This is a genomic window from Shinella zoogloeoides (assembly GCF_030733845.1).
In the GTDB taxonomy this organism is placed as follows: Bacteria; Pseudomonadota; Alphaproteobacteria; order Rhizobiales; family Rhizobiaceae; genus Shinella; species Shinella zoogloeoides_C.
Genome location: NZ_CP132312.1, coordinates 435,514 through 493,184, shown reverse-complemented (window position 1 = coordinate 493,184; position 57,671 = coordinate 435,514). Strand labels below are relative to the sequence as shown.

44 protein-coding genes (2 of these 44 only partly in view) are annotated in these 57,671 nt (G+C 64.7%); 29 read left to right on the top strand and 15 right to left on the bottom strand.

Annotation, left to right across the window (positions count from 1 at the left end):
- Window positions 1-460 carry the 5' portion of an Lrp/AsnC family transcriptional regulator gene (locus tag Q9316_RS22605; RefSeq protein WP_306035564.1) on the bottom strand. 23 nt of this gene lie to the left of the window's left edge, so the window shows 460 of its 483 coding nt (coding positions 1-460); the start codon lies at window positions 458-460; its stop codon lies off the left edge, out of view.
- Between the two features lie 231 nt (window positions 461-691).
- On the opposite strand from Q9316_RS22605, the gene Q9316_RS22600 reads away from it, so the two are divergent.
- The 12 genes from Q9316_RS22600 to Q9316_RS22545 all read left to right on the top strand — a co-directional run bounded on the left by Q9316_RS22600 (window position 692) and on the right by Q9316_RS22545 (window position 12,067).
- Entirely contained in the window at window positions 692-1,825 is a 1,134-nt protein-coding gene (locus Q9316_RS22600) for a trans-sulfuration enzyme family protein (RefSeq protein ID WP_306035563.1), read from the top strand.
- A 69-nt stretch (window positions 1,826-1,894) separates the two neighbouring features.
- Window positions 1,895-3,451 (top strand): ABC transporter substrate-binding protein, encoded by a 1,557-nt coding sequence (locus Q9316_RS22595; protein ID WP_306035562.1) that lies wholly within the window; start codon window positions 1,895-1,897, stop codon window positions 3,449-3,451.
- A gap of 50 nt (window positions 3,452-3,501) precedes the next feature.
- Window positions 3,502-4,449, top strand: a complete 948-nt coding sequence (locus Q9316_RS22590) for an ABC transporter permease (RefSeq protein WP_306035561.1) — start codon at window positions 3,502-3,504, stop codon at window positions 4,447-4,449.
- A gap of 5 nt (window positions 4,450-4,454) precedes the next feature.
- Window positions 4,455-5,270, top strand: a complete 816-nt coding sequence (locus Q9316_RS22585; RefSeq protein WP_306035560.1) for an ABC transporter permease — start codon at window positions 4,455-4,457, stop codon at window positions 5,268-5,270.
- Window positions 5,271-5,278: 8 nt separating this feature from the next.
- Entirely contained in the window at window positions 5,279-6,928 is a 1,650-nt protein-coding gene (locus Q9316_RS22580; protein ID WP_306035559.1) for an ABC transporter ATP-binding protein, read from the top strand.
- Between the two features lie 223 nt (window positions 6,929-7,151).
- Window positions 7,152-7,994 (top strand): transporter substrate-binding domain-containing protein, encoded by an 843-nt coding sequence (locus Q9316_RS22575; protein ID WP_306035558.1) that lies wholly within the window; start codon window positions 7,152-7,154, stop codon window positions 7,992-7,994.
- 49 nt (window positions 7,995-8,043) lie between these two features.
- Window positions 8,044-8,706 carry an amino acid ABC transporter permease gene (locus Q9316_RS22570; protein WP_306035557.1) on the top strand — a complete coding sequence of 221 codons (663 nt, stop codon included), beginning with the start codon at window positions 8,044-8,046 and terminating at the stop codon, window positions 8,704-8,706.
- Window positions 8,707-8,711: 5 nt separating this feature from the next.
- Window positions 8,712-9,374 carry an amino acid ABC transporter permease gene (locus tag Q9316_RS22565; RefSeq protein ID WP_306035556.1) on the top strand — a complete coding sequence of 221 codons (663 nt, stop codon included), beginning with the start codon at window positions 8,712-8,714 and terminating at the stop codon, window positions 9,372-9,374.
- A 13-nt stretch (window positions 9,375-9,387) separates the two neighbouring features.
- Window positions 9,388-10,158, top strand: a complete 771-nt coding sequence (locus Q9316_RS22560) for an amino acid ABC transporter ATP-binding protein (protein WP_306035555.1) — start codon at window positions 9,388-9,390, stop codon at window positions 10,156-10,158.
- A 19-nt stretch (window positions 10,159-10,177) separates the two neighbouring features.
- Complete coding sequence (locus Q9316_RS22555) at window positions 10,178-10,567, top strand: RidA family protein (RefSeq protein ID WP_023512889.1); 390 nt, start codon at window positions 10,178-10,180, stop codon at window positions 10,565-10,567.
- A gap of 197 nt (window positions 10,568-10,764) precedes the next feature.
- Window positions 10,765-11,679 (top strand): glutathione-dependent disulfide-bond oxidoreductase, encoded by a 915-nt coding sequence (gene yghU / locus Q9316_RS22550; protein ID WP_306035553.1) that lies wholly within the window; start codon window positions 10,765-10,767, stop codon window positions 11,677-11,679.
- A gap of 10 nt (window positions 11,680-11,689) precedes the next feature.
- On the top strand, window positions 11,690-12,067 hold the full coding sequence (locus Q9316_RS22545; RefSeq protein ID WP_306035552.1) for a hypothetical protein: 378 nt from the start codon (window positions 11,690-11,692) through the stop codon (window positions 12,065-12,067).
- A 9-nt stretch (window positions 12,068-12,076) separates the two neighbouring features.
- On the opposite strand, the gene Q9316_RS22540 is transcribed toward Q9316_RS22545, so the two are convergent.
- Entirely contained in the window at window positions 12,077-13,255 is a 1,179-nt protein-coding gene (locus tag Q9316_RS22540; RefSeq protein ID WP_306035551.1) for a GGDEF domain-containing protein, read from the bottom strand.
- A gap of 206 nt (window positions 13,256-13,461) precedes the next feature.
- Between Q9316_RS22540 and Q9316_RS22535 the strand changes: the two genes are divergently transcribed.
- A complete protein-coding gene (locus Q9316_RS22535; RefSeq protein WP_306035827.1) occupies window positions 13,462-13,989 on the top strand; it encodes a GNAT family N-acetyltransferase in 528 nt (175 codons plus the stop codon).
- Between the two features lie 22 nt (window positions 13,990-14,011).
- Here Q9316_RS22535 and Q9316_RS22530 read toward each other — a convergent pair whose 3' ends face one another.
- Window positions 14,012-14,446: an Lrp/AsnC family transcriptional regulator gene (locus tag Q9316_RS22530; RefSeq protein ID WP_160786464.1), complete on the bottom strand. Its 435-nt coding sequence runs from the start codon at window positions 14,444-14,446 to the stop codon at window positions 14,012-14,014.
- 126 nt (window positions 14,447-14,572) lie between these two features.
- On the opposite strand from Q9316_RS22530, the gene Q9316_RS22525 reads away from it, so the two are divergent.
- The 6 genes from Q9316_RS22525 (at window position 14,573) to Q9316_RS22500 (ending at window position 23,747) form a co-directional block, all read left to right on the top strand.
- The gene (locus tag Q9316_RS22525) at window positions 14,573-17,623 is read left to right on the top strand and encodes an aminotransferase class III-fold pyridoxal phosphate-dependent enzyme (protein WP_306035549.1); all 3,051 of its coding nucleotides are present in this window, start codon (window positions 14,573-14,575) and stop codon (window positions 17,621-17,623) included.
- Window positions 17,624-17,718: 95 nt separating this feature from the next.
- Complete coding sequence (locus tag Q9316_RS22520; RefSeq protein WP_306035548.1) at window positions 17,719-18,729, top strand: amino acid ABC transporter substrate-binding protein; 1,011 nt, start codon at window positions 17,719-17,721, stop codon at window positions 18,727-18,729.
- A 241-nt stretch (window positions 18,730-18,970) separates the two neighbouring features.
- Window positions 18,971-19,990 (top strand): ABC transporter substrate-binding protein, encoded by a 1,020-nt coding sequence (locus tag Q9316_RS22515; protein ID WP_306035547.1) that lies wholly within the window; start codon window positions 18,971-18,973, stop codon window positions 19,988-19,990.
- Window positions 19,991-20,107: 117 nt separating this feature from the next.
- The gene (locus Q9316_RS22510) at window positions 20,108-21,790 is read left to right on the top strand and encodes an ABC transporter permease (protein WP_306035546.1); all 1,683 of its coding nucleotides are present in this window, start codon (window positions 20,108-20,110) and stop codon (window positions 21,788-21,790) included.
- 5 nt (window positions 21,791-21,795) lie between these two features.
- On the top strand, window positions 21,796-22,893 hold the full coding sequence (locus tag Q9316_RS22505; protein WP_306035545.1) for an ABC transporter ATP-binding protein: 1,098 nt from the start codon (window positions 21,796-21,798) through the stop codon (window positions 22,891-22,893).
- Window positions 22,890-23,747: an inositol monophosphatase family protein gene (locus Q9316_RS22500; protein WP_306035544.1), complete on the top strand. Its 858-nt coding sequence runs from the start codon at window positions 22,890-22,892 to the stop codon at window positions 23,745-23,747. Before Q9316_RS22505 ends, Q9316_RS22500 begins: the two co-directional genes overlap by 4 nt.
- A gap of 104 nt (window positions 23,748-23,851) precedes the next feature.
- Here Q9316_RS22500 and Q9316_RS22495 read toward each other — a convergent pair whose 3' ends face one another.
- Both Q9316_RS22495 and Q9316_RS22490 read right to left on the bottom strand, forming a co-directional pair.
- Window positions 23,852-25,543 (bottom strand): caspase family protein, encoded by a 1,692-nt coding sequence (locus Q9316_RS22495; RefSeq protein ID WP_306035543.1) that lies wholly within the window; start codon window positions 25,541-25,543, stop codon window positions 23,852-23,854.
- A gap of 38 nt (window positions 25,544-25,581) precedes the next feature.
- A complete protein-coding gene (locus Q9316_RS22490; protein ID WP_306035542.1) occupies window positions 25,582-25,806 on the bottom strand; it encodes a hypothetical protein in 225 nt (74 codons plus the stop codon).
- 194 nt (window positions 25,807-26,000) lie between these two features.
- On the opposite strand from Q9316_RS22490, the gene Q9316_RS22485 reads away from it, so the two are divergent.
- From Q9316_RS22485 to Q9316_RS22475, 3 genes are read left to right on the top strand one after another with little or no spacing between them, the layout of a single operon-like run.
- Window positions 26,001-27,725 carry a heparinase II/III domain-containing protein gene (locus tag Q9316_RS22485; RefSeq protein ID WP_306035541.1) on the top strand — a complete coding sequence of 575 codons (1,725 nt, stop codon included), beginning with the start codon at window positions 26,001-26,003 and terminating at the stop codon, window positions 27,723-27,725.
- Entirely contained in the window at window positions 27,718-28,155 is a 438-nt protein-coding gene (locus Q9316_RS22480) for a hypothetical protein (RefSeq protein ID WP_306035540.1), read from the top strand. Before Q9316_RS22485 ends, Q9316_RS22480 begins: the two co-directional genes overlap by 8 nt.
- The gene (locus tag Q9316_RS22475) at window positions 28,146-30,374 is read left to right on the top strand and encodes a glycosyltransferase (protein WP_306035539.1); all 2,229 of its coding nucleotides are present in this window, start codon (window positions 28,146-28,148) and stop codon (window positions 30,372-30,374) included. Before Q9316_RS22480 ends, Q9316_RS22475 begins: the two co-directional genes overlap by 10 nt.
- A 26-nt stretch (window positions 30,375-30,400) precedes the next feature.
- Here the strand turns inward: Q9316_RS22475 and Q9316_RS22470 are convergent, their stop codons facing one another.
- From Q9316_RS22470 to Q9316_RS22450, 5 genes are read right to left on the bottom strand one after another with little or no spacing between them, the layout of a single operon-like run.
- A complete protein-coding gene (locus tag Q9316_RS22470) occupies window positions 30,401-31,006 on the bottom strand; it encodes a histidine phosphatase family protein (RefSeq protein ID WP_306035538.1) in 606 nt (201 codons plus the stop codon).
- Complete coding sequence (locus Q9316_RS22465) at window positions 31,003-32,103, bottom strand: ABC transporter ATP-binding protein (protein WP_306035537.1); 1,101 nt, start codon at window positions 32,101-32,103, stop codon at window positions 31,003-31,005. Before Q9316_RS22465 ends, Q9316_RS22470 begins: the two co-directional genes overlap by 4 nt.
- Window positions 32,100-33,845, bottom strand: coding sequence for an ABC transporter permease (locus Q9316_RS22460; protein WP_306035536.1), 1,746 nt, complete (start codon window positions 33,843-33,845; stop codon window positions 32,100-32,102). The genes Q9316_RS22465 and Q9316_RS22460 overlap by 4 nt, the downstream gene beginning before the upstream one ends.
- A gap of 52 nt (window positions 33,846-33,897) precedes the next feature.
- Entirely contained in the window at window positions 33,898-35,019 is a 1,122-nt protein-coding gene (locus Q9316_RS22455) for an ABC transporter substrate-binding protein (RefSeq protein WP_306035534.1), read from the bottom strand.
- Window positions 35,020-35,044: 25 nt separating this feature from the next.
- On the bottom strand, window positions 35,045-35,881 hold the full coding sequence (locus Q9316_RS22450) for a MurR/RpiR family transcriptional regulator (protein ID WP_306035533.1): 837 nt from the start codon (window positions 35,879-35,881) through the stop codon (window positions 35,045-35,047).
- A 284-nt stretch (window positions 35,882-36,165) separates the two neighbouring features.
- Between Q9316_RS22450 and Q9316_RS22445 the strand changes: the two genes are divergently transcribed.
- Together Q9316_RS22445 and Q9316_RS22440 are read left to right on the top strand one after the other, a co-directional pair.
- Window positions 36,166-36,954 (top strand): MurR/RpiR family transcriptional regulator, encoded by a 789-nt coding sequence (locus Q9316_RS22445; RefSeq protein ID WP_306035532.1) that lies wholly within the window; start codon window positions 36,166-36,168, stop codon window positions 36,952-36,954.
- A gap of 29 nt (window positions 36,955-36,983) precedes the next feature.
- Window positions 36,984-37,562, top strand: coding sequence for a tyrosine phosphatase family protein (locus Q9316_RS22440; protein WP_371878050.1), 579 nt, complete (start codon window positions 36,984-36,986; stop codon window positions 37,560-37,562).
- 24 nt (window positions 37,563-37,586) lie between these two features.
- On the opposite strand, the gene Q9316_RS22435 is transcribed toward Q9316_RS22440, so the two are convergent.
- Together Q9316_RS22435 and Q9316_RS22430 are read right to left on the bottom strand one after the other, a co-directional pair.
- Window positions 37,587-38,120, bottom strand: coding sequence for a hypothetical protein (locus Q9316_RS22435; protein WP_306035530.1), 534 nt, complete (start codon window positions 38,118-38,120; stop codon window positions 37,587-37,589).
- Entirely contained in the window at window positions 38,065-38,889 is an 825-nt protein-coding gene (locus Q9316_RS22430; RefSeq protein ID WP_306035529.1) for a response regulator transcription factor, read from the bottom strand. Before Q9316_RS22430 ends, Q9316_RS22435 begins: the two co-directional genes overlap by 56 nt.
- Before the next feature lie 633 nt (window positions 38,890-39,522).
- Between Q9316_RS22430 and Q9316_RS22425 the strand changes: the two genes are divergently transcribed.
- The 4 genes from Q9316_RS22425 to Q9316_RS22410 all read left to right on the top strand — a co-directional run bounded on the left by Q9316_RS22425 (window position 39,523) and on the right by Q9316_RS22410 (window position 46,865).
- Window positions 39,523-41,211, top strand: coding sequence for a hypothetical protein (locus tag Q9316_RS22425; protein WP_306035528.1), 1,689 nt, complete (start codon window positions 39,523-39,525; stop codon window positions 41,209-41,211).
- Window positions 41,212-41,342: 131 nt separating this feature from the next.
- Window positions 41,343-43,331: a hypothetical protein gene (locus Q9316_RS22420; protein ID WP_306035527.1), complete on the top strand. Its 1,989-nt coding sequence runs from the start codon at window positions 41,343-41,345 to the stop codon at window positions 43,329-43,331.
- A gap of 95 nt (window positions 43,332-43,426) precedes the next feature.
- Window positions 43,427-45,514: a type I secretion system permease/ATPase gene (locus Q9316_RS22415; protein ID WP_443096514.1), complete on the top strand. Its 2,088-nt coding sequence runs from the start codon at window positions 43,427-43,429 to the stop codon at window positions 45,512-45,514.
- 10 nt (window positions 45,515-45,524) lie between these two features.
- A complete protein-coding gene (locus tag Q9316_RS22410) occupies window positions 45,525-46,865 on the top strand; it encodes an HlyD family type I secretion periplasmic adaptor subunit (protein WP_306035525.1) in 1,341 nt (446 codons plus the stop codon).
- 82 nt (window positions 46,866-46,947) lie between these two features.
- Here the strand turns inward: Q9316_RS22410 and Q9316_RS22405 are convergent, their stop codons facing one another.
- From Q9316_RS22405 to Q9316_RS22395, 3 genes are all read right to left on the bottom strand, one after another.
- Window positions 46,948-48,057, bottom strand: a complete 1,110-nt coding sequence (locus Q9316_RS22405) for a VirK/YbjX family protein (RefSeq protein ID WP_306035524.1) — start codon at window positions 48,055-48,057, stop codon at window positions 46,948-46,950.
- Between the two features lie 74 nt (window positions 48,058-48,131).
- Window positions 48,132-49,631 (bottom strand): oligosaccharide flippase family protein, encoded by a 1,500-nt coding sequence (locus Q9316_RS22400; protein WP_306035523.1) that lies wholly within the window; start codon window positions 49,629-49,631, stop codon window positions 48,132-48,134.
- A 59-nt stretch (window positions 49,632-49,690) separates the two neighbouring features.
- Window positions 49,691-56,212: a type I polyketide synthase gene (locus tag Q9316_RS22395; RefSeq protein ID WP_306035522.1), complete on the bottom strand. Its 6,522-nt coding sequence runs from the start codon at window positions 56,210-56,212 to the stop codon at window positions 49,691-49,693.
- Window positions 56,213-56,540: 328 nt separating this feature from the next.
- On the opposite strand from Q9316_RS22395, the gene Q9316_RS22390 reads away from it, so the two are divergent.
- Window positions 56,541-57,671: the beginning of a MupA/Atu3671 family FMN-dependent luciferase-like monooxygenase gene (locus Q9316_RS22390; RefSeq protein WP_306035521.1), read on the top strand. Its footprint extends 3,492 nt past the window's final position; the window shows 1,131 of its 4,623 coding nt (coding positions 1-1,131); it begins with the start codon at window positions 56,541-56,543; the stop codon falls past the right edge of the window.

Genomic DNA, 57,671 nt, shown 5'->3' with positions numbered 1-57,671 from the left:
CGGGGTTCAGCTTCACGCGCTGGGCGACCGTGATCGAGCGATAAGTCTTGATGATCGGGCACTTGCGCATGAATTCGCGCGTGACCTCGCGAAATTCGTCCATGTCGGCCACGGTGATGCAGGCGAGGATGTCCGTGTCGCCGGTGATGACGTCGCAGCAGGAGACGTAGGGCGACGTCCGCAGCATCTCGATGAGTTCGTTGAACATTTTCAGCTCATGCGACGACAGCGACATCTCGATCCAGATGGCCATCCTGCGTTCCGCATAGGCCGGATTGACGAGCGAAACGTCGCCGGCGATCACGCCGGCATCGCGTAGCCTGTGTATGCGGCGGTGGCAGGCGGGCTGGGAAATTCCGACCTTGTCCGCAAGCTGCTGGAAGGTGAGCATGCTCGACTGCTGCAACAGGTTGAGCAGCTTGCGATCGATGCGATCGAGGCTCACTTTCGACGAGGACATCGGGCACTCCAAATGGGGACTTCTGCTCTAGGGGAAAGCCTGGCCGACCGCAAGACGAGCCGTTTCGAGGGCGTGAGAGTTTTATGCGCCGCAACGGTCCCCCGGTTATAAATTTCTCGGCGGCGGGACCGAGAATGAGAAATCCATCAAAGTGAAGGGTGCCATACTCCTCGGAATGCAGGGCTTGCCGGAGCGGCGGGTCAGCTCTTTCAGGCTTGGTGTCGGCTTCTCATGCGTCAGTACATTTCCGATACGATCCTCGCCCAGGGCACTTGCGACGAGCATGATCCCACCGGCGCGGTCATTCCGCCCATCCATCTCGCCACCACGTTCCTGCGCCCGCCGGAAGGCTATTCCGACACCGGTTGGAGCTACAGCCGCTACGGCTATCCGGGGCTGGAACAGCCCGAGGCCACGCTGAAGGCGCTGGAAGGCGCCGCGGACTGCAGGCTGTTCAGCTCCGGCATGTCGGCCATGACCGCCGTCATGATGGCGCTGAAGCCCGGCGCGCACTGCGTCTTTCCGATCGACATGTATCACGGCATGCGGACTTGGCTGAAGCGGTACTCGGCCCACTGGAACATCCGCATCGATCATGTCGATATGACGGACCTCGACAAGGTCCGCGCCGCCGTCGTTCCAGGGGTCACGGCCATCCTGTGGGCCGAAACGCCGTCCAATCCGCACTGGTACATCTATGACATCGCGGCCCTTGCGGAGATCGCCCATGCCGCCGACGCAAGGCTTGTGGTGGACAATACGGTCCCAACGCCCCTTCTGACGCAACCGCTGTCCCTCGGCGCCGATATCGTCGTGCACTCCGCCACGAAATACCTGAACGGCCACAGCGACGTGCTCGCGGGCGTCGCCATGACGGCTACGGTGGATGAGTTCTGGGAGCGCATCTGCTTCACCCGCGACTATCAGGGCGGAATTCTCGGCCAGTTCCCCGCCGCCCTTCTGATGCGCGGCATGCGCACGCTGCACCTGCGTATCCAGCGCGCAAGCGAATCCGCCATGGCCATCGCGACGGCGTGTCTCGACCATCCCAAGGTGGAAGCGGTCTTCTATCCGGGCCTGCCGTCGCATCCGGGACATGCGCTGGCGGTACGCCAGATGACGGGTGGTTTCGGCGGCATGGTGTCGATCGTCGTCAAAGGCGGCCTGGAGGAAGCGGAGCGCGTCATGACGCGCACACGCATCTGGAAGCCGGCGACCTCGCTTGGCGGGGTGGAAAGCCTGATCGAGCGGCGCGCGGCGGTCGAGGGAGCCGCCTCGCATGTCGAACCGGGCCTCCTGCGCCTTTCGGTGGGCGTGGAGGCGGTATCGGACCTTATCGACGACCTCAAGACAGCGCTCGGTTGACGCGGCTCGCGCAAACCGGCACCTGCGGCGGCAATCCGCCAGCTTAAGAATGACACTGGGAGGAATGGAATGAAACTGATCGGTCAGCAATCCCGACGCGACTTCCTGAAGACGGCCGCCGCACTCGGCCTGTCCACGGCGGCAGCGCCCTACATGATCAAGCCGGCTTTTGCGCAGGAGACGCCCAAAAAGGGCGGCACGCTCAAGATCGGCATGCGCGGCGGCAGCACCACCGACACCTTGAACCCGACCTCCTATTCCAACGCGGTTCCGCTCCTCGTCGGCTACGCCGTCATGAACGGCCTGATCGAGATCGACGAGAAGGGCGTCCCGCAGCCCGAACTCTTCGAAAGCTGGGAGATCGGCGCCGCTGCCAAGGAATGGACCTTCAACGTCCGCAAGGGCATCACCTTCCACAACGGGAAGGAAATGACCGCCGACGACGTGCTCTATTCGCTCTCGCTGCATACCGGGGAAGCCAGCAAGTCACCGGCCGCCAGCGGCCTGAAGCACATTTCGAACATGCAGAAGCTCGGCACGCACCAGATCAAGATCGTGCTGTCGTCCTCCGACGTCGATCTCCACTACGCGCTTGCCGACTATCACCTGCTGGTCGTGCCGGATGGCTTCACCGACTGGGCAAAGCCCGTCGGCACGGGCGCCTTCACCGTCGAGAGCTTCGATCCGGGCGTGCGCTGCGTGCTCGCCAATGCCGGGAACTACTGGAAGACGGGCCGCGGCAATGTCGAGCGCATCGAGATCACCGTCGTCAACGACATCGTGCAGCGCATGAATGCACTCGTCGCCGGGCAGGTCGACGTGATCAACGACGTGGACAAGCGCGCCGTCGATCTCTTCCGCGCCGCCCCCGGCATCGAGCTGGTGCAGGCGCCCGGCGGCTGGCACACCATCATGGCCATGCAGAGCGACGTCGCGCCGTTCAACAACCCGGATTTCCGCCTCGCGCTGAAATATGCCTGCGACCGCGAACAGATCCTCAACGCGCTGTTCAACGGCTTCGGACGGATCGGCAACGACCATCCGATCCCGGTTTCGGACCCGTTCTTCAATGCCGATCTCCCGCAACGGACGTTCGATCTCGACAAGGCGAAATTCCACCTGAAGAAATCGGGCCTCGCCGATGCCGTCACGCTCTCGGCCTCCGACGCGGCCTATGTCGGCGCCGTCGACATGAGCGTGCTCTTCCAGGCCTCGGCCGCCAAAGCCGACATCACGGTGGACGTCAAGAAGGAGCCGCATGACGGTTTCTGGAGCAATGTCTGGCTGAAGGCGCCGTTCTGCACCTCCTACTGGGCCGGCCGCGCCTCGGCCACGGACATGCTGGCCTCCGCCTACTATTCCGGGGCGAACTGGAACGAGACGCACTGGAAGAACGAAACCTTCGACAAGCTCCTCCAATCGGCCAAAGCCGAAGTGGACGAGGCCAAGCGCAAGATCCTGATCGGCGATATGCAGACCATGCTGTCCGACGACGGCGGCGCGCTCATTCCCGTGTTCTCCGACTGGCTCGATGCGCACCGCTCGCATGTGAAGGGGCATACGCCGCACACGCAGTTCGATCTTGCCAACGGCCGGCTTTGCGAGAAGGTCTGGCTCGACGCCTGATCCGTCAGGACGACCGATCCGGCATCAAGCCGCGCAACAGGAGGGGAACCGTGCTCAATCTCGTGCTAAAACGGGCGGCACTCGGGCTGATAACCTTGTGGGCCGCGTCTGTGCTCATCTTCGCCGGAACCCAGATTCTCCCCGGAGACCTGGCGCAGGCGGTGCTGCAGAACAACGCGACGCCCGAGAACGTGGCCGCGCTGCGCGAGGAGCTCGGCCTCGACCGGCCCGCCGTGGAGCGGTATGCCGAATGGCTCGGCAACGCGGCCAAGGGCGACCTCGGGACATCCCTCGTCAACCGACGCGACGTGGCGCAGGACCTTGCGCCCCGTCTCTACAACACGCTTTTCCTGGCGCTCTATGCCGCGGCCATCGCCATTCCGCTTTCCGTCGGGCTTGGCGTCCTCGCGGCGGCCTGGCAGGGCAGCATCTTCGACAGCGCGGCTAATGCGCTGACGCTGCTGGCGATCTCGCTGCCCGAATATTTCCTCGGCTACCTGCTGATCAAGTGGGTGGCGGTGCAGTGGGGGCTGTTTCCGGTCCTGGCGAGCGTGACGCCCGAGACCTCCTTCGCGGAGCGGCTCTACATGACGTTCCTGCCGATGCTGACGCTCGTGCTGGTCATCATGGCGCATGTCATGCGCATGACGCGAGCCTCGGTGATCTCGGTCATGTCCAACCCCTATATCGAGATGGCCTTCCTGAAGGGCCTGCCGAAATGGCGCGTCGTGGTCGAGCACGCCCTGCCCAACGCGCTGGCGCCGATCATCAACGTCGTTGCGCTGAACCTTGCTTATCTCATCGTCGGCGTCGTGGTGATCGAGGTGGTCTTCGTCTATCCGGGCCTCGGTCAATTGATGGTGGATGCCGTCTCCAAGCGGGACGTGCCCGTCGTGCAGGCCTGCGGCCTGATCTTCGCGGCCGTCTTCATATCGCTCAACATGATCGCGGACATTCTGGCGATCGTCAGCAACCCGCGCCTGCGGCATCCGAGGTGATCCCCATGCGGCTTTTCGGTCATCATATGCCGCTCAAGGCACAGGTCGGGCTTGCCATCGTGACGATCAATGCCCTTGCGGCGCTCCTCGTCCCGGTCATCGCCCCCTATCCGGAAGCGGAGGTGGTCGGGCGCGCCTGGGAGGGCATCAGCGCCGCCCACTGGCTCGGCCTCGACAATCTCGGGCGCGACGTGCTGTCGCGCCTGCTCTACGGCGCGCGCCTTTCCATCGGCCTTTCGATGCTGATCACCTCCCTCTCCTTCTCGCTGGGCGTGTTCACCGGCTTTGCCGCCGCCGTTCTCGGCAAGACGACGGACATGGTGCTGTCGCGCATCGTCGACCTGCTGCTGTCCATGCCCGCGCTCATCTTCGCCATGGTCGTGCTGTCGGTCCTCGGCACCGATCTCGTCGTGCTCGTCGTCACGATCTGCGTTCTCGACGCGACCCGCATCTTCCGCGTCAGCCGGGCGCTTGCGATGAACATTGTCGCGCTGGACTTCGTCGAGGCGGCACGGCTGCGCGGCGAAGGGCTGTGGTGGATCGTGCGCCGCGAGGTTCTGCCGAACGCGGCCCTGCCCCTCGTCGCCGAATTCGGGCTGCGCTTCTGCTTCACCTTCCTCTTCATCTCGGCCCTGAGCTTCCTCGGCCTCGGCATCCAGCCGCCCAATGCCGACTGGGGCAGCATGGTGAAGGACTATTCGGCCATGATCATGCTGGGCGTGCCCACCGTGTTCTATCCGGCGGGCGCGATCGCCCTGCTGACCATCGGCATCAACCTCCTGGTCGACTGGCTGACCTCGACGACCGCAGCCGAGCATTGAGGATCACCATGAACGACAGGCAACGGGACACGACACTGCTGGAAGTCGAGGGCTTGCGCATCGAGGCGGTATCGCGCTCGGGCGGCGGGGCCGTTCTGGTCGACAATGCCAGCTTTTCGCTGAAGCGCGGGGAGGTGCTGGGCCTGATCGGGGAATCGGGCGCCGGCAAATCCACCATCGGCCTCTCCAGCATGAACTACACGCGGGCGGGCTGCGCGATCACCGGGGGCCGCATCCTCTTCGACGGCAAGGACATCCTAGCCCTTTCCGAGCGCGAAGGACGAGCGCTACGAGGCGCCAAGATCGCCTATATCGCACAAAGCGCGGCCGCTTCGTTCAACCCGTCGCTGACCATCGGCCGGCAGGTATGCGAGGTGGCGATCCGCCACAAGCTGCTCGGCAAGGCCGCGGCGAAGGCGCGGGCCGTAGCGCTGTTCCGCTCGCTGGAGCTGCCCGACCCCGAGACGTTCGGCAACCGCTATCCGCATCAGGCCTCCGGCGGCCAGCTTCAGCGCGCCATGGCAGCCATGGCGATGATGGCCGAGCCCGATCTTCTCGTCTTCGACGAGCCCACCACGGCGCTCGACGTCACCACCCAGGTCGAAGTGCTGGCGGCCTTCCGCAAGCTGATCCGCGAGCGCGGCACGGCGGCGCTCTACATCACCCACGATCTCGCCGTCGTCGCCCAGATCGCCGACCGCATCATGGTGCTCCGGCACGGCAAGACGGTCGAGGCGGGCGATGCGGAAGACATCCTGCAGAACCCGCAGGAGGATTACACTAGACGGCTCGTCGCCGAGCGCAACGCCGCCATGGCGGGGCGTTTCGTCGAGGACAAGAAAGACGGCGAACAGCCGGTCCTACAACTGGAGGCCCTGACGGCCAGCTATAGCGGACTGGCACGCGCCATCGAAGATGTCAGCATGGACCTGAAGCGCGGCGACACCCTTGCCATCGTCGGGGAATCCGGCTCGGGCAAGAGCACGCTGGCGCGTGTCGTCGTCGGTCTCCTGCCGCGCGAAAGCGGCCGCATCGTCTTCAAGGGCGAAGACCTTCCGCCGGCGCTCGGCCAGCGCTCGCGTGACACGCTCCGGCGGATCCAGATGATCTATCAGATCCCGGACCTCGCGCTGAACCCGAAGCAGACGCTTCTGGAGATCATCGGCCGGCCAATCGAATTCTACCTCGGTAAATCCCGGCAGGAGGTGCGTGCACGCGTCGTCGAACTGCTCCGGCAGATCGAGCTTCCGGAAAGCTACCTCATGCGCCGGCCGCCGGAGCTGTCGGGCGGCCAGAAGCAGCGCGTCTGCATCGCGCGCGCCCTTGCCGCCGAACCGGACATCGTCATCTGCGACGAGGTCGTCTCCGCCCTCGACCCGCTGGTGGCCGAGGAAATCCTCGGCCTCCTGCGACGGCTGCAGGAGACGCTCGGCCTCGCCTACCTGTTCATCACCCACGATCTCAGCACCGTTCGCCGCATCGCGAACAAGGTGGCGGTCATGCGCAAGGGTGAGGTCGTCGCCTATGGCGAGACGTCCGAAATCTTCTCGCCGCCGTACCACCCCTATACCGAGCTCCTGCTGTCCTCGGTTCCGGAAATGCGTTTCGACTGGCTCGACGGGGTTCTCCAGACACGCGAGCAAATATCGAAAGCCTGAGCAGCTTCGCCCTCTCGACATCCTCCTTCGCTATCCGCGGCGCCCGCGGCCGACGGATCGGCCCGCGCGTGCGTCAAAGCGCGCAGGTTCAGGCGGATTCCAGCGGTTTTTCCCCGGAAAACCTATTGACAAGCCGTCCCTCATGCAGCTTGATAATACTCATCCAATAAAACAGACAGATGTCCGTTATATTGGACGTTGAGGATTCTTTTGGGGGAGCATCATGACCATTTCCTTCCGCGCCGGCGCCCTGTCGCTGGCCGTTTCCGCCGCGCTGTTTTCGGCGCCGGCATTTGCCGACGGCAGCAAGCTCGATGAGGTGATTGCCCGCGGCCACCTGATCCTCGGCACCGGCAGCACGAACGCGCCCTGGCACTTCAAGAGTGCGGAAGACAAGCTGCAGGGCTTCGACGTCGACATGGGCCGCATCATCGCCAAGGCGCTGTTCGGCGATCCCGACAAGATCGAATATGTCAACCAGTCGTCCGACGCGCGCATTCCGAACATCACGACGGACAAGGTGGACCTCACCTGCCAGTTCATGACGGTCACCGGCGAGCGCGCCCAGCAGATCGCCTTCACCATTCCCTACTATCGCGAAGGTGTCGGCCTGATGCTCAAGGCGGACGGGCAGTATGCCGACTATGCGGCGCTGAAGGCGGCGGGATCCTCCGTCACCATCTCCGTCCTGCAGAACGTCTATGCCGAGGCGATGGTGCATGCCGCGCTGCCGGACGCGACGGTCGACCAGTACGAATCCGTCGACCTCATCTACCAGGCGCTGGAATCGGGCCGCGCCGATGCGGTCGCCACCGACCAGTCGTCGCTCGGCTGGTACATGACGCAGAACCCCGGCCGCTACAAGGACGCCAGCTACGGCTGGAACCCGCAGACCTATGCCTGCGGCGTCAAGCGCGGCGACCAGGACTGGCTGAACTTCGTCAACACCGCCCTGCACGAGGCCATGACCGGCGTCGAGTTCGACTTCTACGCCACGTCCTACAAGACCTGGTTCGGCAAGGAACTTGCCCCGCCGCAGATCGGCTTCCCGGTCGAATACAAGTAATCGTCAGGGGAGCGGGTTGATCCCGCTCCCCCAGCCGGGGCGACCTGACATGGGTTACACGCTGAATTTTGCCGCCGTCTGGCGGAGCTTCGACCTTCTTCTGAGCGGCCTTGCGCTCAGCCTCGGCCTCGCCGTCATCTCCATCTTCATCGGTGCCGCCATCGGCCTTGCCGTCGCCTTCGCGCTGACGTCGAAGAGCCGGCTCGTCGGCGCGCCCGCGCGGCTGTACGTCACCGTCATCCGCAATTTGCCGATCCTCGTGCTGGTACTCTTCGCCTATTTCGCGCTGCCGCAGATGGGCTTCCGGCTCGGCAAGATCGAGAGCTTCGTGATGGTGCTGTCGCTCTATTCCGGCGCCTATCTCGCCGAGGTTTTTCGCGCCGGGCTGCTGTCCATTCCGCGGGGCCTCACCGAGGCGGGGCTCGCCATCGGCCTCACACCCATGCAGATCCGCAGCTCGATCATCGCGCCGCTGATGTTCCGCAACGTGCTGCCCTCGCTCTCCTCGACCGTGATCTCGCTATTCAAGGACACCTCGCTCGCCGCGGCGATCGCGGTGCCGGAACTGACCTTCGCGGCGCGCAAGATCAACGTCGAGAGCTTCCGCGTCGTCGAGACCTGGATGGTGACCTCGGCGCTCTATGTCGTCACCTGCTTCCTCATTGCCGCCCTGCTCCGCCGCGTCGAGCGTCGGCTGGCCCTGCCGAGGTAATCCGGATGTCCTCCTTCGCCTTCCTCGAACAGCTCTGGATCGCCCGCTACGTCATCCTGAGCGGCCTCGGTACCACCGTATCCATTTCGCTGCTCGCCATCGTCGCAGGCTCGCTGTTCGGCGTGCTCGTCGGCCTCGCCCTCGTCTACGGCGGCACGGTGCTGCGCGTCATCGTGCGGGCCTATACCGACATCATCCGCGGCACGCCGGTGCTGGTGCTGGTCCTGGCGAGCTACTACGTCTCGGCCGCCGCTGGCGTCGATCTCGGCCCCTTCTCGGCGGGCATCCTGGCGCTCGCCGTCTTCTGCTCGTCCCATATCGGCGAGATCGTGCGCGGCGCGCTGCAGGCGATCCCCAAGGGGCAGACCGAGGCCGCCAAGGCGATCGGCCTCACCTTCGGCCAGACCTTTACCTCGGTGCTCTGGCCGCAGGCGCTGCGCCAATGCCTGCCGGCCTGGGTCAACACCGCTGCCGAGATGGTGAAGGCCTCGACGCTGCTCTCCGTAATCGGCGTTGCCGAGCTGCTGCTGCGCACGCAGGAGATCATCTCACGCAACTTCATGAGCCTGCAGTTCTACTTCCTGGCCGGCGCACTCTATTTCATCGTCAACTTCGGCATCGAGCGGTTCGGCAAATATGTCGAGCGCAAGACCGCCCTGCCGTCCTGAGGAGACCCGACCGATGGCCAAGACCATTCTCGACATCAAGGGCCTGCGCAAAGTCTACGGGCAGAACGAAGTGCTGAAGAGCGTCGACTGCGCCGTCGAGGAAGGCGAGGTCATTTCGATCATCGGCTCGTCCGGCTCCGGCAAGACGACCATGCTGCGCTGCATCAACATGCTGGAGGAATTCCAGGGCGGCACGATCCGCCTCGACGGCGAGGAGATCGGCTACCATGTCGAGGGAACCACGCGCCGGCGCAAGAGCGAGAAGGAGATCGCCCGCCAGCGCGCACTGACCGGCATGGCCTTCCAGCAATTCAACCTCTTCCCCCATATGACGGCCGCCGAAAACGTCATGCTCGGCCTCATTAAGGTGAAGAAGATGGCCAAGCCCGAGGCCCGCGCCATCGCGGAAAAATGGCTAGAGCGCGTCGGCCTTGCCGCCCGCACCGACCATTATCCCGGCCAGCTCTCCGGCGGCCAGCAGCAGCGCGTCGCCATCGCCCGCGCCATCGCCATGTCGCCGCGCCTGATGCTGTTCGACGAGGTGACCTCCGCGCTCGATCCGGAACTGGTGGGCGAGGTGCTGCAGGTCATCAAGGGCCTTGCCGCCGACGGCATGACCATGCTGCTCGTCACCCACGAGATGCGCTTCGCCTTCGAGGTCTCCTCCCGGGTCATCTTCATGAACCAGGGCGTCATCTGCGAGGAGGGCGACCCGAAGGAGATGTTCGTGCAGCCGAAGACGGAACGGCTTGCCGAATTCCTGAAAACCTCCAGTTTCAACTAAGCAGAAAGAGAAATATCTCATGACGATCAAGCGTTATGGCGCCGGGGAAACCGGTGCCGGCGGCCAGCCGCTGCCCTTCGCCCGCGCGACAGAGGCGGCCGGCTGGCTCTATGTCTCCGGCCAGGTGCCGATGGAAAAGGGCGAGATCGTCTCCGGCGGCATCGTCGCCGAGAGCCGCAAGGCCATCGAGAACATGATCGCCATCCTCGACGAGGCCGGCTACGGCCTCGAAGATATCGTACGCATCGGCGTCTGGCTCGACGATCCCCGCGACTTCTGGAGCTTCAACGGCGTCTATGCCGAATATTTCGGCAAGAACCCGCCGGCCCGCGCCTGCGTGCAGTCGCGCATGATGGTCGACTGCCGGGTGGAAATCGACTGCGTGGCCTACCGCGCCGACCGCGCCTAGAGACGTGCAAGACACGCCCGGCCGCAGGCATCCTGCGACCGGGCCGTTCGCGACGGCGGACGAAAATTCCTTGGGCGCGGCCGAACCGGAACCTGCATGTCTGGAAGGTCGCGCACGGACGGTATAGAACTGCGCGAAGCAGCCGGCCCCTCCCCGCGTCGGCGCACCGCGCGTTCTTCGACGACAAGGATCATTTCATGACCGAGAAATCCCCCGCCGACAACTTCCCCGCCGGCTACGAGCCGCCGAAAGTCTGGACCTGGGAAAAGGGCAACGGCGGCGCCTTCGCCAACATCAACCGCCCGATTGCCGGCCCGACCCATGACAAGGACCTGCCGGTCGGCAAGCACCCGCTGCAGCTCTATTCGCTCGCCACGCCCAACGGCGTGAAGGTGACGATCATGCTGGAGGAGCTCCTGGCCGCCGGTCATGCAGGCGCCGAATACGATGCCTGGCCGATCCGCATCGGGGACGGCGACCAGTTCGGTTCCGGCTTTGTCGACGTCAATCCGAATTCCAAGATCCCGGCGCTGATGGACCGTGCGCCGACGGGCGGCGGTACGCCGGTCCGCGTCTTCGAATCGGCCTCCATCCTGCTCTATCTCGCGGAAAAGTTCGGCGCCTTCCTGTCGGGCGAGCTTCGCGCCCGCACCGAAACCTTCAACTGGCTGTTCTGGCAGATGGGATCCGCGCCGTTCCTCGGCGGCGGCTTCGGCCATTTCTACGCCTATGCGCCGATGCGCATCCAGTATGCCATCGACCGCTACGCCATGGAGGTAAAGCGGCAGCTCGACGTGCTCGACCGCCGGCTTGCCGACAACCGCTTCGTCGCCGGTCAGGATTATACCATCGCCGACATGGCGATCTGGCCCTGGTACGGCAGCCTCGCCCAGAACAAGCAGTATGGCGATGCCGGCACGTTCCTGGAGGTCGAGACCTACAAGCACGTCCAGCGCTGGACGGCGGAGATCGCCGCCCGTCCGGCGGTCATCCGCGGCCGCATGGTCAACCGGCTGACGGGCGATCCGTCCGAGCAGTTGCACGAGCGGCACGACGCCTCCGACTTCGAGACGAAGACGCAGGACAAGATCAACCCGGCCGGTACGGAGTAAGGAGCATCGGATGGCGAACCTGCCCGACATGACCAAGCACCGTGGCTTCCCATCCGGCATGCCGGGCACGGGCGTCCAGTTCACCATCCGCCGCGCCAATCCGAAGGGCGTGACGCCGATCAAGGCCCTGCCCCGCAAGGCGCGGCCGGGCACGGCGGAACACCGCATCGACGCGGCTTTCCTGCATGCCCTCTGGCACCATTTCGGCGACGAGCCCTTCGAGCGCGGCAATCTCGACGCCGCACGCCTCAACCTGCTCTTCGGCCGTGAGGTGCTAGCGGCGGAGAAGGACTTCGACCCGTTGTCCTACGAGGCCCTTCTCGTCATCAACGAGAAGGTCGCCCGCCAGAGCTTCCCGGAATCCTTCGAGGACGTGTTCGAGGTATAGCCAACGAGGTCAGGCGACGCGGGCACCGGCCGCCAGTTCGCCCGCAAGCACCACGGCGTTCCTGCCCGTGCGCTTTGCTTCATAGAGCGCGCTGTCGGCATCCCGCAGCAGCCCTTCGAGCGTCGCCTCGGACGGCACCGCCAGGGCGACGCCGAGACTGACTGTCACGCAGCCGCCGTCGAGCCCGCGATGGCGCATGGCAAGGCCCTCGATCGCGGCGCGGATGCGCTCCGCCATCGCCAGCGCCGCAAGCGGCTCCCGATCGACGGAGAGCACCAGCATCTCCTCCCCGCCGAAGCGGAACACGAACGATGCCTCGTCCACCGTGTCGCGAATGCATTGCGAGACGGCGCGCAGGCATGCATCACCCTCGATATGGCCGTGAACGTCGTTGAACCGCTTGAAGTGATCGATGTCGAGCAGGACGGCCGCGATACGGTGCCCCGCGTCGCTCCACAGCCCTTCGGCGGTGCGCGCCAGCGAGCGCCGGTTCAGCAGCCCCGTCAGCTCGTCGCGCTCGGAATTGTGTTCGAGCTGCCGGTAGAGCAGGCTGCCGCGAAGCTGGTTGAGAAAATTCTGCCGGTCCTTCTGCTCCAGGAAATAGGCACTCACCGCCAGGAAGATCGACAGCGTCACATAGAAAGTGACGATGCCGGAATAGGTGACGGCGTCGAAGGCGCCCGTCATCTGCGTTGTGGTGAAGTGCGAGGCGCACATCAGCACAAGCCCCGCCAGCACGGCGGGGAAACGCGGGCGCAACGCGATGACGAAGAACAGGAAGGCGGCGGAATTGCCGTTCTGGTAGACGAAGAGATAGGGGCTTGCACTCTGCGTGGCGGCAGCCATCGGCAAGGTGACGCCCAGCACGGCAATCGCGATGGAGAGAATGTCGTAGAACAGCGCGTGCGGCCAGCGGCGGACGGCAAGAATACATCCGATCACGAAGGGCGTGAACACGAGGAAGCGCAGGACGACCAGCTCGCTGAAGACGTCGGCCATCATGGTGCGATCGCCGAAATAGACGAGATCATAGATCAGCGTGCCGACCACGCCCCAGATCGCGGCGAGCCGGACGCGCTCCGCCGCATAGTCCTTGCGGAACGCGGCCTCGATATCCGGCGCAAAGCGCAGAAGGCGAAAGCCGCGCGCTATCTGGCGCTCCACCTGATCCAGCGTCACGACGCCCATCCCGAATTCCCCGCATGCAGCAGCTCGCCCGACGTTAGGCCAGAAAACTGAACAACGACCTAAAGCGGGATCGCTTCGGAAGACCGCTTGGCCCCTTCAAAAAATACCGGCATACGCAAAAATTCCGTTGGACCACCAACACGTTTGCCTTTCTATTGCACGCGATCGCACCGCAGGGGTGCACCGTCCCGACGACGCCAAACCAGATGATAGACATTCCAGAAATCGAAACTGACCGCCTCCTCCTGCGCGGCTTCCAGCCCGGCGATCTCGACGCGATGACCGATATGTGGGCCATGCCCGAGGTCGTGCGGTTCATCGGCGGTGTTCCCCTCACCCGCGAGCAATCCTGGATCCGTCTCATGCGCCACATAGGCATGTGGCACATCATGGGCTTCGGCTTCTGGGCGATCATCGAAAAGGGCACGGGCGCGCTGGTGGGCGAAGCCGGGTTCCATGAGATGCGCCGGGCCCTCACGCCCAGCATCGAGAACACGATGGAAGCGGGCTGGGGTCTCGTTCCCGATGCCCAGGGGCGCGGCTATGCCAACGAAGCCCTGATTGCAATGCTTTCCTGGGCGGCGCAAAACCACCGCGGCAAGCCCATCACCTGCATCATCGACAAGGACAACGAGGCTTCCATACGCCTCGCGCAAAAGCACGGATTCCGGGAATTCGCCATGACCAAATATGCCGGCGCGGATATCAAGCTGTTCCAGCGGGCGACGGCCTGACGCAAGGCCGCGCCTCAAGGTATCAGCTCCGCTCGATATCCCGCCTGAGGACGATGGAGGTGGTCAGGTCCTCGACATTGTCCATGGTCGAGACCTCGTTGCGCAGTTCGTTGAGCGCATTGATCGAGCCGACCTCGACCTCCACCACCAGATCGAGCTGGCCGCTGACGGACGAAACCTTGCGCACGGCGGAAAAGCCGGCAAGGCGGTCGAGCACGCCGATCGAGGGCGTGCGCTTCAGCGTGACGAGCAGGAAGGCCTGGATCTGCCCGTCGTCGAGCTGGCCGATATCCGCGCGGTAGCCGCGGATGATGCCGGCTTTTTCCAGCCGGTTCACGCGCTCCGTGGTCGCGCTGCGCGAAAGACCGATCCGCCCGGCGAGCGACTTCATCGGAATGCGCGCTTCCCGCGACAGGATGCTGAGGATCGTCCGGTCGATGGCGTCCGTATCCTGCATGGGCCCCTCCCCGTTTCCGCCGACAAGATGACGGTTATTATAAACATTGTGCCGGCACAACCGGCATAATGCCGGATGCGCCACGCCGTCGTCCATGCAACTCTTTCCGTCACGAAGAGGATTGCCATGAACGACATGCTGAAGACGACGCCCGATTTTTCCATCGACGCGGCCGCCGCGCTCCTTGCCGAGCACTACGGGCTCTCCGGCACGCTCTCGCCGCTCGCCAGCGAGCGCGACCAGAATTTCAAGGTGGAAACGGCCGAGGGCGTCTTCATCCTGAAGATCGTCAACGCCGCCGAGCCGGAGGCGGAAAGCGATTTCCAGACCGCTCTACTCGCCCATATCGGCACCCATGCCGGCGACCTGCCGGTACCGCATATCCGCCCGACGCTTGCCGGCGCCAGCCTTGCCCACACGACGAGCGCGAGCGGCGTCGGCCACCGCATCCGGCTGGTGAGCTGGGTCGATGGCCAGCCGCTCGCCGAGACGGGCCGCAGCGACACCGCGCTCGAATCCCTCGGCCGCTTGCTCGGCCGTTTCGACGCCGCCTTGAAGGGCTTCATGCATCCCGGCGCCCTGCGCGACCTCGACTGGGATATCCGCAAGGCCGGCCGGTCGGCCGAGCGGTTGCAGCATATCGCGTCGGCGGAGGACCGAGCCCTGCTGGACCGCTTCCTCAAGCGCTTTGCCGCGATCGCGCCGCGTCTTGCGACCCTTCGCGCCGCCGTCATCCATAACGACGCGAACGACTGGAACGTACTGGTCGACGCTGCCGATCACGACCGCATTTCGGGCCTCATCGATTTCGGCGACGCGCTCTACGCGCCGCTGATCGCGGAAGTCGCGATCGCCGCCGCCTATGCCGGCCTCGACCATGCCGATCCGATCGGCGCGGCCGCCGCCATCGTCAGGGGCTTCAATGCCGAGTATCCATTGCTCGAAGAAGAGGTCGACCTTCTCTACGACCTCATCGCCATCCGGCTCGTCACGTCGGTCACCATGTCGGCCTCGCGTCATGCGCATACCGGAAGCAACCCCTATCTTGCGATCAGCGAGCGGCCGGCCTGGACGCTGCTGCGCAAGCTCGACCGGATGAACCCGCGGTTCGCGACCGCGATCATGCGCAAGGCCTGCGGCTTCGAGGCCGTGCCAGGCGCGCGCCGTGTGACGGACTGGATCGCGCGAAACCGCAAGGCACTCGCCCCGCTGCTGGAGCGGCCGGCCGCGACCTATCCGGCTGCGCTCGTGCCCTATGGCGATCCGGAGCATCCGATGACGGTGAAATCCGCCGTCCAACAGCCGGACGAAGCGCAGGCGATCTGGCAAGCCCATTGCCGGGACAACGGCATCGCGCTCGGTATCGGCCCCTGGGGCGAGGAGCGCAGCGTCTATGCCGGCGAGATGTTCGTCTCGCGCTTTATCGAGAAGACGCGCCGCACCCGCCATCTCGGCCTCGATCTCTTCATGGCCGCCGGCACCAAGGTCTTCACGCCGCTTCCCGCCACCGTCGTCAGCGTCGAGATCGAAGAGGACCCGCTCGGCTACGGCTGCCTCATCGCGCTCCGCCACGAGCCGGAAGGTTGCCCGCCCTTCACCTCGCTCTGGGGGCATCTCGCGCATGAGGCCATGCACCGGCTCACGCCCGGCGAGCGGCTAGAGGCCGGTGCCCTCGTCGGCGAAATGGGCGCGCCGGCGGAAAACGGCGGCTGGGCGCCGCATCTCCATTTGCAGCTTTCCACCGATACCAGCCTCTCCGCCACCGAAATCCTCGGCGTCGGCGAGCCGCGCTACCTCGACGTCTGGGCGGAACTCTTTCCCGATGCCCGCACCTTCGGTGGCATTGCCGAAGAGTTCTACGAACGGCAGGGCCGCTCGCACGAGGAGATCGTCGCGCTGCGCCGTGAACTGCTGCTGCCGAACCTTTCCATCTCCTACGACAAGCCGATCAAGTTCGTGCGCGGCGAAGGCGTCTGGCTGATCGACGACGGCGGCCGGGCCTATCTCGATTGCTTCAACAATGTCTGCCATATCGGCCACGCCCATCCGGCCGTGGTGGAGGCGATGGCGAAGCAGGCCGCGACGCTCAACACCAACACCCGCTACCTGCACGACAATATCGTCGCCTATGCCGAGCGCCTGACGGCGACGCTGCCGAAGGAACTGACCGTCGCCGGCTTCGTCAACAGCGGCTCGGAGGCCAACAGCCTGGCGCTGCGGCTGATGCGGGCGCATACCGGCCGCGAGAACGCCATCACGCTCGACTGGTCCTATCACGGCACGACGCAGGAGCTGATCGACATCAGCCCCTACAAGTTCCGCCGCAAGGGCGGCAAGGGCCGGAAGCCACATGTCCATGTCGCGGCCGTCCCGGACAGCTACCATGCGCCGGCGGACTGGCCGGCCGAGGAGCACGGCAGGCGTTTTGCCGAAAGCGTGGCCGAGCTGATCGCCGCCATGCAAGCCAGGGGCGAGGCGCCCGGTTTCTTCATCGCCGAATCCATCCCGAGCGTCGCCGGCCAAGTCTTCCTGCCGCAAGGCTACCTCAAGGAGGTCTACCGGCTCGTGCGCGAGGCGGGCGGCGTCTGCATCGCCGATGAGGTGCAGGTCGGTTTCGGCCGTGTCGGCAGCCATTGGTGGGCGTTCGAGACGCAGGGCGTCGTGCCCGACATCGTGACGATGGGCAAGCCGATCGGTGACGGCCATCCGCTGGCGGCCGTGGTGACGACCCGCGAGGTGACCGACAGCTTCGACAACGGCATGGAATATTTCAACACGTTCGGCGGCAACCCGGTGTCCTGCGCCGTGGGCCTGGCGGTGCTCGACACCATCGAGAAGGAGGACCTGCGCGGCAACGCGCTTGCCATCGGCAACCACCTGATGGACGCCTTCCGCGACATGCAGAAGCGCCATGCGGTGATCGGCGACGTGCGCGGCCTCGGCCTCTTCCTCGGCATCGAACTGGTGACGGACCGCACGACCAGAGCGCCTGCGACCGCGTTCGCCCGCGCCGTCTGCAACGGCGCGCGCCGCCGCGGCGTGCTGATGGGCACCGAGGGACCGCATGACAACGTGCTCAAAATGCGCCCGCCGATGATCTTTTCCAGGCGCGACGCCGACCACCTGATCGCCGTGCTCGAAGAGACCTTCGCCGACGTCGAGAAGGCGCTCGGCTAGGCGACCGACACCACCGGGAGAACAGCTTGCAGCCGGGGAAGGCCTTTTCCCGGCCCGGACCACGCATGCCCAAAACAACCAAGGAGGAGAACCCTATGAAACTAAAAATTCTGGCCATGGCAGCAGCAACGCTTGCAGCCGGAACGGCTGCCGAGGCCGGCACGCTCGATATCGTCAAGGAGCGCGGCGAAGTGCGCTGCGGCGTCAGCCAGGGCGTGCTCGGCTTTTCCGCGCCCGACAAGAACGGCGCCTGGAGCGGTTTCGACGTCGACTTCTGCCGCGCGATTGCCGCCGCGACGCTCGGCGATCCGGACAAGGTGGCCTATGTGCCGCTGTCCACCAAGGATCGCTTCACGGCTCTGCAATCTGGTGAAGTCGACCTGCTCTCGCGCCAGACGACCTGGACGCTCTCGCGCGATACCGATCTCGGCATGAGCTTCGTCGGCGTCAACTACTATGACGGCCAGGCCTTCATGATCAACAAGGAGCTTGGCGTGAACAGCGTCAAGGAAATCTCCGGCGCCTCCGTCTGCACGGAGACCGGCACGACGACCGAACAGAACATGGCCGACTATTTCGGCGCCAACAAGATCGAGTACCAGGTCATCGCCTTCGAGAAGCCGGACCAGACGGTCCAGGCCTTCAACACGGGGCGCTGCGACGTCTACTCCACCGATGCCTCGGCGCTCTACGCCCAGCGCCTGACGCTGAACGACCCCGACCGCTTTGTCGTCCTTCCCGAGGTGATCTCCAAGGAACCGCTCGGCCCGGCCGTGCGCCAGGGCGACGACCAGTGGTTCAAGATCGTGCGCTGGACGCTCTTCGCGCTGATCGAGGCCGAGGAGATGGGCATCGACAAGGAGAATGCCGCCGCGCTCGTCGAAACCGGCACCGTCGCGCAGAAGCGCTTCCTCGGCGTCGAGAGCGAGGCCGGCAAGGCAATGGGCCTCGATGCGAAATGGGCCTACCAGGCAATATCTGCCGTCGGCAATTACGGCGAGATCTTCGAGCGCCATCTCGGTAAGGACAGCCCGCTGAAGATCGACCGCGGCCTCAACCGGCTGTGGAGCGACGGCGGCCTGATGTACGCCCCGCCGGCCCGCTGAGCGGTTCATATCAGCAAGCAAGACGGATCGCCGCGGCACCACCGCGGCGATTTTGCGTATGGCATTCGGGTGCGGAAATTTACGACAAGGCTACATCGCCGGAATAAAATGTAGCTTCCTTACATTTCTTTTGACAAATGTAGTTTCCTTTATTATGACACCAGCCACGCACGGTGAGTGAGACCTGATGGCCCGCATTGGCCTTCAAGGGGGCCGTGACGTTCATCTGGAGGAAATCGATATGTCACGCCGTTTCGCGCTGGCTTCAGCGCTCGTAGTCCTGTGCTCGCACGTCTTCTCGGCCGGCAGCGCCGCTGCCGCGGGATTGACCGCCTATTGCCCGATGTCGGAAGACGATTGCGGCGCCGTCCTGAAGGCCTTCAAGGACGATACCGGCATCGAGGCGCAATTCGTGCGCATCGGCGCCGGTGAGATCCTCGCCCGCATCCGCGCCGAAAAAGCCAATCCGCAGGCCGGCCTGTGGCTGGCGGGCGCCGCGGACAACTTCATTCAGGCCGCCAGCGAGGGCCTGCTTGCCTCGCACAAGGCGGTCGGCATCGACAAGGTCGACCAGCGTTATACCGACAAGGAAGGCCGCTGGACGCCGATCTCGCTGTCGCCCATCGTCTTCGCCTACAGCCGGGAGGTCCTCGACGAAATCGGCGCCAAGCCGCCGACGAGCTGGAAATCCTTCGCCGACCCAGTCTTCAAGGACAGCATCGCGCTCGCCCATCCGGCCTCGTCGGGCACCGCCTATGTGGCGCTCGCCTCCATCGTCCAGCTCGACGGCGAGGAGCCGGCCTTCACCCTCATGAAGGAGATTGACAAGAACGTCGTGCAGTATACCCGTTCGGGCGTCGCACCGTCGCGCATGGTCGCCAACAACGCGATCGCGCTCGCCATGGCCTATACGCAGGACATTGAAGCCGCGCTCGCGCAGGGCTATCCGGTCGGCTATTCCTTCCCGGAGGAAGGCACGGGCTTCGAGGTGAACGCCGCCGCCGCCGTCGCCAATGCGCCGGAAGAGCAGGCCAAGGGCGCTGCCGCCTTCCTCGACTGGGTGCTGACCGAAAAGGGCCAGGCCGCCATCGGCGCGACCTTCCGCGGGCCCATCGTTCCCGGCTACAAGAACCCGGATGCCAAGATCGACCTCACCAGCGTGAAGATGATCGACTACAACTTCACCTGGGCCGGCGAGAACCGAGCACGCCTGCTTGAACGTTACGAAAACGACGTCCGCCACAAGGCGGACGCCAAGTAAGTAACGCGGCAGGCAGGAGCATTCCCGCTTTTCTCCGAAGCGGGAATGCTCCGCCCCTTTGTCTACATGCGATTCCGAGCGGAAAGCCGTCCCTGGAATTGCCCAAGGAGCTTCGACATGACCCTCGTTTCGCAAGCGGTCCCGTCCGGCAGGACGGGAGCTTCGCCAGCCTTCCTGCGCAAGATCGTCGTCGATCCGTGGCTGTTCGGCATCTTCGCCCTCGTCACGCTTTCGGTGCTGCTCTTCGCCGCCCTGCCGATCTTCATCGTCATGAAGCAGGCGGTCGTCACCGAGCAAGGTTTCGATTTCGGCGTGCTGGCCGATACGCTGTCCCAGTCCTTCGTCTGGGAATCCTTTGCCAACACGCTGCTGCTCGGCGCGACCTCGGCGGTCATCGCCACGGCCGCCGGCTTCCTGCTTGCCTTTTCCGCGACGCGCACCACCATGCCGGGCAAGACCTTCGTGCATGGCGTGGCGCTGCTGCCGATCATCTCGCCGCCCTTCGTCATGGCGCTGGCGGTGGTCATCCTGTTCGGCCGCTCCGGCCTCATCACCCGCGAATTGCTCGGCATCCGCAACGCCAATGTCTATGGCTTCCATAGCCTGGTGCTGATCCAGTCGCTCGCCTTCACGCCGATCGCCTATCTCAACATCCGCGGCATGCTGCAGTCCATCGATACCGCGCTGGAGGACGCCTCGGCATCGCTCGGCGCCTCGCGCTGGACGACCTTCTCGCGGGTAACGCTGCCACTCGTCACGCCGGCCATCCTCTCCTCGACGCTGCTCGTCTTCGTCAAGTCGGTCGAGGATTTCGGCAATCCGATGCTGATCGGCGGCAACTTCAATACGCTCGCCGTCGAGGCCTATTCGCAGATGGTGGGGTATTTCAACCTGCAGGCCGGCGCGCTGCTCGCAAGCCTCATGCTCGTGCCCTCGATGACCGCCTTCCTCGTCCACCGCTATTGGGTGAGCAAGCGCAGCTACGTCACCGTCACCGGCAAGCCGTCCGCCCAGACGATCCGCATTTCCGGCGGCGTGGTCGTGCCGCTCGCCATCGGCTGCTACGCCATCGTCTTTGCCATCCTGCTGTTCTATCTGACGGTGGTCTACGTCTCCTTCACCAAGCTGCCCGGCGTCAACAACACGCTGACGCTCGACCACTACGCCACCGTCTTCACCGCCGGCTTCCAGACGCTCAGCAATTCGCTGCTCTTGGCCGGCATCGCCACCCCGATCACCGCCGTCGCCGGCATGCTGATCGCCTATCTCTTGATCCGCAAGGCGTTTCCGGGCAGCTTCCTGCTGCGCTGGGCGACGCTGCTCTCCTTCGCCGCGCCCGGCACCATCCTCGGCATCGGCTACGTCAGCACGTTCAACGCCGCGCCGCTGCTGCTCACCGGCACCGCCTTCATCGTCGTCGCCGCCATGGTGGTGAAGAACCTGCAGGTGGGCATCGAGGCAGGCTCCAACCAGCTGCGCCAGATCGACAAGTCGATCGAGGAGGCCTCCACCATCCTCGGCGCGTCGAACACGCGGACCTTCTTTCAGGTCACGCTGCCGCTCTTGAAGCCCGCGCTGTTCACCTCGCTCTCCTATGCCCTGACGCGCTCGCTGACGACGCTCTCGGCGGTCATCTTCCTCGTCTCGGCCAACTGGACGCTGATCACCGTCACCATCCTCTCGCAGGTGGAAACGCTGAAACTCGGCGTCGCCGCGGCCTATTGCAGCATCCTCGTCTTCGTCGTGCTCGCCATCCTGGCGGTCATGCAGCTCGTTCTCAATTCGACATCGAAGAGGTAAGCCCCATGTCGAAAGTCGTCTTCTCCAATATCACCAAGCGCTTCCCCGGCGTTGCCGGCGCCACCGCCGTCGACCGCCTGAACCTCACCATCGAGGAAGGCACGCTCGTCACCCTGCTCGGTCCCTCGGGCTGCGGCAAGACGACGACGCTGCGCATGCTCGCCGGCTTCGAGACCCCCTCCGACGGCACGATCACCATCGGCGGACGCGACGTCACCAACGTGCCGGTCAATGCCCGCAATGTCGGCATGGTGTTCCAGAGCTACGCGCTCTTCCCGCACATGAGCGTCCGGGAAAACGTCGAATACGGCGTGCGCCTCCTCAACCTGCCAAAGGCCGAGATGAAGGACCGCGTCGGCTCGATCCTCGATACGATGGCGCTCACCCAATATGCCGACCGCTCGCCGGCCCGCCTGTCGGGCGGCCAGCAGCAGCGCGTGGCGCTCGCTCGCGCCGTCGTCACCCAGCCGAAGGTGCTGCTGTTCGACGAGCCGCTCTCCAACCTCGACGCGCAGTTGCGCGAGCGCATGCGCGACGAGCTGCGCGCCATCCAGCTGCGCCTCGGCATCACCAGCCTCTACGTTACCCACGACCAGAGCGAAGCCATGGCGATCACCGACCGCGTGGTCGTGATGCGCGGCGGCGTCATCGAGCAGGACGATTCGCCGCTCAACGTCTATTCGCGCCCCGGCACCGGCTTCGTCGCCGAGTTCATGGGCAAGGCGAACATCCTGAACGGCAAGGTCGAGGCGGTCGATGACACCACGGTGCGCGTGCGCATCGCCTCGACGGTCGCCTTCATGCTGGCGCGCGGCGACCGCGCCTTCAAGGTCGGCGAGGCCGTGCGCTGCGTCGTGCGGCCGGAGCATATCCGCGTCGACCCCGCGGGCACGATGGAGGCGAAGGTGCGCCGCGTCGTCTTCCAGGGCGCCTATGTCGAATACCTCACCGATCTCGAAGGCCAGGAATGCGTCTTCCTCGACACGGATTACTACAAGTCCGGCGTCGCCGAGGTCGGCCAGACGCTGAAACTATCCATCGACAGCCGGCCGGTCTGGATCCTGCCGGAAAATGAAGCAGCCACTATCGGAAAAGCCGCATGACCCTCTCCAAGCCCGCCCCCAACGACCTCTATGAAACCATTTCCACCGTCGCCTGCGAGGCGGCGCTCGCCGCCGGCATGGTAGCGCACCGAGGCTTCGTCAATGCCAGCCCGGAAAGCCTTGCAACCCAGCAGAAGGCGGGTTTCTTCGATATCGTGACCGCCTCCGACAAGGCGGCCGAGCGCGCCGCCTGCGACACGATCTGGTCGCGCATTCCGGCCTCCCGCATCCTCGGCGAGGAAGGCGGCTGGCAGGGCGAAGGCGAGACGACCTGGATCATCGATCCGATCGACGGCACCAGCAATTTCGCCTCGGGCCTGCCGTTCTTCTGCGTCTCGATCGCCGCCTACCACAAGGGGGAGCCGGTCTGCGGCGTCGTCTACGATCCGGTGCGCGAGGAACTGTTCCTGGCCGCCGGCGGCCGTCTCACGCTGAACGGCACGACCGTCAAACATTTCCTGCGCGGGCGAACCGACCGGGAAGTCGAGGTGCTGAGCAACGCCCCCTATGAAGGCGAGCGCCCCTCCCGCGCCGCGCAGGAGGCCCATGCCGACCTCGTCAACTCATTCCGCGCCACGCGCCGGCTCGGCTCCTGCGCCCTGCACCTCGCCTATGTCGCGGTCGGCCGCGTGGCGGTGGCCTACGAATCGAAGTTCAGCGCCTGGGATATCGCGGCCGGCATCCAGCTCGTCCAGGCGGCAGGCGGACAGGTCTACGCGCAGGACGCGGACGGCCGCGCCGTCGAGCCGCAGGAAGACACGCTCGGCTCGGTGAAACGGATCGTCGTGGCGCAAGCCGGTTTCGACTACCAGTCGTCCTGCCTGTCGAAGCTGATGGCCGACGGGGTACTGTGATCTTCAATCAGCAGGCCCTTCAATCCTGAGAAGAAGGGGAGCGACGACGGCGTCTTCAACGGTGCCGTCGACCTCCAAGTCAAATCCAAACGGCTTTGGTGCGGTCAACCGAACCGGGAGCGGGCCCAATCCTCGAGACGTTGCTTTACCGTCTCCTTTTCCTCGTCGGACAATTTCGAAAGCGCCTCGCGCAGGCGCTCCATCGCCTCCTCGTGGCCCTCGCGGGAGGCCAGCGTGAACCAGAAGGCGGCTTCGACGGGATCCTTCTCCACGCCCTGGCCCTGCGCGAAAAGGTTGCCCAGATTGACATAGGCCGCGACGGCGCCAAGGCGCGCGGCGCGCGAATAGGTGTCGAACGCCTTTTTCAGGTCCTGTTTAACGCCCGTTCCGCTCTTGTAGAGATTGGCCAGGTTGACCATGGCGCTGCGATCGCCGAGGTCGGATCCCTTCTGGAAATAATCGGTGGCGCGCTCCATATCCTTTTTCGCGCCGAGGCCTTTCAGGTAGATCAGCCCCAGCTTGTCGTAGGAAGCGCCCCAGTTCTGATTGGCGGCCTTCTCCAGCCAGACCCGCGCCTTCGCATAGTCCTGCTTGACGCCCTGGCCCTGAAAATACATGTAGCCGACGTTGTTCTGGTCCTCCGGGTGGCCTCGCTCGGCGGCATACTGGTAGAGCTCGAAGGCCTTGGCGAAGTCCTTCTTCACGCCCAGCCCCTTGCGGTAGAGGTTGCCCATGTTGTGGTAGGCCGCGAGGCTGCCTGCGGCCATGGCCACCTCGTTGAGCTTGTAGGCCTCGTCGCCACGGCCCGCCTTGTCGAGGGAGCGGGCGAGAAGCGTCTTGAAGCGCATATTCTCGGGATCGCCCTTCACCGCCGCCTCGCAGGCCGGAATTGCGACCTGCGTATCCAGGTTGGCGTATTCGACGCTCGGCCCGACGCGATCCGGATCGGACGGATGCGCTGCGGCAAGATCGCAGGGCGAAGCCTCCACCACCTTCGGCCCACCCTCCTCGGGGATCAGCACGACGTCGCTGACCAGCGAAGAGTTCTCCCAGGGGATCTGCTTGCCTTCAGTGGTCTCGACCACCTTCGCGCGGGTTTCCTTGAAGATGGCTTCGATCGACTTGCCGGGCGTGCGCAGCGCCGCCGTCAGGGCCTGCGTGTAGGGGCTGTTCTTGCCCGTCCCGTCCTGGGCGACGTCACCAGGCGAAGTGGAAAAGGCGATCAGCGTGCCGGTGTGCTTGCTGGCAATGCGCGCAAGGCCTCGCGACATGGAATCCTTGTTGCCGATGGAGCGCGTCTTGCCGCCCTTGTCGAGGAACGGATTGTCCCGGCAGGCATCGAGGATGAAGATGATCGATCCGGCTTCGGTATTCTCGAACTGGCTCAGGATCTGGTTGGCGGACAGAGCCACAAGAGGCAGGTCGAGCGCGTCGGTGACCTTGGCATCCGTCGGAACGAGGTAGTTTTCCTCCGAGGCCTGAAGCCCATGGCCGGCGTAGTAAACCAGCACGACCGAATCGGCGGTGATCTTGTTGCGAAACTCGATCAGCGCCCGCTCCATGCCGGCCTTTTCCGCATCCGCGATGAGCTGGACGTCGAAGCCCACGTCGGTGAGCGCACCCTTCATGGCATCGGCATCGGCGCGTGCGTTCTTGAGGGCAGGCAGATCCTTGTAATTCTGGTTGCCGATGACAAGCGCAAGACGCGTCGATCCGGCCTGCGCAAAGGCCGCTGCGGGCAGCGCGAACACGACAAACGCGAATAGGACCGCGAGATATGCTGGACGCGTCGTCATCCTGCCGCTCCTTAATCCGGTCCGGCCCTCGCCGACCGTCAATAGTCGTTGCGGTTCTGCTTTATTCTGGTGACGGCGCGCTTCGGCTTCACGACCTTGGCCTTCGGCCGCACGACCCGGGCTTTCGCACAGCTCGCCGCATCGGGATTGATCTCGCAAAGCTCCGGACGCCCGGACGACCTGGTTTCGCATCCGCTGAGGATCACGGATGTCGTAAAAGCTGCGATAAGCGTAGAAATCTTCCCTGCAAGCAATTTCGTCATGGCCGCATCCCGGGTGGCGTTGCTTCTAACTGGAACCACTATACAACAACGAAGGAAGTCTAAGCGCAGTTTGAGATCGGCAGCCTCAGCTTGTCAAGCTAATGTAGGGCGTGCTGTAATGGTTGCAGTTGGCGACGGTGGAAAATTTCGGGGGAAGCGAGGCGGAAAATGCACCTGTGCCGGTCTTTTGAGCCTTGATCCTGTTCGGCCCGTCCGGCGCCCAGACATTGCGGCTGCGCGTTGCCGATAGCGCCCACGCGGCCGAAATCGCGGAAGATATTGTTGAGCAGGCCGCCGATATCTGCCGCTCGGAGATCATTTCCCATGTGCTGGATCCGCAGCGCGGCATGCTGCTCGAAACCAGCCGCCTCCTCGGCCGGCGGGTGTTCACGCTTGGCGCGGCATGGATGGTGACGGGCCATGCCGCCTTTCGCAACCGCATCGTTGCGGAACTGCTGGCGGCGACAGCCTTTCCCGACTGGAACCGGCAGCACTTCATCGACACCGCCGAGATGATGGCCGCCGTGGCGATCGGCTACGACTGGTCGAAGGACGTGATGACCGGGGGGCAGAGGGAGACGGTCGTCGAGGGCATTGCCCGCCTCGGGCTCCACCCGGGCCTCGGCTCGCTGAAGGGCGCGTCCGGCTGGACGACGGCGGGCACCAACTGGACGCTCGTTTGCAGCGGCGGCCTGATCGTCGCAGCCGCCTTGCTACGCGACGATCTGGCGCCGCTGTGTACTGAGGTTCTGGACCTTGCTTTGCCCATCCTGCAATCGGGCCTCGATCAATTCGACGCCGCAGGCGGATGGCCGGAGGGCGCGACCTACGGCGAATATGGCGCCCGCTATGCCGTCCTCGCGCAGGAAGCCTTGCAGGAAGCCGGCCTCGCGCAACGCTGGCCGGCGGCAAAGGGTGGCTGGTTGCGGCACCCGGATTTCCCGCGTGCGATGGTCGGGCCATCAGGAATGACCTTCAACGCCGGCGACAGCCTCGCGACGCCCGAGCGCTCGCCGGTAGCCGGCTGGTTCGCCCGGCGCGACGGCGACCGGGCGGCGGCGGCGTGGCAATGGGAAACGCCCGGCAAGCCGCACGCCTTCGACCTCATCTGGTACAATTCCCCTCGGGCTGCGGAAAGCGCGGGCGAAGTGCCGCGAAGACAGGTCTTCGATGCGGGCTATGCCGTGCTTCGGCACGGCGACAGCTACCTTGCCGTCCGCACCGGGCGCAACAGGACCAATCACGCCCATCTCGATCTCGGCAGCTTCGTGCTGGAGATCGGCGCGCAACGCCTCGCCTGCGATCTCGGCAGGGGCGATTATGCGGCAGAGGGCTACTTCGATCCGCAGAAGCGCTTCTCCCATTTCTTGGCGCAAACCAGCGCACACAACCTCGTCTTCGCACAGGAACAGTCAATCGACGCGCAAGCCGATACAATCGTCGATGAAGCGGACGAGACCCGTTTCGCGATCGAGGTGTCGGACCCGGCCTCCCCGTTTCGCCACCTCCGCGCATTTCAGCTCGACGCGGATGCGGCGATCGTCGCGGATCTTCTCATTCCGAGAGGAGCCCTGCCACCCGCGGTGACATGGCAATGCCATACGCAGATGCCCGTCAAGGCCGTCGATGGCGCCGTCCGCTTCGGCGGACCCGCCGAAGGCCTGTCCGCCCGCCTGCTGTCTCCCTCGGGAACGGCGCTGACGCTCGCCCCGATGAGCGGTGTCATCCAGCAGCCCATCCCCGTCGCGCGCATGACGGCCACGCTTCCGGTGCCGGCCGACGGCCTGTTCGTGGCATGCCTCTTTTGCCATGATGCGCGCCGGCCCGACCCTGCCGGCCTGTCCGGCTGGCTGACGCGGATTGCGAGGGATCGGTGGCCGGATGTGCATGCGATGAAACGGGAGCGTGTCGATGGCTGATCTTCTGCGATTCCTCCGCCGCCAGCCGCCACCGACGCCCGACGAGGACAACGAGCTTCATATCTACCGCTCGCAGGGGCGCAAGCGCATCGTCATGGTGACACTCTTCACCGTCCCGCGCGAAGGGCACGACGAGATCGTCGCGAAAGTGGGCGCGACCTTCGCCCGCGTCGACAGGATCGTCTATGTCACCGACATACCGGAGTTCCTTCATTTCCGGGCGGCGGGCGCGGCGTTCGAATACTTTCCCTCCCTCGAGCGGCAGGCCGCTCATGTGAACGCGCTCGACTGGCCGGGCTATCTGCGCATCCGCTGGGACCTGCTGCTCGCCAAGTGGCAGCCGGAACATGTGCTCGCCTACGGCCTCAACATCGATCGTTTCCTTACGGCCGCACCGGCGCGGGAAGGAGAGGCCGCGTCATGGCGATAAGCCGCCTCGACATCGTCTTTGTCGCGGACGCGCGCTTCGAGGGCGGTTCTTCGACCGCGCTCGCGGCCGAGATGGCGGCTGCTGCCCGGGCCGGCTACGACAGCGGCCTGCTCATGGTAAAAGGCCCGATCATCGGCCTGCCCCTGCCGGTTCACGCGGCAATCCGCAGGCATCTCGACACCGGGACCACGACGCGGCTCGATCCGCTGCAGAAGGTCGAAACGCGCCTCCTCCTGCTGCATCATCCGGGCATCCTGATGAACCCGCTGCAACCGCGACCGCTCATTGAAGCGGAGCAGGTCGTCGTCGTGCTGCATCATCCGGCCGTGGATCATGCAGGTACGGTCCAGTACGATATCCCCAGCGTGGTCCGCAACGCGGTCGCCGCGTTCGGCCGGCCGGTGTCGCTGGCGCCCGTCAGCGCCAGCGTGCGCGAAAGCCTGCCGCGGCGGCTTCCCGGCAATTGCCGCCTGACGGAGGAAAACTGGGACAATCTCATCGACCTCGACTGCTGGCCGCCGCGGCAGGCGCGACCCGTCGGCCTGCCGATCCGGATCGGGCGGCATTCCCGGCCGCATATCCAGAAGTGGCCCGACCGGCTCGAAGATGCGCAGGCGGCCTATCCGACCGACGGCAGGCGCTACGAAACCTGGATGCTGGGCGGCGGCGATTTCCTGCGCGAACACTATGGCGAACTGCCTGCAAGCTGGACCCTGCTGCCATTCCGGCAGGAGGACGTCGCCGGTTTCCTGCGCAAGCTGGATTTCTACGTCTACTATCACAGCGATGCCTGGTCGGAAGCGTTCGGCCGGTGCATTCTCGAGGCGCTGTCGGTCGGGCTGGTCACCATTCTGCCCGCGAGCTTCGAGCCGGTTTTCGGCGACGCCGCGCTCTACGGCACGCCGCAGGATGTCGTGTCCATCATAGAGCGCTATGCCGCCGATGCCGACCTCTATGCCAGCCAGAGCGACCGGGCGCGCCGGTTCGCCGAAACGAGACATCGCCTCGACCGCTTCGCGGATCGAATTGCCGCCCTGCTTCCACAGGCGAAGACGGAGACGCTTTCCGCGCCGCCGCTGATGCCGCCACTGCCTTCACGAACCGTACTTTTCATCTCCTCCAACGGCATCGGCATGGGCCACCTCACCCAGCAGATGGCGATAGCCGAGCGCCTGCCGCCCGATCTGACGCACGTCTTCGCGACCATGTCCTATGCGCTGAAGGTCGCGGTGGACGCCGGCTATCAGGTGCATTTCCTGCCGCATCACCGGGCGATGGATGCGGAGCCCGACGATTGGAACACCGTCTTTGCCGAGGAGCTTTTCGAACTCGTGCGCCATGTCAGGCCGGCGGTCATCGCCTATGACGCGACACCGGTCTATCCGGCCGTCGCCGAAGTGCTGGCCCTCTTCCCGGACATCTATTCCATCTGGGTGCGCAGGCCGATGTGGCGGGAGGTGCATCGCAAGTTCCTCGATTACCATGACATATTCGACGCCGTGATAGAGCGCGGCGAACTGGCCGATGCGTTCGATCTTGGCCCGACCAAGGAATTTCAGGCGCGCAGCCTCGTCGTGCCGCCGGTGCTGCATGTGGATCCGGCCAGCCGGGAGGATGCGGCAACGGCTCGACGGCTGCTCGACCTGCCGGCGGACGGAACGGCGGTGCTTCTCCAGCTCGGCTCGGGCAGCAATTTCGACATGAGCGAGGCCCGCGCGGCCGTCATCCAGGCCGTCCTCGCCCACAGGGACACTTTTCTCGTCGAGCTCAAGTCTCCCATCAGCAACGGCGGAACGAATGCCGCTTCCGGCAACGAGCGCCATTTCGTCCGGAAGGCCTTCCCGGCCTTCCGCTACAGTCAGGCCTTCGACGCGGCGGTCTCGGCCGTCGGCTACAACAGCTTCCACGAAAACCTGCTCGGCGCCCTGCCGACGCTGTTCGTGCCCAACGAAGCGCCGGAGATGGATCTTCAAGCCAACCGCGCACTCTGGGCGCAGCTCAACGGCTACGGCTGGATGATGCGGCGCGACACGGATCTGCCGGCCTGCCGGGACATCGTCGCCCGCCTGCTCGATCCCTGGGAACGCTCCCGCGTGCGTGCGCGGTGCCGCTCGATCCCCTGGCAGAACGGAGCGGCACGCATCGCGGCCTTCATCGCGGATCACGCCCGTCTGGTGCGCTCGGACCGCCGACCTGTCGAGCCGGAACAAGCCTTATAGATCGTGCGGCTACCTTTCGAACGGCGTCAGTCGGCGACCGACACATCGGGCGCGACGGCGCCGATGTTGTAGCCTTCCAGTTGCGCGATGCGTCCGTCCCGTTTCGGAAAATGCAGGATGGTCGCGGTTCCCGGCGTGACCGGGACGACGCGTGAGGGCGGCAGGTCGAGGAATTCGTGGCATGCGGCACGGATGACGCCGCCGTGGGCAACGACGAGCAGGTCCCCTTCCGTGCAGGCCATCCAGTCACGCACGCCTTCGGCGACGCGGGTGCGGAAGGCGCCCCAGGTCTCGCCGCGGTCCGGGGTGAACGTTCCCGCCCGCCAGGCGGTATATTCCTCCGGTTGCTCCGCAATGAGGTCCGGCTTGCGCCGGCCGGTCCATTCACCCATGTCCAGCTCGCGGAACCGCTCGTCGGAGGGCGCATCCGGGTGGCCGATCAGCGCGACCGTCTGCCGGGTGCGGCCAAGATCCGATGCGATGATGCGGGCTGGCTGCAACGCCTTGGCATAGGGACGGAAGCGCTTGACCTGGGCGACGCCGCGCTCGGAGAGCAGCGAGTTGTCCTGGCCCTGCAACCGCTGTTCGGCGTTCCATTCCGTTTCGCCGTGACGCATGAGGATCAGCCTCATTGATGTATCCTTTCTCCGGTGGTCGCGAAGACCGCATCGGGTGTGCGAATGAACGAGAGGCTTATCGGCTCGCCGGGCGTCGCCGTGAAATAGCCGCCGGCCATGCCGGTGACGCGCAGGTCCCCGATCATGGCGGTCACCATGGTGCGCCCGGCGATCGGCGCCGCCTCGGCGAACCGCGCGGTCAGCGACGGGGCACCCGCGACCGCACCGACGCGCACGTCCTCGGCACGGTAGAGGAGCTGAACCTCGTCGCGGTTCGCGGCCATGGCCGCCGGCGCAAGCGCCGTCTCGCCGAAGACGAGGTTTTCGCCCGACCGGCGGGCCGGCAGGAGGTTCGCCGGCGGCGTGCCGAGGAAGGTGGCGACGAAGGTCGTCTCGGGATTGCGCAGCAGATCGATGGGCTTGCCGAACTGCTCGACGCGGCCGTTGTTGAGCACGGCGACATGGGTCGCCATGGTCATCGCCTCGACCTGATCGTGCGTGACATAGACCGAAGTCGCCCCGGTCGCCCGGTGGATGCGCATCAGCTCGCTGCGCATCTCGATGCGCAGTTTCGCATCGAGGTTGGATAGCGGCTCGTCGAAGAGCAGGATGCTCGGCTCGGGCGCGATGGTGCGGGCGATCGCCACGCGCTGCTGCTGGCCGCCGGAGATTTCCGCCGGATAGCGCTCGGCAAGGGCGTCGATGCTGAGAAAGGCCAGCACTTCCTTCACCCGCTTCTCGCGTTTTTCCCGCGGCCACTTCGCCACTTTCAGCGGCCAGGCGATGTTGCCGGCGACTGTCATGTGCGGCCAGAGCGCATAGCTCTGGAAGACGAGGCCGGCATTCCTGCGGCCGGCATCGGCGATGACGCCGCCCGCCCCGCTGGACACGGTTTGCCCGACAAAGGCGATTTCCCCCTCGCTCGGGCTTTCGAGGCCGGCCAGCATGCGCAGCAGGGTCGACTTGCCGCAGCCGGACGGACCGACGAGCACGAGGAACGCCCCGGCGGGAACGGAGAGGTCGATGTCCTTCACCGCGGTGAAGGCGCCGAAACGTTTGACGAGATTGCGGATCTTGATGGCATCCGCTGCCCCGGAGGCTAGCGCGTTCATGACTCTTTCCATTTCTGGACGCGGTTCTGCAGGCTATGGGCGAGGAACGACGCCGCAAGGCAGACCACGAGGATGACGAGGGTGATGGCGTTGGCGAACTGCATGAAGCCTTCCGACGCATAGCGATAGGCGACCATGGAGAGCACCGGCGAGGTGGCCGTGAAGAGGAGCACGACCAGCGAGAGGTCGCGCACCATCTTGACGAAGACGAGGATGGCGCCGGCAAAGAGGCCGCGGATCGCCAGCGGGAAGACGATCGCGAAGAGGCGTCGCACGAGGCTCGCCCCGGTCAGCCGCGCGCTCTCTTCGATATCGGCCGAGATCTGGCCGAGCACGGAGCGGCCGGACTGCACGGCAAAGGGAAGGTTGTGCGCGGAAGCCGCGATAACCAGCAGCGCGAACGTGCCGTAGAGCGAGGGCAGCGGGCCGATGGGCGCGCCAAACAGCGCGATATAGGCGGCGGCAAACGCGATGCTCGGCACAAGCAGCGGCAGGAAGGCGAGCTGGCTGAGCAGCGTGGCAAGCAGGCTGCCCTTGCGCTGCACGATGGTATAGGCGAGCGCGAGGCCGAGCAGCATCGTCGTGAAGGCGACGACGAGGCCGAGGCGGATGGTGTTCCACAGCGCATCGATCAGCACGGGATTGCGGAAGATGCCGGCCTGGCCTTGGGCCATCTGGCCGCCGCCCTCGCCGATCCAGAAATGCAGCGTCCAGTTGGAGAACAGCGCCCCGCTCTGCGGTGCAAGGCTCGATGCCGCCAGCACCAGCACCGGCACGACCGTTGTCAGCAGTCCGATGAGGACGGCGAGCGCAAAGAGCGGCCAGCGCCAGGCGCCGAGCGGAAAGCGCTTGGTGCGCCCGCCCTTGCCGGTGACGGTGATGAAGGCCTTGCGCCCGGAAACAAGCCGGTCGGAAAAGAAGAGGAACAGGGCTGATACGGCGATCAGCAGCAGGGCCAGCACGAAGCCGCGCTCGTTCTGGCCGGTCTCGATCATGCCGAAGAGGCGGGTGGAGAGCGTCTGCATGCGCACCGGCAGGCCGAGCAAGGCGGGCGCTGCGAAATTGGCGACGGCACCGGCAAAGGTGAGCGAGGCGGCAGCGACCAGCGCAGGGGTAACGACCGGCAGGATGATGCCGAAGAAGATGCGGGGGCGCTTGGCGCCGGCCATCTGCCCGGCCTCGACCAGATCGGCCCCGACCGAGCCGAGCGCGGCGGCGATGATCGTATAGGCGAGCGAATAGTAGTGCGCGATGAGCACGACGGCGGTCGGGATCAGGCCCCAGGCGAGCCAGTCTGGAATGACAAGGCCGTTGGTCTCGAAGAAGCCCGCAGAGCCGCCGAGGCGGGAATTGCGGAACAGCGTGCCCCAGGCGAGCGCGGCGGCAAAGCTCGGGATCATGTAGGGCAGCGTCGCCATGAGGCCGAGGAAGCGGCGGCCGGGCACGTCCGTCAAAACGACGAGCCAGGCGAGGAAGCCGCCGATCAGCAGGCAGCCGCTGGCCACCGAGAAGCCGAGGACCATGGTGTTGAACAGCGGCCACCACCACAGATTGGCAGAGAGACGGCTGGCGAGCACCGCCTTCCACGCCTCGATGCCCTCGGGCGTCAGCGTGGAGAGCAGGATGCGGGCGAGCGGCGCGACCACCAGGATGGCGACGATGACGACGAGCACGGCCGGCAATAGAAAGCCCGATCGGAGCAGCCGGCTGCCCGATGGCACGGAAAGCGAAGACGATGTCATGAAAACTCCTCCAAGCCTGCCGGCACGTTCTCCATGCCGGCAGGCCGCCCCATTACTGGAGCGTGATGATGAGATCGGCGATACGGCCGCGGGCGGCGGCGGTTTTCGCCGGATCGATGGTCCAGGCCTTCAGGTCGCCGAGCTTGACGGAGTCGGGATGGTCGGCGATGGACTTGCGCACCGCATAGTCGCCGGGCACGTTGAAGGGCGCGAAGCCCGGCCCGCCGGTCGGGGAATTGTCGCCGAACATGAAGTCGATGAGCAGGCGCGCTGCGGCCGGATGCGGCGCCTTGTCGGCAATGGTCAGCACAGCCGGGAAGAGGATGCCGTTGGCCGGCTCGACATTGTTGGCGACCTGCAGCGCCCAGCCTTCCTCCTCGTTGTCGCGACGGTCCGAATAGGTGCCGAAACCGACGGGCGGGTTCTTGGCGTCGACGTCGCCGATCGACTTGTTGAGCACGTCGCTGTTGGGCAGCAGGATCAGGTCGTTCTCGAAGAGCGCCTTGATGAACTGTTCCCCGGCGCCCTCGAGGCCTTCCTCGACTTCGATATCCTTGCCGTACTTGGCCTTGTAGGCCGCGGCCATCTCGTCCGGGTGCAGCGAAATCTCGGTGAGGAGATCGAGCAGTTCGCCGCGCTGGCTCGGATCGACCATCAGCACGCGGCCCTGCCATTCCGGCTCGGTGAGCTGCCAGAGATTGGTGACGGGCGAGCCGTCGGGGAAGGCCTTCTCATTGTACATCAGGACTTTGGTGGAAAGACGCTGCGTCAGGAGCGGCGTCTTGAAGCGGTCCTCCAGCTCGCCGGCGATGCGCGGCGGCACATAGTTCACGACGCGCTTTTCCTCCACCAGCTTGGAGAAGACGATGGGCGTATCGGCGATGTAGAGCACGTCGACGGCGTGAACGCCCGCCTGCTGCTCGGCCTCCACGCGGGCGATCTGCTTGGTCGAGCTCATGTCGACGCCGATGAGGTCGATGCCCGGATAGGCGTCCTCGAAGGCCTTCTCGATCTTGGCGATGCGGCTCGACAGCGAAAAGACCGTGACGCTGCCCTCCTTCTGGGCGATCGGCAGCAATTGTTCCGGCGTCAGGCTGTCAAGATCGTCCGCCAGCGCGGCGGCCGGCAGGACGAGACAGGCCGCAAGGGCGGATGCGTACAGATGTTTCAGCATGGTTTCCTCCTCCACTTTCCCTTTTTCAGTCGAAGTCGTTGAACAGCTCCGACAGCTTCTCCAGTCTTCCGATGACCTCGCGCTCATGCCGCCCCGCGATCGTCAGCACGATGCCGTTGACGATGGCAAAGGGGATGGTCGGGGTCTGGAACTCGCTGCCCGAGCGCCCGCGCGGGGCGGACAGCATGAGGTCCGCCGGCGGCTCCATCAGCGGCCCGGCAAGGTCGGAAACGAGGATGGTGCGTGCGCCGACGCCGGCGGCATGGCGCATCAGCGGCGCGTAGCTCTGCGGCTGCTTGCGGAAGGCGAGCGCCACCACCACGTCGTTGCCGTCGATGCCGACCAGCCGCTCGGCGATGTCGCGGCCGCGGCCCGCCAACGCGATCGTCGTCATGCCGAACCGGTCGAGCCGGCGTTGCAGGAAACCGGCGACGGACTGGGCATGGCCCTGGCCGAAGACGAAGACGCGGCGGGCCTCGAAGATCATGTCGGCGGCGCGGTCGATATCGGCCTGCGGCACCGAGCGAGCGAGCGTTTCCAGCGCGGCGATCTCGGCGGCGATGAGGTCGGTCAGGTAGTCGCCATGCTCCACTTTGGCGACGGAGCGGCGCATGCGGCCCGCCGCGTCCTGATCCAGCAGCACCTCGCGCTGCAATTCGGCGCGCAGGTCCGGAAAGCCCTTGTAGCCGAGCTTCTGCGCCAGCCGCGTCGCCGTCGCCTCATGCACGCTGGCGCGCTGGGAAAGCTGCGGCCCGGACAGGAACGCCGCCTCCGCGCGGTTCTCCAGCATGGCCGAAATCAGCTTCTGGTCGGCCTCCGTCAGCTTCCGGGACTTGGCCTTGATGCGATCGAGGATGGTCATGGCGCTCACACGTTTCTTTGCAGGGATTGTTCTGGCAAACCTCCTTGCAGTCAATACAATGAACGCAAGATTCCTTGCAAACTTCTGCAAGGATTTGCATGCCGTCGCAGGTGAAGGAGGACACCCCGGCGGGCCCAAGACGATACGCCCGGTTCGGTGAAATGGTTCGTTGTGGCGCAGGCCGGTTTTGACTATCAATCGTCCTGCCCGTCGAAGCAGATGGCCGACGGGATATATTGTGATCTTCAGCCACCGAGGCCTTTGATGCCGGAACGAAGGGTTTCATGCTCGACCTGATCAGGCAGTCCCTGTCGCAGTTCACGCCCGCCGAGCGCAGGATCGCCGAAGCGATCCTCGACACGCCGAGCACGGCCATCACCTGGTCGATCACCGATGCCGCGCGGATCGCCAAGGTCAGCGAGCCGTCGGTCATCCGGTTCTGCCGGCGGCTCGATTGCGACGGCTTTCCCGATTTCCGCCTCAAGCTCGCCCAGCAACTGGCCGTGCGCCAGGCGCCGGTGAGCCCGGCGGAAAACGGAGACGACCCCTTCACCGGCCTCGTCGACGACATCTTCAACCGCGCCACCGAGGCCCTGCGCGAAGCCCGGCTCGACCTCGACCTCGAATCGCTGCGCCGCGCCGTCGATCTCCTCGCCGATGCCCGGCGCATCGACGTCTACGGCTATGGCGGCTCCGGCTTTCTCGCCAGCGAGGCGCAGCACCGCCTCGCCTCGCTCGGCATGGCCAGCGTCGCCTATGCGGATCCCACCCTGCAAATGGTCTCCGCCCCGCGCCTCACCGCCAGGGACGTGCTGTTCGTGCTCTCCTTCTCCGGCCGCACCAGCTACCTGATCGCCAATATGGAGATCGCCCGGAAGGCCGGCGCGCGCATTCTATCCATCGCGCCCGGCGGTTCCGTCGTCGCTTCGCTCGCCGACGAGAACATCAATCTCAACGCCTACCGCGCCTCCGGCCATCCCCTCATCGTGCCGACGGGCCGCGCACCGATGTATGTTATGCTCGACGTGCTCTTCGCGCTGCTCGCGCGCAAATGCGACACCGACAATTCGTGAATGGAACTGACAAGGATACGGACATGGACATGGTTTTCTCTCCAGTGCTGACGGTCTGTGGGATCGAGGAGCTGCCCGGCCAGCGCGGCCGAAGCGTCACGCACGTCCTGTCCATCGTCGATCCCGATCTTCCCGAGCTGGAGGCCTTTTCCACCTATGGCGAGCATCACCGCACGACGCTGCGCTTCCACGACATCATCGCCGCCGCGCCGGAGCGCGTGATGCCCCAGCCGGATCATGTCGCCGCGATCCTCAATTTCGGCACGGATTTCCTGGCGCAGCGGGACAAGCAGGCGCAAAGCCACCTGCTCGTTCATTGCCATATGGGAATCTCGCGCTCGACCGCCGCCATGCTGACCTTGATGGCGCAGGCCAACCCGGACGAGGCCGCTGAAAGCCTCTTCGAGCGCCTCGTCGCCATCCGCCCGCAGGCCTGGCCCAACTCGCAGATGGTCGGCTTTGCCGACGAGCAACTCGGCCGCAAGGGCGACCTCACGGCTTCGCTCGCGCGCCACTATGGCCGCCAGATACAGAGCCAACCGAAGTTCACGGAATGGATGAAGACGCTCGGGCGTGAAGCCGAGCTGCAGATGGCGATCCTCGACTGATCGCCCGGGCGACGCTGCCCCGTCCTACTTCGGAAAGCCGTAACGCTCGGTGATCGCCCAGAAAAGCCGGTTTATTTCGCCGAGGGACTGGATGCTTTCGCCGATACGCCCGATTTCCCGGTCGTCGAGCTCCTCGACCTTGCCGTACTTGATCTCCTCCCGGCTGTCGAAGATGCGCATCGACTGCGTGAGGCCGCGGCCGCTGTCGGGGTCGAACGAATAGATGCAGTGATTGTACTTGTTGCGGAGCTTCGATTCTTCCGAGAGCCGGCGCGTCGCCTCGAGAATATCCCGGCGGCAGTCGGCGGGCGTCTTCTGCATCTTCGTCAGCCGTTCGACGAGATCGATGCGCGCGCGCGTCGTGTTGAGGGTGAGGAAAATGACGATTGCCGTCTCCTTGTCGACTTTCGCAAGGCCGGCAATCATGTGGATCAGGAGGCTTTCGGTGTTCGTCCACGTATAGTTGAGCTGACCCAGCAGCAGGAGAACGTCGTGGAACCTGCTAGTCGTCGGCCTTGACCGGGGGATCGCCTTCGTTGTTGTCCGTGCTGCGTGCATGGCTGGCCGCTTCCCTGCTCTTCTGTTCGAAATAAAGCGCAACGACTTCCGTGCGATTGTGCATGCCGAGCTTGGTGATGATGTTGTGGATGTGGATCTTCACCGTGTGTTCGGAAAGGCCGAGCGCGGCTGCGATGATCTTGTTCTGGTTGCCCATCGCGATCCGGACGAGAATTTCCTTTTCCCGCTTGGTCAGCTTGTCGATCGACGACTGCGCCGGCCTTGCAGGCTCCGGCGGAACATATTGCGAGAGGTTGTGCGGCTCCTGGGGCTCCGGCCAGCCTCTTTTCTCGGGCCGGTTGCCGGCCGGCGGAAAATAGGTTCCGCCCTTGAGAACGAGGCGCAGGACCGAAAGGAAGACATCCAGGTTCGTGTTCAGGCCCAGGAGACCGCGCACGATCTGCGGATCGACCGAGCCCAGATGCTCGGGGCCGACCATTTCGGCATCGTCGCCGCTCAGAAAGGCAAGGCGTGCCGCGGTGTGAATCTTTGTGAACTCGGGCCAATAGTCGTCGAGCTGCGACGCCATGCCGGACTCGACCAGGACGAGCTGTACGGGATGGTCGAATTCCTTCAAAGCCAATCTAAGATCCGAGACGGTTTTGACCGAAAGCCAGGGGAAATCGCTCTCTATCGCGGCCACCATCGCATTCGACACAGTGCCCGGGCCACAAATAAAGAGCAATGTTCGGAAAGAATTCATGTTGACCGGGGATGTATTCGTTGAACTGGCTCTCAGGTGATCCTGCAAATTGTGCGCTACGTGCATAAGTTGAGCTCCCTCGCCATTCGATCCGTTGGACTTCAGGGAAGTCGTTTCGAACTTTTTCTTGGGCGAACGGTACGCCATGGAGCAGTAGGTGGGAATAGCTCAAACGAGCTATCGGGGGTGTACAATTGGCTGAGGGAAGGCGAAACAAGGACGAAAAAAGGGAACAAACCGTGATTAAACCCGCATGCCGGGGGGAAATCGGTGGTTCCACCATCCTTACGCGGTAGGCGCATCAATCAACCTACCTCTAATGTTCCTTCCATTACCCACCCTTATCCGCCGATTTACATCTTCCCTGCCAAGTGGCCCTAAATCGAACTGTCACCTTAAAACTTCGTCCGGTTGGGGTCACAGTATGCCCGTTCCAAGGCGAGATCTCGGGTCGGGGGGCGGGAAGACGTTGGCTTAAGGTATTGCGTCGCCGCCGGATTTACCACGCCTCACCATCATGCCTCGTGGAACTGAGAGGAGGCACTCATCAGACATTGCGAAGAAAGGAACAAGCGATCGGCTGCGTGATGCGCATCCGATGGCCACAGTGAACATTTGCGACTTCAACAACCCGCAGGCGATGACTCCAAGGAGATGAATGGAGGCCACGCCGTCGCGGACAAATGTGAGGATGCAGTCATGGTAAAGCAAACTCTTTTCGATCTGTTCGACGACAGCCAGGAACAGCAGCAACAGCAGCAGGAACGGCAGCAGCAGCAGCAGCAGGAAGAGCAGGCCCAGGGACAAGGCCAAGGACAGGGCCAAGGTCAGGGCCAGCACCAGAGCAGCGAATCCTGGAACGGCAATGCCAACGGGAACGGGAACGGCAACCTGAACGGTAACGGCAACCTGAATGGCAATGGCAATCTCAACGGCAATCTCAACGTAAACGAAAACATCAGCACGACCTCAGTCGCCGTGAGCGTCGGCGTCGGGCTGGAAGACTACCTGCCGGAAGACAATGACTTCGCCGATGTCGATATGAAGGACAGCTCCATCGACGGGATGTTCAACATCCGCATCGACGACGTAATGAACGATGCCCTGACGGGCGACGGCAACGACGTCGGCAACGTCTTCAGCCAGGTCGCCAATATCCAGGACAACGACCACCTGCAAAATGCCACGGTCGGCAATTCCGGCAACTTCACCCTGACGCCGACTTCCGACGGCGGCCATGCCATCTCCTCTGACGGCATCGATGCCGGCGGCGGCGGCGGTGACGGCGGCAACGATGCCTATGCCGCCGGCGGCAATGGCGGCAGCGGCGGCGCAGCCCTTGGCGGCTTCGCGTTCGGCGGCGATGGTGCAGGCGGCGCGGCAGCAAGCACGGCCAATGCCGGTGACGGCGACGGCGGCGATTCCACCGGCGGCGACGGCGACAGCGGCAGTGCCGATTCCGGCTCGGCCAGTGGCGGCAACGGCAACGGCGGCAATGGCGGTCGTGGCGGTGACGGCCTCGGGCTCGGCCTGGGTCTCGGCCTCGGCCTCGGCGCCGGCCTTGCAATGGCTGGTGACGGTGCCAGCGGCGGCAGCAACACGGCCGGCAACGGCGGTGACGGCGGCGATGCCGGCGACTCCAACGGCGGCGATGCCTCCGACGGCGGCGACAGCGGTGCTTCCGCCGGCGGCGCGGCAACGACCCTGGCCGGCAGCCTGGGTTTGATCAATCCGCTTTTCGTCGACAACGACGCTGGCAGCGGCGGATCGACCGGAGCTGGTGGCGCCAATAATGCCGGTGACGGCGGCGATCCCGCAGGCGGTGCAGGCGGCGCAGGTGGCGCAGCTTCCGGCGCAGGTGCCGGCGGCGGGGGTGGTGATGCTCTCGGTGCAGGCCTCGGCGCAGGCTTCGGCGAAGGCACCGGCGCTGGCGCCGGTGGTGCCGGCGGGGCTGGCGGAGACGGCGCCGGCGGTGATGCCGCAAGCGGCGACGCCACGAGCGGCGATGCAACGGGCGGCGACGCCTGGGCGACCGGCGGTGCCGGTGGGGCCGCGCTCAGCGGTGCCTGGGCCGACGGCTTCGGCGGCGGCGCGGTCGGTGGCTGGGCCTTCGGCGGCAACGCCGGGAGCGGCGGCGCCGGCGGCAGCGCAACGACCGGTGACGGCGGTGCGGGTGGTGCGGGCGGCACCTGGGGTTCGAGCAACGGCGACGACGGGTTCGTCACCGGTACGAGCTCGGCCTCGACGGACGCCTCCATCGATACGAGCGCCTTCAACCAGGACATCGTCATGGGTGCGAACCTGCAGCAGAATGCAATCGATATGACGATCGTTGGCGGCAACCTGTCCAGCACCACGGTCGGCGACGACATCGACGATGGGACGTAAGACACAGCCCTCCTTCGCGTGAGTTGGCGAAGGCTACGTCAATGGACTGCGCGGGAAATCCGCGCAGTCCTCTTCATCTCTGAAGAACTTGCAGCTGAGTGAGTTGATGGCTGAGGTTCGGGGTCATGGTCATGGACAGGATCACCGAAGAAATTTCCCACTTTATCGGCCTTTTCCATACGATCGTCGAAGACGCGCGCGTGCGCGAAAGCTACACGGATTTCTCCTATCTCGTCGCGAAGGACCATGTGCCGGTGCACCCGCTCTGGCATGCGGATTTCGACGCCTCCTACGATTTGCTCGGCTTCGACCCGAACGTCCGGTACAAGGCGCCCGGCGACGTGATGCCGGTCTTGCCGCCGTCCTACGTGTTCGAAGGCCATTTTCATCCCGCCCCCGTCTTTGAGGGCGGCCACGCCCGCTTCGCCGACGTGCTGGACGAGGATCCGGCAATCCGCGTGGGGCATGCGAAGGCCATCTTCGAGATCGACCCGCCCGGATCGATCGCGAACTATATCATTCAGGCGGCATCGCTCGTCGACGACGACTACTTCAGCGTCGGCGGCAACGGACTGCGTTTCTCTCCCGAAGCTGTCGACAACGCCGACTACCTGCATAAGGCCGAAGACGTCCTTTCCGCGTCTCCGATCGGCGAGCACGAAATCCCCGGCTCCAGCGCCGAACTGATCGCCGTCATCCAGTCGATGACGGCTGAGCTGGAGGCGCTCGTCACCGCCTCCGAGGAGGTAAGCGACGACTTCGTCCTTCAGTCGGAAACCATCGCCGGCGTGTACGTCAACGGCGAACTTGTCGACGAGGCGCCGAAACTGGAGGATTTTCATAAGTTCGACAAACCGGACGACACGCCGGAGACCGAAGACGGGCCGAAATCCAATGCGGTGATCTCGCCGGACGGGTCGATCAAGATCCAGAATTCGGTGGAGGTCGAAGCCGGCGGCAACACCACGGTCAACAATGCCGTCGTGCAGAATCTCTGGGTCGGCGCCAAGGTCACGGCCGCTGTCGGCGATCACGTCGAGATCAACGCCGTCATCCAGGTCAACGCGGTCTGGGACACCGATGCGATCACCGACGCAGTGAAGACCTGGACGCAGGAAAGCCAGCCGAACGAGATATACAATATTGCCACCTTCGAGCGGACAGACCCCATCGGCGACGACGGCGCCGCGCAGACCGCGAAGGGCGGATTCCCGAGCGCATGGGCCGTCGCCGAAATCCAGGGCGACCTGATCATCACGAACTGGCTTCAGCAATACATCTTCATGTCGGACAGCGATATCGGCGTCCTGTCGTCCTCCGGCGTCACGACGAGCGTGATGGCCGGCGGCAACCTGAGCACCAATCAGGTATCGATCTTCGAGATCGGCGCGGCCTACGACCTGATCATCGTCGGCGGCTCGATCTATGACGCGAACATCATTCAGCAGACCAACATCCTCTTCGACAACGACGTCGTGGGCGCGGTCTCGAATTTCGCGACGACGGGCGCCGGCACGATCGCAAGTTCCGGCAACCTTCTATGGAACCATGCCCATATCCAGAACATCGGCAGCGCGGACCGGTTCGACACCCTGCCCTCCGCCTACCTGGACACGGCGCAGGACATGGCGGCGGGAAACATGTCGCTTTCGAACGGGGTGCTGCAGGATCCAGCCTTTGCCGGCCTTGCGGGGCTTCGCGTGCTCTACGTGCACGGCGACCTGGTGAACACGCAGTACATCAAGCAGGTCAGCATCATGGGCGACAACGACCAGATCGCGCTCGCCATGAACGCCGTCGCGCCGCAACCGGGTGCAGATTGGTCGGTTTCTACCGGCGGCAATGCGCTTATCAACAACGCCGCGATCCTCGACCTGGATTCCATCGGCAAGACCTATGTCGGCGGCGGGCAATATTCCCAGGAAACGCTGTTTCAGGCGGGACTGGTCACCGACCAGCCGGAACTCGCCGCCTGCGACCCCGATGCGCTGGTCAACGAGGCGATCGCGTTTCTCGACAATTCGATGCTCGGCGACGACGTGCAGGAGACGAGCACGCCGATCTCGTCCGGGCACGACCATTACGATCAGGGCGACGGGCTGCAACACATGCTTGGATAGAGGGGAAGCACATGGCCGAAATAGGAAGGCGGGCAGAGCTTTCGCCGGCCCGGGATACGGGAGCCGGTCGGCAGCCTGAGAGCGATGACACCTACATGAGACTGGAGCGGGCCGTGGAAGAATGCGTGAAACTGTCGTCCACGAGCACTTTCTCTACATCCGCAAGGCCAGGTCCGGCCCCCAATCCCCAGAAAACCCAGCCAACGCCGCCCGAACAGGTCGTCGTCGCCGATGTCGTCGACATACCGCGCAGCGCGAAGACGGCTGATCCCATCCGCGAAGCCCGCGCCAGGCCAACGGGACGCGACACCCCCCAGGCCAAGGGGCCTGAAGGGATGATCACCATCGACGGCAATACCGGTCCGCTGCGAACCGAGGCCCGGGACTCCGACAAGAAGATGCCGGGCGATACCGGCGGCGGATCCGGGTCGGGAACGGGCGGCGGCACGTTTCACAAACGCCTTCCGCCGGTGGATTTTTCCGCCAGCCTGCGGGCCGGGGTCAAGGCGGTCCGGTTCAACCTGTCGATCGTGATGCTGTTCACCATCGCCAGCAATATCCTCGTTCTGGCCATTCCGGTCTATCTCTTCCAGATATCGGACCGGGTGCTGACCAGCCGCTCCCTCGATACGCTCGTGATGCTGACCATCGTCATCGTCATGGCCGTCATCCTTCAGGCCGCCTTCGATGCCCTGCGCCGCTTCATCCTCATGCGAACCGCCGTGGAAGTGGCCGCCCAGCTCGGGGCGCCCATCCTGAGCGCGGCGGCCCGCGCCTCGCTTCACAGCAACGGACGGGAGTACCAGGTCCTCAACGATCTTCAGCAGGTCCGCTCTTTCCTCGTCTCGCGCACCCTGCTGTCCTTCCTCGATGCGCCGATCGCCCCGCTTTTCGTGCTGGCCGTCTTCCTGATCCATCCCCATCTCGGCTTGATCGTCGTGGTCACGGCCCTGTTGCTGCTGGCCTTCACGCTGTTCAACCAGCGCGTCACGGCAGAACCCTTTGCCGAAGCAAACAGGGACCAGGTGAAGGCCAATCTCCACCTGGAATCCATGTCGCGCAATTCGCAGATCATCAATGCACTGGCGATGATTCCGGAGACCGTGCAGATCTGGGGCAAGGATACGGCCTCCTCGCTCAAGTCGCAGGTCATCGCGCAGGATCGCAACATCGCGATCGCGGCCATTTCCAAGGCCTTCCGCCTGATGACGCAGATCGGCATGCTCGGCTGGGGCGCCTATCTTGCGATCGAGGGGCAGATGACGGGCGGCATGGTCATTGCCGCATCCATCGTCGCCGGCCGCGCGCTCGCGCCGATCGAGGGCGCGATCGAGGGCTGGAACCAGTACAGCCAGTCGCGCGCCGCCTATGGCCGGATATCCGCCCTCCTGAAATCGTCCCCGTTCAATTTCGAGCGCCTCAACCTGCCGAAGCCGCAGGGCAAGCTCGATGTCGAACGGCTGCTCTATGTGCCGCAGGGCACCAAGCGCGTCGTGCTCAACGGCATCTCCTTCTCGCTGCAGCCCGGCGATTCGCTCGCCATCATCGGGAACTCGGGGGCCGGGAAGACCACGCTCGGCAAGATGCTGGTCGGCTCCATCCTGCCGACCTCGGGGAATGTGCGGCTGGATCTCATGGACATCCGCAACTGGGACCAGCGGCAGTTCGGCGAAAACATCGGCTACCTTCCGCAGGACGTCCAGCTCTTTCCCGGCACGATCAAGGCCAATATCGCAAGGATGCGCACGGACGCCTCGGACGAGCAGATATACCGCGCGGCCATGCTGGCGGATGTCCACGAGATGATCGCGAACCTTCCGCACGGCTATGAAACGGTGGTCGCGGCGGACGGCGCTCCGCTTTCCGGCGGGCAGAAGCAGCGGATCGCGCTTGCCCGCGCATTCTTCGGCGATCCCCGCCTGGTCATCCTGGACGAGCCGAATTCGAACCTCGACAATGCCGGCGACGCCGCGCTTCTGCGGGCGCTCCGGCACGCCAAGGAGAACAAGATCACCGTCGCCACGATCACGCAGCGCCCGACATTGCTGAGCACCGTCGACAAGATCCTGCTGCTGGTCAACGGAACCGTCGCCCTGTTCGGCATGCGCACGGACGTGCTCAGCGCCATCGAGGCGCGCGGCATCAGCATCGATACCGGCTCGTTCGGCCATCAGTTGGAATAGGAACCAGATCATGACCGACACTGCCAGATTGCATGATATCGAGTGGTATTCGGAGGTCCCGCGGGCGATCTGGAAACAGACGGTCGCCGGAATGGTGCTGGCGGGCGTCGCCTTCGGCGGGTTCGGCACCTGGGCCGCGACGGCGCCGCTGGCCGCCGCGGTGATCGCCCAGGGCAGCTTCGTGGCGACCGGCCGCAACAAGATCGTCCAGCATTTCGAGGGCGGCATCATAAAGGAGCTGATCGTCAAGGAAGGCGACCAGGTGGTGAAGAACCAGCCGGTCGTGCGCCTCGACGAGACGGCCGCGCTTTCCAGGAAACGCGAGATCTTCCTCCGCCGTGTCCGGCTGGAGGTGACGGCGGCGCGTCTTTCCGCGCAGTCCGAGAACGCGGAGATTATGACCGTCCCGGATTTCGTCGCCGAGTTCAAGCACGATCCTGACGTCGCCGAGATCGTTTTGACGCAGCAGCTCAACTTCAAGGCACAGCGCATCAAGCTCTCCACGGAAATCTCGCTCCTCAAGCAGAATGCAAAGGCGCTGGAATTCCGCGGCGACGGGTACACCAACCAGAAGGAGGCCATCGCTCGGCAGGTCGAATTGCTCAAGGAGGAATATGCGAGCAAGCGCAAGCTGCTGACCAAAGGCCTGTTGCGCGCGACCGAAGTTAGGACGCTGCAACGCGCGATCGTCGACGCGGAAGGGCAGATCGGGCGGCTGGAAGCCGAAATAGCTGAAACCGGAGCCCAACTGCTCAAGGAACAGCGCGAGGTGGCCCAGGCTGAGGACAACTACCGGGAGGATGCGCTCGACCGGCTGCAATCGATCCAGGGCGACCGGGACGCCGCGCGTGAACAGTCACGCGAGGCTGACGACGTCCTGCGCCGCGCCACCATCCTCGCCCCGGTGTCCGGTACGGTCGTGAGGACCTACTACCACACGACCGGCGGGGTGATCGAAAGCGGCAAGGGCATCATGGAGATATTGCCGGCGGGCGTGCCGCTCATCATCGAGGCGAAGATCTCGCGCAACGAGATCGACAACGTCAAGATCGGCCAGATGGCAAGCGTCCGTCTCGTCGCACTGAACCAGCGCACCACGCCCGTTCTTACGGGCTCGGTGTTCTACGTCTCGGCCGACGCGCTGGAAGACAGCAAGGCGGGCCTGACGACCCATGACGTCTACATCGCGCGGATCAACGTTTCGGCCGAGGAGCTCGGACGCGTCAGGGGGTTCTCTCCGCATCCCGGAATGCCGGTTGAAGCCATGATACAGACGCATGAACGAACCTTCCTGAGCTATATCGTAAAGCCGATCACCGACAGCATGTCACGCGCCTTCACCGAACGCTGACAACGCCTTTGGGATACAGCCACCCGGCCCGGACCGGGTGGCTCTTCCGACGGCAAAAAGCGCTGTTCAGAAAACGGGCTCTTCAGCGGTCCGCAAACCATTGCGGCTGAAGGCTCGGCAGGCGCTGGGTTACTTCGACTTCCAGCTGATCGAGGAAGCGATAGCGGCCCCGATACAGGGATCGCTTGTTGGGCTTGATGTCCGCTTCGTCCCGACGTTCGGCGGCCAAGGGCAGGAAATAGAAATAGGGATTATCCAGCACACCGCCGCGATCCTGCCATATGGCATCGTAATCCTGCGCCGTGGCGGTTTTCCCGCCAAAGAACGGATGACGGTCATAGCGCTCGCTGTCGCGCACGCCGAGCAGCCGCTTCACCTCCCAGTGGCGGCAGAGGATCCGGCAGAGTTCGATCAACAGGTCCCGCGGACGAAGGCCATGCGCCGCCTTGGTCAATTGGCGATAAAGCTCCATGGCGTCACTGGTGCTGCGGCCCTGGACCGACCCGATCAGGCAATAGATGCCCATGCTCATGGGGGCCTCCATGAAGGAGAAGGCCAATGAATAGGCGCGAAAATCGTCGACGAACAGGCTGAGCGTGAGGCCGCCTTCGCGAATAAGCCAGAGCGGCTGGTCTATGACGATACGCAGGCCGGGGAAAACCTCATCCAGTGTGGCAAGCACCAGCCTTTCGTCGACTGCGAAGGGAAAGGGACCCTCCAACCCGCCGATGATCCGATAATGATCGCTGATGCAGTGCAACCGTTCCTCGACGCTCCAGCTTGCACACAGATAAGGCCAAAGCAGCGGACCGATCACGGTCTCCGGGCGTTCGCGCGCAATGCGTTGCAACGCCGGCGGCCCCTGGCGAAAAAGAGCCCCGACCTGCGGAGCATGACAAAGGGTAGCGAACAGAAGCCGCACCCGCAATTTGAGATGCCCCATATTCTGCCGGAAGGCGATGCGCGTCAGCGCCCGGCTGACCAGCCCGACCATCCAGACGAAGGACACAACCTTGGTCCAGAAACCAGGGACACTGCCAAGAGCGGGCGGCTGGCTTTGATATCCCGCAGCGACGGCAGGTTCCAGGCTCTCGTCGCTGCTTTCTTCCAAAACGTGAAACGTACCAGTCATCGCAACGACGCCACCTTGCAAAACAACGGGAACAGGGCGCAAGATCGACGGCGAGGTCACGAACCGGTTTTCCGGTTCCGACCGCTCCAACGACCCCACGCACAGGTTTCAGGGACCTTTCTGAAAATCACCGCTCACCGAAGGAAGGCATCCCCCAGTCCGTAAAGGCTTTCCAGCGCGTGGGAAAATAGACTTCCCAATACATATCCCACGGGCCATAATAACAGAATTGCGGCTTCGAAGAAGAGGCTATTTAGCCCATATCGTCTATTTAGGTATAGGATCATCGGTACAGTCGGCAATGCATGCAGGGCAATCGCCCACAACGCACCGTTGAACCCGAAAAGCCAATAACAAACAGGAACGATTGTAAAAAGGCATATTGCCTTGACGATATTTAGAAAACTCAGGTAACGGACTTCGTCCAACGCGATGTAAACCAATGAAAATACTGTAAATCTTGAAACCAACAATCCACAGGACAATATCTGAAGAATGATTGCGGCCCCGGAATATCGATCGTCATAGAGAACATCGATAATCGCCTCACCTGATCCATAGAGGAGACCGGCGCCACCGACGAAGAACATGTCGAACGGCAAACGGAACTTGTAATAGACGCTGCGCAGCATTTCCGGACGTTCGCGCGTCACCTTGCTGAGCGTCGGCGAGGCCACGGAGGTAAACAGGCGGCCGCCAGCGCCCTCGAGGATCGCGACGAGGCTGTAGGCAAGGACGTAGAGACCGAGCGAGGCCTGGCTGATCCAGCCCGCAAGCAACACGCGGTCGCCATTGGACGCGAACACCGAAAAGGTCGACGACAGCATGATCCAACGGCCGAACCGCAGGAGTTCCCCGGTCGCCTTCGGCTCAAGACGGAAACGGTTGGCGTAGCCCGAAATATGCGTGTGGCTGAGGATGGTGAGGACGAGCGAGGAGACCAGCGCGGACGCGACGAAAGACCAGATCGAGCGGGTCAGCCACGCCAGCGCGATCGCGACGATGAGGCCCACGATCTGCGAAAGCATCTCGATGGCCGTCACGCGCCCGAGATCGAGATGGCGGGCGCAGGAGATGAGCTTCGTCGACTGGAAGCCGCCGATGACGGAGGTGAAGGCCACGGTGATGATGATCGAGGGTAGCTCTGTCGATGTATAGACGGACCCGGCCGCGAAGGCCCCCAGCCGGTTCGCCTCGGCGAAGGCAAGCGCAACGGCGATGCAGATAAACCAGATCAGGAAGCCGCGGATCGCCTGCAGCGTCCAGGCCGTATCGAGGAAATCGCGGGAGTCGCCGCTCTTGCTCTGAATGACCGCCTGCCGCAGCCCGATGTCGGACAGCATGAAGATGATGATCTGCACCATGGTCGCGACGGCCATAAGGCCGAACATTTCGGGCACGAGCAGCCGCGTCAGGATGAGATTGCTGAAAATCCGCAGGAACTGGGAGGCGATATAGCCGCCCATGGACCAGCTTGCCGCCTGAAGAATCGGACCCCGAAAACCTCCTCGAGCGGGCGCGGCCGGCGGCTCTTCGGCCACGGAGGCCGGGCTGGAGACGTCAGACTGTTCCCGTGCCTCGTCGCTTGAGGAGTGCTTATCGGCGCCCGTGGTGGAACGTATGACAGACGCCAATCCCTCTCTCCCTATTCCTCATCTACGCGTCCCTTCGCGGGCGGGCGCCATCTCGATGCTCAGGCAGGCTCGCCAAGTCTTCTCGACCGGGCACGAACCTGCGTTTCGCATCCGGCCCCTTCGCCGGGCTCGATACCGGGGACAGGCATTGTCGTTCTGACGCTCGTGGCTATCTTCTCCGCAAGCACCCGCACGTAGGGCTCCAGGACCATGCTGTCGTGGTCGCCGGGAACCTCGTGCACGCTGAGGCTCGGGACATGCGGCGTCCAGCCGTTGTCGGCGAGCAGAATGTTACGGTTCTGCTGCAGGCAGCGCCCGCCGGTGAGGCGGTAATGCACCGCCGGCTTCGGCCGCAGGAGGGTGACCTCCCCGCCATATGGCTTCAGCTCGTAGCAGCGCAGCGCCCGCAGGAACGCGCTTTCGATCCTGCTGTTGTTGAACTGCTCGGGCGCGACATCGCGGGCCTCCGCCAGGCGTTTTTCCCGCTTCTCCGTTTCCCAGCGCCGACGATCGTTCAGCCAGTTGCGGACGAACGCCCCCCTGTGGCGACGTATGTCCTGCAGCTTCATCAGCACGCGGTCGTGCAGATGGAGGGGCGGCTGTGTCGGCAGGGGCGTATCCAGCATTACCAGATGGGAGACTTCTTCTCCCTGCGCCACCAGTTGCTGGGCGATCTCATAGGCGACGATGCCGCCGCCGGAATAGCCCGCCAGGAGATAGGGACCTGCCGGCTGCACGGTCCGGATTTCGGCGATGTAGTCGCGCGCCATCTCCTCGAAGGTTTCATGCGGCTCGTGGTCCCCGTAGAGCCCCCGCGCCTGCAAGCCATAGACCGGCCGGTCGGCACCGAGCGTCAACGCCAGATGCCGCAGATTGAGCACGTTGCCGAACATGCCGGCGCAGACGAACAGCGGAATGCCCACCCTGTTCTTGCCCGGATGCATGAGAACGAGATGGGTGAGCGTGCTCTTGGTGGGCGCCGCTTCGCGCACCTCCGAATCCGCCGCGTCCGTTTCTCCTGCCCCCGGCTTCTGCGCCAGAATGAGATCGGCGCACTGGGCAATGGTCGGCGCTTCGAACAGCACGGAAATCGGAAAGTCGATGCCGTACTGCCCCTTGATCATGCGGAAAAGCCGAACGGCAATCAGCGAGTGGCCGCCCATGTCGAAGAAGCTGTCATGGATGCCGATCTGTCCGACGCCGAGCAACTCCCGCCAATAGCCGGCAAGCGTCTCCTCGACCGGGTTGCGCGGCGCGACATACTCGCTTTCCAGTTCGGGGCGCTCGAAGCCGATGCTTGGCGCGGAAAGCTGCTCCTCGGCCTGCCTTGCGCGGGCGCAGAGCGTTTCTAGGCCGATCGAGCTGAGAATCGGCTGCACTTCGCGCGTGCCGAGCGCCCGCACCAGCGCCTCGAAGCCCTCGGCGGGCAGAATGCCCTGCCGCACCATGGCCTCCAGCTTCAAAAGGGCGGGCGACGGCGGTGGCCGCCGCACCGGGTCCTCCGGCGAACGGATGTCCGCCAGTGATGACGGCTCGGCGAAACTCAGGTCGTGGCCGAGACGGCGGATGACGAAGTTCTTGATGTCGATCAGGATTTCGCCATCCGGCGCGACGATGGTGACGTCGAACGCGGCATAATCACTGCCGAAATCGCTGCTGTCGGCAAGCCGGACCCAGCTCAGGATGCGGGTCGGGAGCGGCTTGGCAACCACGATATGCCCATAGGTGGCGGGCGCCCACAGCACGGACGCCGGATCGTAGTCCGCGATCAGGCCCATCGCAAAGCCGGTCGCAAGATCGAGCAGCGCGGGGTGGATGAGGACGCCGGCCTCGTTGTCGCCCTTGAAGGCGGCCGCCAGCTGCAGCTCGGCCAAAGCTTCCCCGCGCCCGTAGGCGATGGATTTCAACACGCCCCAGCGCGGCCCGAAACGGATGTGATCTTCCTGCGCGGCGCGCAGGCTGCCCCCTGCCTCGGCCATTTGCCAGGTACCACAGCGCGCCATAACCGGAGCGATGTCCCGAACGCGGTGGGTGCCGTCCGGGCTCGCCTTCACCTCCGCCTCGACATATTTCTCGAATCCGCCGCCCTCGCGCGCCGCCGTCAGGAGGACGCGATATCCTTCGGGAAGCTGCACATAGCGCAGCCGGATCGTCCGGGTCTCGCCGTCGTTCACGACGAGCGGGCGCAGAAAGACCAGATCCTTGATCTCCAGCGCGCCGGGCAGGTCGTATTCCCGCGCGGCCTGCGCGATAAGATCGACATAGGCCGCGCCGGGCATGACAGACTGGCCGGAAACGAGCCGGTGTTCGTCCAGTACCCAATGGGTCCCCGGACCGACCACGGCTTCCAGCCACGGCACGCCGTCCGCATCCTCCACCCAGTGCTGGAAGAACGGTCCCTTCGCCGCGCCGGATACCGGCAGGGCGGCACCTGCGGCAGGCGCCGCATGCGACGCGCGCGCGGCGATCCCCACCTCGTTCCAGATGCCCCAGTGAACGGCGACCGTCCGCCGGTCCGTCCTGTGCGCCCGGCTTTCGGCATAGGCATTGAGATAGGTATTGGCGGCGACATAGTCCGCCTGCCCGGCCGGCGCGATATCGGTACTGGTCGAGGAAAACAGGATGACGAAATCCAGGGCGACCTTTTCGAAGGCCGCATCCAGGACCGTCGTGCCGAGCGCCTTGGGCGCCAGCACGCGCTCGATGCGGTCCTCGGACTTGGACTGCATGAGGTCGTCGTCCACCATGCCGGCGGCGTGGAAGACACCGTTGATTTCGCCGAACCGCGCCAGCGCCTTTTCGACGACGTCCTCCATATCCTGCGGATTGGTGACGTCGCCCGTGAGGTAGAGGACCTGCGCACCCTTCGCCTCCAGCCGGCGGATGACGGAGGTCGCGCGGCGCACAGCGTCGTAGCCATGCAGAAGATCATAGGCCTGCCATTCGCCGCGCGGCGGAAGACGGGTGCGTCCGACGAGCACGAGCCTTGCCTTGAAGCGCTCCGCCAGTTCATTCTCCATGACGAAGGCGAGGTCGCCGAGGCCGCCCGTGAAGAGATAGACGCCCTTCTCCCGGAACATCGCCTCGCCGCCGGCGCCATCCTGCAATGGCAGCCTGTCATGGACGCGCAGCCAGCGGCGATCCTTGCGATAGGCAATCACTTCCGATGCCGGCACTGCTAGCAGGTCGTCCCAAAGGGTTTCGGCAAGCGGTCGGCCGTTCCGGTCCGGCCGGTCGCGGCGCTTATTTCTCCATCGGTCGATGAAGGACTGCCTTTCGGCGGGCTTGTCCAGTTCGGCATCGACGAACCTGACCGTCACGCCCGGCATCTCCCTGGGCATGACGAGGCCGGGGCCGAGCACGGTGGCCTTTTCGGGATAGGCAAGCCCCTCGTCCGCCACGCGCTGCATGCCGTTGGTCACGACGGTGACATGCAGGTCGTCGGCCGTCGCGACGCCACCCAGCGCCTGCGCGAGATGCAGCAGACTGTAGAAGCCGCATTCCTGATTGCGGTGGAAGAAGTTCGAGCCGGGACGGAAGCTTTCCGTTTCCGTCAGCAGCCACATATGGACGATGCGGCTCGGCAGGGCGCCATCGGCCGCCAGCCCGGAGAAGAGCGCATCGTAACCCGCCCTTCCCGCTTCCGCGCACAGCACGTAATGATCGGCATCACGCCGGAAAAAGGCGTCGCCGAGGGAAACCGTGACGGCGCGATGCCCAAGCCCGCGCAGCCGCTCGGCCAGTTGCGCACCGACGCCGGCTTCGTCGAGGAAGAACAGCCATGTGCGGATCGTCGCCTCGGCCCCGCTGACATAGTCGGCAAGCGCCTGTTTCCAGGCCGGCCGGTAGCCCCAGCGGGTCATGTCCGCTTCCTTGATGACGGGCTTTTCGTCCGCATCCTGCGACCCCGTGCTTGCGGTCCTTTCGATGAAGTAGCGCCGGTGCTGGAACGGATAGGTCGGCAGCGTCACCAGATTGGGCTTGTGCCTTTCGATGAGGCGGGACACCGCGGCGGGAAGGCCCGTCGCCCAGGCACGCCCGAGCGCGCAGGTGAAATGCTGCCGGTCGTCGCAGTCTTCATCCGGGTGCGGCAGGCTGTTGATGATCCGGTTCGTTTCGATGCTGCCCTGCGCCTTGGCGAGCGAGGAGAGTACGCGTCCCGGCCCCACCTCGATATAGATGTGTCCCGCCCTTTGCCCGAGCGTTTCCATGCCCTTGGCAAACAGCACCGTCGAGCGCAGGTGAAGCGCCCAATAGGAGGGATCGGTGGCCTCTGCCGCCGTCAGCCAGCCGCCGCTGCGGTTGGAAATGATCGGGATGGCCGGCGCATGCAGGGAAATGCTGCGCAGGAAGGCCTCGAAGCGCGGCAGGATCGTATCCAGCATGCGCGAATGCGCCGCGATATCGATGGGGATGCGGGACGCCTCCACGCCGCGTTTTTCAAGGCTGGCACGGAAAGCTTCCAGATCGCCGTTGCGGCCCGACACGACGCAAAGGCCCGGGGCGTTCACGGATGCGACGTCGAGTTCGGGCGGCAGCAGCGCCAGCAGGCTTTCATGGTCCATCGGAACGCTGAGCATCCCGCCCGGTTCGATGCTGTCGAAAAGCTCGCCGCGGAGGCGCACCAGCCGCACGGCATCGCGCAAGCTCATCACGCCGGCGACGCAGGCCGCCGCGTTCTCCCCCATCGAATGGCCGTGAAGGGCGACCGGCGCGACGCCCCAGGACATCCACAGGCGGGCGAGCGCGATTTCGAGGATCAGGATCGCGGGCAATTGCACCGAGGGCTGTTGAAAGGCCTTGGCAGCGTCCGCACCGCCCGCGCCGAGCCAGACGGAACGGATTTCCTCCGCCGCTTCGGGCGGAAGATAGGACAGCCCCTCGTCGATGGTGGCACGGAAGGCGGCGTCCCCCTGATAGAGGCATCGGGCCATGCCCGTGTGCTGGGCGCCACCGCCGGGGAACAGGAAGACCGCACCCGCATTGGCTTCGACCGGCGAATGCACGAAGGCGCGCTTGGATTTAGGATCGGAAAGGATTGCGATCGCCTCCTCCCGGTTGCCGGCCGCCAGCACCATGCGATGCTCGAAATGCCGGCGGCCGGAAAACAGCGTGTGGGCGACATCGCCGAGCGCGATATCCGGCTCGTCCGAAAGCCTCGTGGCCAATTGCCCGGCAGCCTGTTCCACCGCCTTGCGCTGGCGGGCGGAGAGAAACAGCAGCAGCGGTTCTTCCGCCGCCGCCCGGCGGATCTGGCGAGCGGGCGCCTGTTCCAGGATGATATGGGCATTGGTGCCGCCGACGCCGAGCGAATTGACCGCCGCCCGCCGCGGACCGCTCCCGGCGGGCCATTCGGTCAGCCTGTCGGCCACCAGGAAAGGGCTGGCCTCGAAATCGATGGCCGGAATGGGTTTTTCGAAACCCAGCGTGGGCGGGATTTCCCCATGCTTGAGCGCCAGCGCCGCCTTGATCAGGCCGACCACGCCGGCCGCCGTATCGAGATGCCCGATATTGGTCTTGACGGAGCCGACACGGCAGAAACCGGTCCGTTTCGTGCTCTGCCGGAAAGCCTCCGTCAGGGCCTGGATCTCGATCGGATCGCCGATGGCCGTGCCGGTGCCGTGGCATTCGACATACTGGATGGAATCCGCCGAAATACCGCCGAGCGCCTGCGCCTCGATGATCGCCTCCGCCTGTCCCGTCACGCTCGGCGCCAGATAGCCGGCCTTGTTGCCGCCGTCGTTGTTGATCGCCGAACTCTTGATGACCGCATGGATGACGTCGCCGTCGGCGAGCGCATCCGCCAGACGCCGCAGGACGACGATGCCGACGCCGCTGCCGAACACGGTTCCGGCGGCGCGATGGTCGAAGGCGCGGCAATGGCCATCGGGCGAAAGAATCTCACCCTCCTGGTAGAGATAGCCTCTGGCATGCGGGAACTCGACGGTCACACCGCCCGCCAGCGCCATGTCGCATTCGCCGTTCAGCAGGCTCTGGCTGGCGTAATGGATGGCGACGAGCGATGTGGAGCAGGCCGTCTGGACGTTGACGCTCGGGCCGCGCAGGTTGAACGTGAAGGACGCGCGCGTCGCCAGGAAGTCCTTGTCGTTGCCGGTATGGCGCAGCAGGAACATGCCGACCTGGTCGACGAGCTGGCGGTTGCTGCAGACGTTGAAATAAAAGTAGCTGCCCATGCCGCAGCCGGCAAAGACGCCGACGGGGCCGTTGCTCCTGTCCGGCGTCCGGTTGGCATCCTCCATCGCCTCCCAGGCGCATTCGAGGAATTGGCGGTGCTGCGGGTCCATGATCGCGGCTTCCTTCGGGCTGAGACCGAAGAAATCGGCGTCGAACTGGTCCATGTCGGGCAGGTCCGCCGTGCGGCGCACATAGTTCGGATGATGGATGCGGTCCGGCGCCTCGCCCGCCTGGGCAAGCTCGTCCGGTGTAAGGCTGCGGATGGATTCCACGCCATCGCGCAGATTGCGCCAGAATTCCCCGACATTGCGGGCTCCCGGCACACGCAACGCCATGCCGACGACCGCGATGTCGCTGATGGTATCCTGACCTGAACTGTCCAGCATGTTACTCGACCGCCGAACTGCCGCGGGTATTCTTGATGAACCACCGCCAGCTTGCGGCCCCCTCTTTCGTGACCGGATTCATAGAAAACCTGTGCGGCAGGAGACCTGCTGCAGTCTTCGATTGTGACCTGCAACTGCACAAGCACAATTACGTCTTTCGGTCAGCGGGCGGGGTGCGTGCTACTCCCAAAGAAAGGGGGGGCGTATCGCTCTCCTCCCATCCTCTTGGCGGGCTAAACCTTATGCGCAGGGTCGTGCATGTTGATCTTTCCACCGTCGGAAGATTTCATCGAAACGATCATGTTTCAGGCTTTGGATGGTGACAGAGATGACAAAGCTGACCTGCGCCGTGATCGGCGACGAGTTGCTGCTGGCGCAATGCGCGCAAACCCTCCTTTCTCGCGGGCACGCCATCGCGGTGGTCGTGACCGCCAGCCCGAGGGTCCGCCAATGGGCGACGGAAAAGGCGATCCCCACCATCGAGCCCGGCAGCGATCTTGCCGACCGCCTTGGCCCATTCCAGTATGACTGGCTTTTCAGCATCGCCAACCTGCGGCTCGTGCCCGAAGCCGTCTGGCGCAAGGCGCGCTGCGGAGCGGTCAATTTCCACGACGGCCCGTTGCCGGAGCTTGCAGGTCTCAACACGCCGAGCTGGGCGATCCTCAAGGGTGCGACAAGCCATGGCGTCCGCTGGCACGCCATCACCGCCGGCATCGACGAGGGGGACATATACGCCTCGCAGGAATTCGACATCGGCCCCGACGAGACGGCGCTGACGCTCAACACGAAATGCTTCGAGGCCGGCATTGCGACCTTCAACACCATGCTCGCCGATCTCGAACATGGCATGCCGGCCCCGCGCCGGCAGGACACCGCCGGGCGCGCCTATTTCGGGCGGCACGACCGCCCCTCTCCGCTCCTGCGCCTCGACCGGCCGGCCGAAGAGCTTTCCCGCCTCGTGCGGGCGCTCGACTTCGGCCCGGGCTACATCAACCGGCTGGTGCTCCCCAAGCTACGCGCCGGGGCGGACCTGTTCACGATCACGCGGCTGCGGGTTCTCGACGCCTGCGCCGAGGCACCGGGAACGGTCATCTCGACCGGCGCGGACGAGGCGGTTATCGCGACGGCGGACAAGGCCATTTCACTAGAAGGCAGGCTTCGCAGGGGGAACGACATCGTCTCGCTCTCCTCCGTCGTCGCTCCGGGCATGAGGCTTCCGATCCCCGACGAAGCCGAGGTCGAGGCCCTGACCGCCGCCATCGCCATCGTGGTGCCGCATGAGGCCGCTCTCCGGCGGTCGCTGGAGACCCCAGAGGATGTCGACCTCAACGACGTGAAGGCACACGATCCGGCCGTCGCGCCGCAAATCCGCAGCATGCCCCTGCCCTTGCCGGCGGGAATGGACACGGCAGCGCGCACCGCACTGCTCGCCGCGCTGCTCGTTCGGCTGACGGGACAG

Excerpts from the sequence above, each read along its gene's own strand:
- Q9316_RS22600 (WP_306035563.1), top strand. The coding sequence starts at position 692 with ATGCGTCAGTACATTTCCGATACGATCCTCGCCCAGGGCACTTGCGAC.
- Q9316_RS22595 (WP_306035562.1), top strand. The coding sequence starts at position 1,895 with ATGAAACTGATCGGTCAGCAATCCCGACGCGACTTCCTGAAGACGGCC.
- Q9316_RS22585 (WP_306035560.1), top strand. The coding sequence starts at position 4,455 with ATGCGGCTTTTCGGTCATCATATGCCGCTCAAGGCACAGGTCGGGCTT.
- Q9316_RS22580 (WP_306035559.1), top strand. The coding sequence starts at position 5,279 with ATGAACGACAGGCAACGGGACACGACACTGCTGGAAGTCGAGGGCTTG.
- Q9316_RS22575 (WP_306035558.1), top strand. The coding sequence starts at position 7,152 with ATGACCATTTCCTTCCGCGCCGGCGCCCTGTCGCTGGCCGTTTCCGCC.
- Q9316_RS22570 (WP_306035557.1), top strand. The coding sequence starts at position 8,044 with ATGGGTTACACGCTGAATTTTGCCGCCGTCTGGCGGAGCTTCGACCTT.
- Q9316_RS22565 (WP_306035556.1), top strand. The coding sequence starts at position 8,712 with ATGTCCTCCTTCGCCTTCCTCGAACAGCTCTGGATCGCCCGCTACGTC.
- Q9316_RS22560 (WP_306035555.1), top strand. The coding sequence starts at position 9,388 with ATGGCCAAGACCATTCTCGACATCAAGGGCCTGCGCAAAGTCTACGGG.
- Q9316_RS22555 (WP_023512889.1), top strand. The coding sequence starts at position 10,178 with ATGACGATCAAGCGTTATGGCGCCGGGGAAACCGGTGCCGGCGGCCAG.
- yghU (WP_306035553.1), top strand. The coding sequence starts at position 10,765 with ATGACCGAGAAATCCCCCGCCGACAACTTCCCCGCCGGCTACGAGCCG.
- Q9316_RS22545 (WP_306035552.1), top strand. The coding sequence starts at position 11,690 with ATGGCGAACCTGCCCGACATGACCAAGCACCGTGGCTTCCCATCCGGC.
- Q9316_RS22540 (WP_306035551.1), bottom strand. The coding sequence starts at position 13,255 with ATGGGCGTCGTGACGCTGGATCAGGTGGAGCGCCAGATAGCGCGCGGC.
- Q9316_RS22535 (WP_306035827.1), top strand. The coding sequence starts at position 13,462 with ATGATAGACATTCCAGAAATCGAAACTGACCGCCTCCTCCTGCGCGGC.
- Q9316_RS22530 (WP_160786464.1), bottom strand. The coding sequence starts at position 14,446 with ATGCAGGATACGGACGCCATCGACCGGACGATCCTCAGCATCCTGTCG.
- Q9316_RS22525 (WP_306035549.1), top strand. The coding sequence starts at position 14,573 with ATGAACGACATGCTGAAGACGACGCCCGATTTTTCCATCGACGCGGCC.
- Q9316_RS22520 (WP_306035548.1), top strand. The coding sequence starts at position 17,719 with ATGAAACTAAAAATTCTGGCCATGGCAGCAGCAACGCTTGCAGCCGGA.
- Q9316_RS22515 (WP_306035547.1), top strand. The coding sequence starts at position 18,971 with ATGTCACGCCGTTTCGCGCTGGCTTCAGCGCTCGTAGTCCTGTGCTCG.
- Q9316_RS22510 (WP_306035546.1), top strand. The coding sequence starts at position 20,108 with ATGACCCTCGTTTCGCAAGCGGTCCCGTCCGGCAGGACGGGAGCTTCG.
- Q9316_RS22505 (WP_306035545.1), top strand. The coding sequence starts at position 21,796 with ATGTCGAAAGTCGTCTTCTCCAATATCACCAAGCGCTTCCCCGGCGTT.
- Q9316_RS22500 (WP_306035544.1), top strand. The coding sequence starts at position 22,890 with ATGACCCTCTCCAAGCCCGCCCCCAACGACCTCTATGAAACCATTTCC.
- Q9316_RS22495 (WP_306035543.1), bottom strand. The coding sequence starts at position 25,543 with ATGACGACGCGTCCAGCATATCTCGCGGTCCTATTCGCGTTTGTCGTG.
- Q9316_RS22490 (WP_306035542.1), bottom strand. The coding sequence starts at position 25,806 with ATGACGAAATTGCTTGCAGGGAAGATTTCTACGCTTATCGCAGCTTTT.
- Q9316_RS22480 (WP_306035540.1), top strand. The coding sequence starts at position 27,718 with ATGGCTGATCTTCTGCGATTCCTCCGCCGCCAGCCGCCACCGACGCCC.
- Q9316_RS22475 (WP_306035539.1), top strand. The coding sequence starts at position 28,146 with ATGGCGATAAGCCGCCTCGACATCGTCTTTGTCGCGGACGCGCGCTTC.
- Q9316_RS22470 (WP_306035538.1), bottom strand. The coding sequence starts at position 31,006 with ATGAGGCTGATCCTCATGCGTCACGGCGAAACGGAATGGAACGCCGAA.
- Q9316_RS22465 (WP_306035537.1), bottom strand. The coding sequence starts at position 32,103 with ATGAACGCGCTAGCCTCCGGGGCAGCGGATGCCATCAAGATCCGCAAT.
- Q9316_RS22460 (WP_306035536.1), bottom strand. The coding sequence starts at position 33,845 with ATGACATCGTCTTCGCTTTCCGTGCCATCGGGCAGCCGGCTGCTCCGA.
- Q9316_RS22455 (WP_306035534.1), bottom strand. The coding sequence starts at position 35,019 with ATGCTGAAACATCTGTACGCATCCGCCCTTGCGGCCTGTCTCGTCCTG.
- Q9316_RS22450 (WP_306035533.1), bottom strand. The coding sequence starts at position 35,881 with ATGACCATCCTCGATCGCATCAAGGCCAAGTCCCGGAAGCTGACGGAG.
- Q9316_RS22445 (WP_306035532.1), top strand. The coding sequence starts at position 36,166 with ATGCTCGACCTGATCAGGCAGTCCCTGTCGCAGTTCACGCCCGCCGAG.
- Q9316_RS22440 (WP_371878050.1), top strand. The coding sequence starts at position 36,984 with ATGGTTTTCTCTCCAGTGCTGACGGTCTGTGGGATCGAGGAGCTGCCC.
- Q9316_RS22435 (WP_306035530.1), bottom strand. The coding sequence starts at position 38,120 with ATGCACGCAGCACGGACAACAACGAAGGCGATCCCCCGGTCAAGGCCG.
- Q9316_RS22430 (WP_306035529.1), bottom strand. The coding sequence starts at position 38,889 with ATGCACGTAGCGCACAATTTGCAGGATCACCTGAGAGCCAGTTCAACG.
- Q9316_RS22425 (WP_306035528.1), top strand. The coding sequence starts at position 39,523 with ATGGTAAAGCAAACTCTTTTCGATCTGTTCGACGACAGCCAGGAACAG.
- Q9316_RS22420 (WP_306035527.1), top strand. The coding sequence starts at position 41,343 with ATGGACAGGATCACCGAAGAAATTTCCCACTTTATCGGCCTTTTCCAT.
- Q9316_RS22415 (WP_443096514.1), top strand. The coding sequence starts at position 43,427 with ATGAGACTGGAGCGGGCCGTGGAAGAATGCGTGAAACTGTCGTCCACG.
- Q9316_RS22410 (WP_306035525.1), top strand. The coding sequence starts at position 45,525 with ATGACCGACACTGCCAGATTGCATGATATCGAGTGGTATTCGGAGGTC.
- Q9316_RS22395 (WP_306035522.1), bottom strand. The coding sequence starts at position 56,212 with ATGCTGGACAGTTCAGGTCAGGATACCATCAGCGACATCGCGGTCGTC.